The organism is Providencia sp. PROV122 (assembly GCF_028482365.1).
In the GTDB taxonomy this organism is placed as follows: Bacteria; Pseudomonadota; Gammaproteobacteria; order Enterobacterales; family Enterobacteriaceae; genus Providencia; species Providencia stuartii.
In genome coordinates this window covers 1-54,814 of record NZ_JAMPQI010000025.1, presented here as the reverse complement: position 1 = coordinate 54,814, position 54,814 = coordinate 1, and the positions used below count along the sequence as shown (strand labels likewise).

The 54,814-nt window shown below is 40.2% G+C and carries 44 protein-coding genes; 28 read left to right on the top strand and 16 right to left on the bottom strand.

Translation table 11 applies throughout. The features are described from left to right. Window positions 1-459: 459 nt before the first annotated feature. The 4 genes from metA to aceK all read left to right on the top strand — a co-directional run bounded on the left by metA (window position 460) and on the right by aceK (window position 6,560). Entirely contained in the window at window positions 460-1,389 is a 930-nt protein-coding gene (gene metA / locus PSE69_RS16600) for a homoserine O-acetyltransferase MetA (RefSeq protein WP_014656942.1), read from the top strand. Between the two features lie 354 nt (window positions 1,390-1,743). After that, on the top strand, window positions 1,744-3,342 hold the full coding sequence (gene aceB, locus PSE69_RS16595) for a malate synthase A (RefSeq protein WP_053110124.1): 1,599 nt from the start codon (window positions 1,744-1,746) through the stop codon (window positions 3,340-3,342). A 53-nt stretch (window positions 3,343-3,395) separates the two neighbouring features. After that, on the top strand, window positions 3,396-4,703 hold the full coding sequence (aceA, locus tag PSE69_RS16590; RefSeq protein WP_004925881.1) for an isocitrate lyase: 1,308 nt from the start codon (window positions 3,396-3,398) through the stop codon (window positions 4,701-4,703). Between the two features lie 105 nt (window positions 4,704-4,808). After that, the gene (gene aceK / locus PSE69_RS16585) at window positions 4,809-6,560 is read left to right on the top strand and encodes a bifunctional isocitrate dehydrogenase kinase/phosphatase (RefSeq protein ID WP_004925884.1); all 1,752 of its coding nucleotides are present in this window, start codon (window positions 4,809-4,811) and stop codon (window positions 6,558-6,560) included. A 61-nt stretch (window positions 6,561-6,621) separates the two neighbouring features. On the opposite strand, the gene PSE69_RS16580 is transcribed toward aceK, so the two are convergent. Both PSE69_RS16580 and edd read right to left on the bottom strand, forming a co-directional pair. After that, window positions 6,622-7,263 (bottom strand): bifunctional 4-hydroxy-2-oxoglutarate aldolase/2-dehydro-3-deoxy-phosphogluconate aldolase, encoded by a 642-nt coding sequence (locus PSE69_RS16580; protein WP_004925885.1) that lies wholly within the window; start codon window positions 7,261-7,263, stop codon window positions 6,622-6,624. A 25-nt stretch (window positions 7,264-7,288) separates the two neighbouring features. Continuing rightward, window positions 7,289-9,085 carry a phosphogluconate dehydratase gene (gene edd / locus PSE69_RS16575; protein WP_404824050.1) on the bottom strand — a complete coding sequence of 599 codons (1,797 nt, stop codon included), beginning with the start codon at window positions 9,083-9,085 and terminating at the stop codon, window positions 7,289-7,291. Between the two features lie 357 nt (window positions 9,086-9,442). On the opposite strand from edd, the gene PSE69_RS16570 reads away from it, so the two are divergent. The 3 genes from PSE69_RS16570 to PSE69_RS16560 all read left to right on the top strand — a co-directional run bounded on the left by PSE69_RS16570 (window position 9,443) and on the right by PSE69_RS16560 (window position 12,779). Continuing rightward, the gene (locus PSE69_RS16570; protein WP_004925887.1) at window positions 9,443-10,231 is read left to right on the top strand and encodes an N-acetylmuramoyl-L-alanine amidase-like domain-containing protein; all 789 of its coding nucleotides are present in this window, start codon (window positions 9,443-9,445) and stop codon (window positions 10,229-10,231) included. A gap of 471 nt (window positions 10,232-10,702) precedes the next feature. Further along, window positions 10,703-10,978 carry a helix-turn-helix domain-containing protein gene (locus tag PSE69_RS16565; RefSeq protein ID WP_004925889.1) on the top strand — a complete coding sequence of 92 codons (276 nt, stop codon included), beginning with the start codon at window positions 10,703-10,705 and terminating at the stop codon, window positions 10,976-10,978. A 916-nt stretch (window positions 10,979-11,894) separates the two neighbouring features. Further along, window positions 11,895-12,779, top strand: coding sequence for an N-acetylmuramoyl-L-alanine amidase (locus PSE69_RS16560; RefSeq protein ID WP_014656937.1), 885 nt, complete (start codon window positions 11,895-11,897; stop codon window positions 12,777-12,779). Window positions 12,780-12,797: 18 nt separating this feature from the next. Here the strand turns inward: PSE69_RS16560 and iclR are convergent, their stop codons facing one another. Next, window positions 12,798-13,628, bottom strand: coding sequence for a glyoxylate bypass operon transcriptional repressor IclR (iclR, locus tag PSE69_RS16555; RefSeq protein ID WP_004925895.1), 831 nt, complete (start codon window positions 13,626-13,628; stop codon window positions 12,798-12,800). 227 nt (window positions 13,629-13,855) lie between these two features. Between iclR and metH the strand changes: the two genes are divergently transcribed. From metH to PSE69_RS16535, 4 genes are all read left to right on the top strand, one after another. Next, on the top strand, window positions 13,856-17,521 hold the full coding sequence (metH, locus tag PSE69_RS16550; RefSeq protein WP_121875170.1) for a methionine synthase: 3,666 nt from the start codon (window positions 13,856-13,858) through the stop codon (window positions 17,519-17,521). 54 nt (window positions 17,522-17,575) lie between these two features. Continuing rightward, on the top strand, window positions 17,576-18,163 hold the full coding sequence (locus PSE69_RS16545; RefSeq protein WP_004925899.1) for a hypothetical protein: 588 nt from the start codon (window positions 17,576-17,578) through the stop codon (window positions 18,161-18,163). Window positions 18,164-18,310: 147 nt separating this feature from the next. Further along, a complete protein-coding gene (locus tag PSE69_RS16540; protein WP_004925902.1) occupies window positions 18,311-19,792 on the top strand; it encodes a tetratricopeptide repeat protein in 1,482 nt (493 codons plus the stop codon). Next, on the top strand, window positions 19,789-20,406 hold the full coding sequence (locus tag PSE69_RS16535; RefSeq protein WP_004925905.1) for a LysE family translocator: 618 nt from the start codon (window positions 19,789-19,791) through the stop codon (window positions 20,404-20,406). The genes PSE69_RS16540 and PSE69_RS16535 overlap by 4 nt, the downstream gene beginning before the upstream one ends. Window positions 20,407-20,459: 53 nt before the next feature. Here the strand turns inward: PSE69_RS16535 and lysC are convergent, their stop codons facing one another. Continuing rightward, on the bottom strand, window positions 20,460-21,836 hold the full coding sequence (lysC, locus tag PSE69_RS16530) for a lysine-sensitive aspartokinase 3 (RefSeq protein ID WP_004925907.1): 1,377 nt from the start codon (window positions 21,834-21,836) through the stop codon (window positions 20,460-20,462). A gap of 264 nt (window positions 21,837-22,100) precedes the next feature. On the opposite strand from lysC, the gene pgi reads away from it, so the two are divergent. From pgi to ubiA, 3 genes are all read left to right on the top strand, one after another. After that, the gene (pgi, locus tag PSE69_RS16525; RefSeq protein WP_040132715.1) at window positions 22,101-23,747 is read left to right on the top strand and encodes a glucose-6-phosphate isomerase; all 1,647 of its coding nucleotides are present in this window, start codon (window positions 22,101-22,103) and stop codon (window positions 23,745-23,747) included. 260 nt (window positions 23,748-24,007) lie between these two features. Then, window positions 24,008-24,514: a chorismate lyase gene (gene ubiC / locus PSE69_RS16520; protein WP_004925912.1), complete on the top strand. Its 507-nt coding sequence runs from the start codon at window positions 24,008-24,010 to the stop codon at window positions 24,512-24,514. Window positions 24,515-24,547: 33 nt separating this feature from the next. Further along, a complete protein-coding gene (gene ubiA / locus PSE69_RS16515; protein ID WP_169342289.1) occupies window positions 24,548-25,402 on the top strand; it encodes a 4-hydroxybenzoate octaprenyltransferase in 855 nt (284 codons plus the stop codon). 143 nt (window positions 25,403-25,545) lie between these two features. Here the strand turns inward: ubiA and plsB are convergent, their stop codons facing one another. Further along, the gene (plsB, locus tag PSE69_RS16510) at window positions 25,546-28,014 is read right to left on the bottom strand and encodes a glycerol-3-phosphate 1-O-acyltransferase PlsB (RefSeq protein ID WP_014656931.1); all 2,469 of its coding nucleotides are present in this window, start codon (window positions 28,012-28,014) and stop codon (window positions 25,546-25,548) included. Between the two features lie 126 nt (window positions 28,015-28,140). Here plsB and PSE69_RS16505 point away from each other — a divergent pair, with 126 nt between their 5' ends. Both PSE69_RS16505 and lexA read left to right on the top strand, forming a co-directional pair. Continuing rightward, complete coding sequence (locus tag PSE69_RS16505; protein ID WP_004925918.1) at window positions 28,141-28,515, top strand: diacylglycerol kinase; 375 nt, start codon at window positions 28,141-28,143, stop codon at window positions 28,513-28,515. Window positions 28,516-28,651: 136 nt separating this feature from the next. Next, the gene (gene lexA, locus PSE69_RS16500; protein ID WP_004925920.1) at window positions 28,652-29,275 is read left to right on the top strand and encodes a transcriptional repressor LexA; all 624 of its coding nucleotides are present in this window, start codon (window positions 28,652-28,654) and stop codon (window positions 29,273-29,275) included. A gap of 166 nt (window positions 29,276-29,441) precedes the next feature. Here lexA and zur read toward each other — a convergent pair whose 3' ends face one another. After that, window positions 29,442-29,957 (bottom strand): zinc uptake transcriptional repressor Zur, encoded by a 516-nt coding sequence (gene zur, locus PSE69_RS16495; RefSeq protein ID WP_004925923.1) that lies wholly within the window; start codon window positions 29,955-29,957, stop codon window positions 29,442-29,444. Window positions 29,958-32,094: 2,137 nt separating this feature from the next. Between zur and PSE69_RS16490 the strand changes: the two genes are divergently transcribed. The 9 genes from PSE69_RS16490 to PSE69_RS16450 all read left to right on the top strand — a co-directional run bounded on the left by PSE69_RS16490 (window position 32,095) and on the right by PSE69_RS16450 (window position 41,288). Then, a complete protein-coding gene (locus PSE69_RS16490; protein ID WP_014656930.1) occupies window positions 32,095-32,652 on the top strand; it encodes a fimbrial protein in 558 nt (185 codons plus the stop codon). Window positions 32,653-32,732: 80 nt separating this feature from the next. Continuing rightward, window positions 32,733-33,479, top strand: coding sequence for a fimbrial biogenesis chaperone (locus PSE69_RS16485; protein ID WP_004925930.1), 747 nt, complete (start codon window positions 32,733-32,735; stop codon window positions 33,477-33,479). Continuing rightward, complete coding sequence (locus PSE69_RS16480) at window positions 33,460-34,032, top strand: fimbrial protein (RefSeq protein ID WP_041705099.1); 573 nt, start codon at window positions 33,460-33,462, stop codon at window positions 34,030-34,032. The genes PSE69_RS16485 and PSE69_RS16480 overlap by 20 nt, the downstream gene beginning before the upstream one ends. A 15-nt stretch (window positions 34,033-34,047) precedes the next feature. Beyond that, entirely contained in the window at window positions 34,048-34,617 is a 570-nt protein-coding gene (locus PSE69_RS16475; protein WP_004925932.1) for a fimbrial protein, read from the top strand. Window positions 34,618-34,634: 17 nt separating this feature from the next. Then, a complete protein-coding gene (locus tag PSE69_RS16470; protein WP_072502576.1) occupies window positions 34,635-35,339 on the top strand; it encodes a fimbrial biogenesis chaperone in 705 nt (234 codons plus the stop codon). Window positions 35,340-35,434: 95 nt separating this feature from the next. Further along, window positions 35,435-37,975, top strand: coding sequence for a fimbria/pilus outer membrane usher protein (locus PSE69_RS16465; RefSeq protein ID WP_072502575.1), 2,541 nt, complete (start codon window positions 35,435-35,437; stop codon window positions 37,973-37,975). Window positions 37,976-38,095: 120 nt separating this feature from the next. Next, window positions 38,096-39,358: a hypothetical protein gene (locus tag PSE69_RS16460; RefSeq protein ID WP_014656925.1), complete on the top strand. Its 1,263-nt coding sequence runs from the start codon at window positions 38,096-38,098 to the stop codon at window positions 39,356-39,358. 34 nt (window positions 39,359-39,392) lie between these two features. Then, window positions 39,393-40,160 (top strand): fimbrial biogenesis chaperone, encoded by a 768-nt coding sequence (locus tag PSE69_RS16455; protein WP_004926106.1) that lies wholly within the window; start codon window positions 39,393-39,395, stop codon window positions 40,158-40,160. A gap of 75 nt (window positions 40,161-40,235) precedes the next feature. Then, window positions 40,236-41,288: an isoaspartyl peptidase/L-asparaginase family protein gene (locus PSE69_RS16450; RefSeq protein ID WP_004925938.1), complete on the top strand. Its 1,053-nt coding sequence runs from the start codon at window positions 40,236-40,238 to the stop codon at window positions 41,286-41,288. A gap of 69 nt (window positions 41,289-41,357) precedes the next feature. Here PSE69_RS16450 and PSE69_RS16445 read toward each other — a convergent pair whose 3' ends face one another. The 8 genes from PSE69_RS16445 to PSE69_RS16410 all read right to left on the bottom strand — a co-directional run bounded on the left by PSE69_RS16445 (window position 41,358) and on the right by PSE69_RS16410 (window position 49,882). Next, window positions 41,358-41,837, bottom strand: a complete 480-nt coding sequence (locus PSE69_RS16445; protein ID WP_004925940.1) for a FidL-like protein — start codon at window positions 41,835-41,837, stop codon at window positions 41,358-41,360. Further along, on the bottom strand, window positions 41,838-42,827 hold the full coding sequence (locus tag PSE69_RS16440) for a winged helix-turn-helix domain-containing protein (RefSeq protein ID WP_014656923.1): 990 nt from the start codon (window positions 42,825-42,827) through the stop codon (window positions 41,838-41,840). A gap of 475 nt (window positions 42,828-43,302) precedes the next feature. Next, the gene (locus PSE69_RS16435) at window positions 43,303-45,312 is read right to left on the bottom strand and encodes a TonB-dependent receptor plug domain-containing protein (protein WP_121875104.1); all 2,010 of its coding nucleotides are present in this window, start codon (window positions 45,310-45,312) and stop codon (window positions 43,303-43,305) included. A gap of 108 nt (window positions 45,313-45,420) precedes the next feature. Next, window positions 45,421-46,266: a ModD protein gene (gene modD, locus PSE69_RS16430; protein WP_040132720.1), complete on the bottom strand. Its 846-nt coding sequence runs from the start codon at window positions 46,264-46,266 to the stop codon at window positions 45,421-45,423. Continuing rightward, the gene (locus PSE69_RS16425; protein WP_121875105.1) at window positions 46,263-47,081 is read right to left on the bottom strand and encodes a class I SAM-dependent methyltransferase; all 819 of its coding nucleotides are present in this window, start codon (window positions 47,079-47,081) and stop codon (window positions 46,263-46,265) included. The genes modD and PSE69_RS16425 overlap by 4 nt, the downstream gene beginning before the upstream one ends. 10 nt (window positions 47,082-47,091) lie before the next feature. Continuing rightward, entirely contained in the window at window positions 47,092-47,859 is a 768-nt protein-coding gene (locus tag PSE69_RS16420) for an ABC transporter ATP-binding protein (protein ID WP_004925950.1), read from the bottom strand. After that, window positions 47,856-48,860: a FecCD family ABC transporter permease gene (locus PSE69_RS16415; RefSeq protein ID WP_272675294.1), complete on the bottom strand. Its 1,005-nt coding sequence runs from the start codon at window positions 48,858-48,860 to the stop codon at window positions 47,856-47,858. The genes PSE69_RS16420 and PSE69_RS16415 overlap by 4 nt, the downstream gene beginning before the upstream one ends. After that, the gene (locus tag PSE69_RS16410) at window positions 48,857-49,882 is read right to left on the bottom strand and encodes an ABC transporter substrate-binding protein (RefSeq protein ID WP_072502572.1); all 1,026 of its coding nucleotides are present in this window, start codon (window positions 49,880-49,882) and stop codon (window positions 48,857-48,859) included. Before PSE69_RS16410 ends, PSE69_RS16415 begins: the two co-directional genes overlap by 4 nt. Window positions 49,883-50,084: 202 nt before the next feature. On the opposite strand from PSE69_RS16410, the gene gntR reads away from it, so the two are divergent. From gntR to gntU, 3 genes are all read left to right on the top strand, one after another. Then, entirely contained in the window at window positions 50,085-51,080 is a 996-nt protein-coding gene (gene gntR / locus PSE69_RS16405; protein WP_004926113.1) for a gluconate operon transcriptional repressor GntR, read from the top strand. A gap of 193 nt (window positions 51,081-51,273) precedes the next feature. After that, entirely contained in the window at window positions 51,274-51,816 is a 543-nt protein-coding gene (gene gntK, locus PSE69_RS16400) for a gluconokinase (RefSeq protein ID WP_004925965.1), read from the top strand. Beyond that, complete coding sequence (gene gntU / locus PSE69_RS16395; RefSeq protein WP_004925967.1) at window positions 51,813-53,171, top strand: gluconate transporter; 1,359 nt, start codon at window positions 51,813-51,815, stop codon at window positions 53,169-53,171. Before gntK ends, gntU begins: the two co-directional genes overlap by 4 nt. Before the next feature lie 223 nt (window positions 53,172-53,394). Here gntU and PSE69_RS16390 read toward each other — a convergent pair whose 3' ends face one another. Together PSE69_RS16390 and PSE69_RS16385 are read right to left on the bottom strand one after the other, a co-directional pair. After that, complete coding sequence (locus PSE69_RS16390) at window positions 53,395-54,627, bottom strand: SGNH/GDSL hydrolase family protein (RefSeq protein WP_014656917.1); 1,233 nt, start codon at window positions 54,625-54,627, stop codon at window positions 53,395-53,397. Then, a partial coding sequence (locus PSE69_RS16385) for a DUF459 domain-containing protein (RefSeq protein ID WP_442958718.1) occupies window positions 54,578-54,814 on the bottom strand: 237 nt, incomplete at its 5' end. The genes PSE69_RS16390 and PSE69_RS16385, both read right to left, overlap by 50 nt.

Genomic DNA, 54,814 nt, shown 5'->3' with positions numbered 1-54,814 from the left:
GGGAGAGATAAAGTTTAATCCCTTATTTAGGGCGGCTTATTTTTTCAAATATGGGTTATTTCAATAGCAATAGATAGATTAAAGAATTATTAGTAAGAAATTTATCAAAGCCCTCATCTATTTCATACCTTACCTTCCATCACTTCCCTTCTTTTCCCATTTTCTCTATTTTTGGCGGATTCCAGCCAGCATTACTAGTACTTAGTATCTTTGTCTCTGTATAGGATATAAATAAAAATTCTAATAAATATTGATGTTTATAATTGAATAGTTTTTATCATAATATAAATAGAATCATACAGTTATAACCATGCTATATATAGCAATCAAATTGTACCAAATCTAATCACTTGAAATAATTTCAATTAGTGTTGAAAGACTCGACAATGATGGCAACTTTGGTTAGATTATTTAGCATTCTAGAAGTCTAAACGTATAAATGTATAAAAGGGGAAGATGATGCCAATTCGTTTACCTGATGAGTTGCCAGCGGTAAATTTCTTACGAGAGGAGAATGTTTTTGTCATGACAACGACAAGAGCAAGCCTTCAGGAGATCCGTCCCTTGAAAGTGTTACTACTCAATTTGATGCCTAAGAAAATTGAAACTGAAAATCAATTTTTACGTTTACTGTCGAACACACCGCTACAAGTTGATATTCAGTTACTGCGAATTGATCAGCGTGAATCTAAAAATACGCCTGCGGAACATCTGAATACCTTTTATTGTGACTTTGAGGATATCCAAGACCAGAATTTTGATGGATTGATTGTGACTGGTGCTCCTTTAGGTTTAGTGGAGTTTTGTGATGTTGCTTATTGGCAGCAAATAGAAAAAGTGATTCATTGGGCGAAAGATCATGTGACCTCGACTCTATTTGTTTGCTGGGCGGTGCAGGCTGCATTGAAAGTGCTTTATGATTTACCTAAATGGACACGGGAAGAAAAGCTATCTGGTATTTATCAGCATGATACGCTTGAGCCTTTTGCCCTATTAACCCGAGGATTTGATGGATCTTTTTATGCGCCTCATTCACGCTATGCTGACTTCCCTGAATCATTGATCCGCAAACATACGGATTTGGATATATTAGCTAGTTCACAAGAAGCGGGGGCTTATCTATTTGCATCTAAAGATAAGCGATTAGTTTTTGTTACAGGTCATCCTGAATACGATGCGGATACCCTCGCTCAAGAATATTGGCGCGATGTTGATGCTGGAATTTCGCCAAATATCCCCTGTAATTATTTTAGGGAAAATAATCCGGAAAAGGATCCCATTATTACTTGGCGTAGTCATGGGCACCTACTTTTCTCAAATTGGTTAAATTATTATGTGTATCAGATCACACCTTTCGATCTTAGTCATATGCAGCCGACGTTAGATTAAAAAACCACCTATCTACTGCCAGATACGCTTATAACAACGTATTCGCCTAGTGTAATGATAAATTACAGCGATTTTATTTAAGTTGAATCCTAATTAAAGAATTTAAGCAGCCCTGATGAGGCTGCTTTTTTTGTTTTTTAGTAAATGATTGTTATTTTTACAACACATTGATTTAACTTAACTTTAACATCTTTTGTTGTGAAAAGGGAACCTGTAATCATAATTAGAATCTTGTTAATTTTATTATATATCAATATGTTGTGTTTAAATTAAAATAAAATGGAAACTGTTTTTGATTTATTTTTATTTTGAGTTAGTCTTAATTTATCGGCAGATATGAGAGAGGATCGACCAATGGATCAGCAATTATCAGCATCAACATTAACATTTACTAAGAGTTTTAATCAGCAAGATAGCAAGGTGCTAACGACTGAAGCTATCGCGTTTCTTTCTGATCTGGCAGAAAAGTTTTCCGCTAAAAGAGATGTGCTATTGAAAGAAAGGCAAGTTAGACAACAGAAAATAGATTCTGGCATGTTGCCTGATTTCATTTCAGAAAGTGATTCCATTAAAAAGGCTGATTGGAAAATTCAAAATATCCCTGGGGATTTGCGTGATCGCCGAGTTGAGATCACTGGCCCTGTAGAGCGTAAGATGGTGATCAATGCGCTTAATGCCAACGTTAAAGTTTTTATGGCTGATTTTGAAGATTCACTCTCCCCTTCATGGGATAAATTGATCGATGGGCAAATTAATTTAAGAGATGCGGTTCGAGGCGATATTTCGTATACCAACGAAAATGGAAAGGTTTACCAATTAAAATCTAACCCTGCTGTATTAATCGCGCGTGTTCGTGGTCTGCATTTAGATGAAAAACATGTTTTGCTCGATGGTAAGCCAATCCCCGGAGGGTTATTCGATTTTGCGCTCTACTTTTTTCATAACTATGAAGCGCTACTAGCAAAAGGAAGTGGCCCTTACTTCTATATACCCAAACTTGAGTCTTGGCAGGAAGCTCAATGGTGGAGTGATGTATTTAGTATGGCCGAAGACTCTGTTGGTTTACCACGAGGAACGATTAAGGCCACCGTACTTATCGAAACACTGCCAGCTGTTTTTCAGATGGATGAAATCTTGTATCACATGCGCCAGCATATCGTTGGTCTAAATTGTGGCCGTTGGGATTATATTTTCAGTTATATCAAAACATTAAAAGAGCACGCAGATAGGGTATTACCTGATCGCCAAGTCGTGACCATGACACAACCTTTTTTAAGTGCTTATTCTCGGTTGCTGATTAAAACTTGCCACCGTCGAGGGGCTTTTGCAATGGGGGGGATGTCTGCCTTTATTCCAAGTAAAGATGCACAAGAGAATAAAGCTATTTTAGAGAAGGTTAAAGCTGATAAGGAATTAGAAGCCCGTAATGGTCATGATGGCTCATGGGTTGCACACCCTGGGTTAGCAGACACCGTCATGGCGGTTTTTAACCAAGCACTGGGCGAACACCAAAACCAATTACACGTATCGCGCGATTCAGACGAAGAAATTACCGCTCAGCAGCTATTGCAGCCTTGTGATGGCGAAAGGACGGAAGCGGGTATGCGAGCGAATATCCGAGTTGCAGTTCAATATATTGAAGCATGGATATCTGGAAATGGTTGTGTACCGATATATGGCTTAATGGAGGATGCTGCAACGGCAGAAATTTCTCGTACCTCTATTTGGCAATGGATCCGCCATGGTAAGTCGCTTTCAAATGGTGAAAAAGTCACTAAAGCCCTCTTTGAAGAAATGTTAGATGAAGAATTACAAGTCATTCAAAAAGAGCTTGGTGATCAGAAGTTCCAAAGTGGTCGTTTCCGTGAGGCCGCTGACTTGATGCGAAGAATAACAACGCAAGATGAACTCATTGAGTTTTTAACAATACCTGGTTACCAATTTATTAATTAAACACGATTAAAGCCATTCCGATAGGCCCTACTTAAATTATAAGGAATACGAACATGACGATATCACGCGCAGAGCAGATTGCCCAATTAGAGAATGAGTGGAAAAAAGCACGTTGGGAAGGGATCACTCGCCCTTATAGTGCTGAAGAAGTGGTGAAGCTGCGTGGTTCAGTTAACCCAGAACATACTCTAGCGACCAGAGGAGCACAAAGGTTATGGGATCAACTCCATGGCCATTCTAAAAAAGGTTATGTGAATGCCTTAGGTGCCTTAACGGGGGGACAAGCATTACAGCAAGCCAAAGCGGGAATTGAAGCTATTTATCTTTCTGGCTGGCAAGTGGCAGCGGATGCGAACACGGCATCAAGTATGTACCCTGACCAATCGTTATACCCGGTCGATTCGGTTCCTTCGGTCGTGAAAAAGATAAACAACACGTTCCGTCGGGCGGATCAAATTCAATGGGCTAATGGGATTGGGCCAGAAAATAAGGAATACATTGATTTCTTCCTCCCTATCGTTGCTGATGCTGAAGCGGGATTTGGTGGGGTGCTAAATGCCTTTGAACTAATGAAAGGTATGATTGAAGCGGGAGCTGCTGCGGTACATTTTGAAGATCAGCTCGCGGCGGTTAAAAAATGTGGTCATATGGGTGGAAAGGTACTAGTACCAACCCAAGAGGCGATACAAAAGTTAGTTGCGGCTCGTTTAGCAGCGGATGTGTCGGGAGTACCAACGATTTTAATCGCGAGAACGGATGCAGACGCCGCCGATCTTTTAACGTCGGATTGCGACCCGTATGATGCCGAATTTATCACAGGGGAAAGAACCAACGAAGGCTTTTTCCGTACTAAAGCGGGCATTGAGCAAGCCATTAGCCGTGGGCTCGCTTACGCGCCATATGCTGATTTGGTCTGGTGTGAAACATCAAAACCTGATTTAGAGGCGGCTCGCCAATTTGCCGAGGCGATCCACGCGAAATACCCGGGTAAATTACTGGCTTATAATTGCTCACCTTCCTTTAACTGGAAGAGAAACTTGGACGATGCGACGATTGCTCGCTTCCAAGATGAGCTTTCAGCGATGGGTTACCGCTTCCAGTTTATCACATTGGCGGGTATTCATAGCATGTGGTTTAACATGTTTGATTTAGCTCATGCGTATGCACAAGGTGAAGGTATGAAGCACTACGTAGAGAAAGTTCAGGAGCGTGAGTTTGCTGCGATTGATAAGGGTTATACCTTCTCTTCGCATCAGCAGGAGGTGGGAACGGGTTATTTTGATAAGGTAACGACTGTGATCCAAGGTGGAACATCGTCAGTCACTGCGCTGACAGGTTCGACGGAAGAAGAGCAGTTTTAACCAGAAACTTCTTTCATTAAGCCGCGCATATTTTTCTTTTGTTCATATGTATCTGTTTTTTGTTTTACCGGCACTTTCGAGTGCCGTTTTTTGTCAGGAGCTACTATGACACTATCGACTGAACAGATAATTTCTCAAACCATTTTACAAGGTTTTGATGCTCAGTATGGTCGTTTTTTAGAGATTACATCAGGTGCACAGGAACGATTTGAACGGGCAGATTGGCATGCTATTCAAGATGCGATGAAACAAAGAATACAGTTGTATGACCACCATGTAGGGTTAGTCGTGGCTCAGTTACAATTTATGGGTTTGGTTCAGTCATTAACGCCAGAAATGCTTTCGAATATTAAACGGGTATACACGGCATTGTTACCGCATTACCCGCGTTTTGAGATTGCAGAAAGTTTTTTTAATTCGGTGTATTGTCGTTTGTTCCAGCATCGGGAACTGACGCAAGACAACTTATTTATTTTTACCTCTCAGCCAGCTCGGCGTTTTAGTGACCTGCCTAGGCCATTAGCTCGAGAATATCCGGTTAAAGACAGTTTGTTTAATGTACTGGAAGAAGTGCTAAGTGCATTGCCGCTACGTTTGCAGTGGCGCTCTTTAAGTTGGGATGTGCAATGCATTGTTGAGAGCCTAATAGAACGATTCCCTAATATTCGCAATGAAACGGTTACTTTCCAGATTGCGAATGAATTGTTTTATAGAAATAAGGCAGCGTGGCTGGTGGGAAAATTGGTCATTAATAATGAAGTTCACCCCTTTTTATTACCTATTCATCATGACGCTGACCACAAAATTTATGTTGATACCTGTTTAACGGGGTTTGATGAAGCCAGCATCGTCTTTGGTTTTGCTCGCTCTTATTTTATGGTTTATGCCCCATTTCCAGCCGCATTGGTTTTTTGGTTACGGGAAATTTTACCGAGTAAATCTATTGCTGAACTGTATATGGCAATTGGCTGCCAAAAACATGGAAAGACGGAGTACTATCGTGAATATCTGGCTTTTATTAATTTTTCTCGAGAACAGTTCACGATAGCGCCTGGTGTGAAGGGAATGGTAATGTTGGTATTCACTTCGCCTTCTTTTGATCGCGTATTTAAATTGATTAAAGATGAGTTTGCTCCACAAAAAGAGGTCACGAGGGAACGTGTACAGGAGTGCTATCGGCTTGTTAAAGAACACGATAGGGTTGGGCGAATGGCGGATACCCAAGAATTTGAAAACTTTATTATTGAAAAGCGTTATATCAGTGATGAACTGATGGCGGAATTACTTAAGGAAGCCCCTTCCCTGATAGAAGATTTAGGCGACAAAATATTGATCCGTCATTTGTATATGGAACGGAAGATGACGCCATTAAATATTTATATGGATGAGGCTGACGAAGCGCAATTACATCATGTGATTGATGAGTATGGTCAGGCGATAAAACAGCTAGCGGCAGCAAATATTTTTCCAGGCGATATGTTATTTAAAAATTTTGGTGTGACACGTCATGGCCGCGTTGTTTTTTATGACTATGATGAAATTTGCTATATGACCGAAGTAAATTTTAGGAAGATCCCTGAACCTATGTACCCAGAGCAAGAACTTTCGGGGGAGCCTTGGTACAGCGTGGGAGAGCAGGATGTTTTTCCAGAGGAGTTTGCGTTATTTTTATGCCAAGACCCTAAAATACGCGGTTATTTACAGAAGCGGCATGCCAACTTATTTACGGCAGAATATTGGCAAGGCTTACAAAATAGGATCCGCAGCGGCTATATCGAGGACGTCTATGCTTATCGAGAAGATTTGCGCTTTAGTTTACGTTTTGGACAGGAGCCAATGCAGCGACTTAGTGGCTGAGTTAAGCAAATAGAGCCACAGTATTGGGATACTCTGGCTCATATTGATATATCAAATTTAATTATTGCTGAGCGCCTTTAATCGCTTCTTCTGCCAATTGAGTGATTCGTTGATAATCACCGGCTTCAAGGGCATCTTCTGGCACTAACCATGAACCACCGATACATAATACACTTTTCAAGGCGAGGTAATCGCGGTAGTTAGCTGGCGATATTCCACCCGTTGGACAAAATTTAACTTGTGAGAAGGGGCCGGCAATTGCCTTTAATGCTTTTACACCGCCATTGGCTTCGGCAGGGAAGAACTTAAACTCTTTTAAGCCATAATTCATACCGAGCATTAATTCTGAAACGGTTGATATACCTGGAATTAGAGGGATACAACCTTTTGTTGCTGCACTGAGTAACTCTTCGGTAAGACCTGGGCTAATAGCGAATTGGGCGCCAGCCTCAGTGACGGCAGTGAGTTGTTGAGCATTAATCACAGTGCCTGCTCCGATCATCGCCTCGGGCACTTCATTGGCAATAAGACGAATTGCATCAATGGCACACTCAGTACGCAGTGTCACTTCAAGTACTCTAATTCCCCCTTTTACCAGTGCTTTTGCGAGAGGAACCGCCTGTTCAAGTTTATTGATCACAATGACGGGAACGACAGGGCCTGCATTGAGTACATCTGCAGCAGCTAACTTCCAATTATGCATAATCTTTTCCTATTCACTGAAGGAGTTAAAAATCGAGACTACAAGCCCCTTCTTCGGCACCCGAGAAGTGGTTTCTTAATGCACTAAAGAGCTCTCGACCACAGCCTGAACGTTGGGCTCTTAAATCTGGTTGATAAGCCTGACGAGCGGCGAGTGTTGGTTCATCGACTCGCAGAGTCAATTCACCCGTTACACCATTCACACGAATGATATCGCCATTTTCCACCTTAGCCAGTAAACCGCCATTATGTGCTTCAGGGGTGACATGGATGGCCGAAGGAACCTTACCTGATGCGCCGGATAATCGACCGTCTGTTACTAGTGCAACTTTATAACCTCTATCCATAAGAACCCCTAATGGAGGCATGAGTTTATGGAGTTCAGGCATACCATTTGCAGATGGGCCTTGGAAACGGACAACAATGACGCAATCACGATCTAATTCCCCAGACTCAAACAGCGGCAAAATATCGTGTTGATTATTGAAGACGACAGCAGGAGCTTCAATGATTTGATTCGCTTCCGGTATTGCGGAGGTTTTCATGACGGCGCGTCCTAAATTCCCCGATAAAACTTTTGTACCACCATGATGGGAAAATGGCTGATTAATATCTGCGATGACGTTCAAGTCAAAGGAGGTATCGGGGCCGTCACGCCACGCTAAATGACCGTTGTCTAGCCAAGGCTCCATGGTGTAGCGTGAGAGGCCATCACCAGCAACAGTATGAACGTCGTGATGGAGTAATCCTTTGGATAAGAGCTGGCGGATAAGGAGAGGTACTCCGCCTGCGGCTTGAAATTGATTTATATCTGCTTGACCATTGGGGTAAATGCGGCAGATTAATGGGATCACTGCTGATAGCTCAGAGAAATCATCCCAATTAATGATGATCCCTGCTGCTCGTGCAATAGCCACTAGGTGCATAGTTAAATTAGTTGAACCGCCAGTTGCAAGTAAGGCGATAATACCATTCACAATGACCTTTTCGTCAATTAATTGGCCTATTGGCAGGTAATTACCTGATTGTTCGGTTAAACGAGTAATTTGGCGTGCTGCTGCCTCGGTTAAGGCGTCGCGTAAGGGGGTATCCGGCTGAACAAAAGAGGCCCCCGGTAAATGTAGCCCCATAACCTCCATGACCATTTGGTTAGAGTTTGCGGTACCGTAAAAGGTACAGGTGCCAATACCATGATAAGAGGCAGCTTCAGCTTCTAATAGCGCGTTTCTATCTACTTTGCCTTCGACATATAGCTGGCGGATGCGGACTTTTTCTTTATTCGGTAACCCTGTTGTCATTGGGCCGGCAGGAACAAAAATAGCGGGAAGGTGACCAAAGGACAAGGCACCAATCATGAGACCGGGCACAATTTTATCGCAGATCCCAAGGTATAACGCGCCGTCAAACATATTATGTGAAAGGCCAATTGCGGTAGACATTGCAATCACATCACGGCTTAGCAGAGACAATTCCATGCCATCTTGCCCTTGAGTTACACCATCACACATTGCAGGCACGCCGGCGGCAACTTGCCCAATAGCACCCGATTCGAGTAACGCTTTTTTCAGACGCTCAGGGTAATGGTCATAGGGGCGGTGAGCTGACAGCATATCATTATAAGAGTTAATGATCGCAATATCAGAGCGAGTCATGCTTTTGAGGATCTTCTTATCTTCAGGTTGGCAGGCTGCAAATCCATGAGCGAGGTTACCACAAGCAAGTTCTGCACGATGAACGGTTGTACTACGTGCTTGCTCAATTTTGTGTAGGTAATGCTCTCTTGTTTTTTTTGAGCGAGCGATAATACGTTTGGTGATCCGCATTATTTCAGGATGAACGGAGGAATAACCGTTCTCTATCTTATTGGAATTGCTCATAATTACTAACCTCATCACAGAGACTTTTTATCTACCAACACGCATTTATCAAATAAGGGCGCTGAAGAGACTTTATTTGTTTAGCGATATGTTACTGGTAACATTGTTAATTGAAACGTATAGAGTTGCAATGGATCGTGGACAGATTTCGAAGTATCTGTGATCTGAATCAAGATTACTTGACTTGTTGATTGAGGGAAAATTGTGCTGTTTTCGATTAATAGGCTGAATTTTGTGAATGATTTGTGGTCTAGTAATAGGCTTACACATTGATTGAGAAAGAAGGTCTATAGTCGGGGATTCATGCTAAAACGGTTTATTGCAGTGGCATTACTGTTCACATCGTCTTTAACATATGCAGAGACGGTATTGGAATCAGGCTCGCTATCAATACTCAATGATATTCAGCAACGTACAAAAGGACTGAATGAAGAGCAGCGGGTTAAAGTGATAACTGAAACATTGCTAGGCACGCCTTATAACAGTCACACGTTGAACGCTTCTTTTTCGGCGAAAGAAACGTTGGTTATAAATTTAAAATCAATGGATTGCATGACTTTTATTGAATATACAGAAGCATTTAAAAGATCAGAGAATTATGATGATTTTATTCATAATCTAAAAAATATCCGTTATACGCAAGATAATATCTCCTATGTGAATCGACGGCATTTTTTCACCGATTGGTTGTATCAAAACGACGGTATGGTGTTTGATATCACCCAAACCATCAGCCCTAACGCAGTTCAGGTGTATAAAAATCTTAATTTAAAAAGTCATGGGCAGCGCTTTATTCAAGGTCTACCGGTAACGAAACGCGTAGTCAGCTATATACCGACAGAGTATATCGATGAGGCTGTGTTGGATGCGCTACAGACAGGGGATTATATTGGGATTTATGCTAATCGGGCTGGGCTAGATGTAAGTCACGTTGGGATTGCTATTCGTCAGGGCGGTAAAATTTATTTTAGAAATGCTTCCTCATTAAAACTTAATTTGCAAGTTATGGATATAGAGTTAATGCGCTATTTGCGTGGTAAGGCTGGGATCATTGTCGTCAGATCCACAGTAGACTCATCGACCGGATATTAGGGGATTACTTCAAGTTCTGATATCGCCATTAGTTAAATTTACAGCTTTAAATATATCTTTATGGAGCTGACTGTATTCAATTTGAATTGGATTTAATTTAATATTTAATTCATAAATTATGATCTACCTCATATTATGGATTGTTGTTACTCATTTTTCAGGAATTCTAAATATTGTTTAAAGTGTCTAACTATTTCTAGAGTTATTTAAAGTGTAAATAGTTATTAAAATATTAAGTATAAATAATTAACTATAAAACTAATTGTAGGCGTGATAAAAATAAAAAAATGATTAAAAAGCAATGAATTGCTTTTTTAAAAAAGGAATAAATTCGTTTAATAAAATGAATGATAACTATTAACTATCAATATGTTAAATTTTGATTGCTGATAACTATTTTTAAAGAGGGGGGGAAATTCTATAATAGTTGGGCTAATAAAATAATATTATTTCCTTTTCTAGGAGAGGGATATGGCGATAAAAAAAAGAGAAGATGTGTATGCTTTATTAGGTCACCATTTGCGTCAAGCAAGAATGAAAAGAGGATTATCTGGTCACGAATTAGCAAATATTATTAATTTAAGTCAGCAACAAATCTCGCGTTATGAGCGTGGCGTAAATAAATTGAGTTTAGATAAACTTATTGAAATTATTGTATTTTTAGATATCGATGTTAAAGATATTGTGAGGATTATTACGACAGAAGTTGAACATGAGAAGCGAACTTTCTATACATCAATAGAATAGGAAATTTATTTGAGATTAGGAGGTCTGACGAGATTCTCTAATTTATTAGAGGAATTTTTAGGCTGTTCTGATAAAGACTAAAACTTTGTTAATAATTTTAATCTAATATAGTCAATGTGACTAGTTATCAACGCGTAATATGTGTTCGAGCACCTCTATGGGTAACTGGTATTAAATTATCGGTTACCCACTCAAACTGTAAAATATACTAATATAATTGGTAAATATATCACTCAAGGTATGCTTATTTACCTTAGTCATCCATGACTCTTTCGTTATACATCGGATAAATAATCGCGATTGAAGGTCAACTTATATCTGAACTATCAAGACTAGATAAATAAACATGTGGTTTATACTTAATAAAGTATTCCGATTGATTATTTTTTATCAGATTAATTATAAACTATTCTAAAATTAATCATCTATCATATCAATTTTTGATAATTTGATTTTAAAGAAACCAGACCGTTTTCGTATTTTTACCCTTTTATTAGGTTTTGGTTTTAACTATTAACCAAATAAAGGCTATATTTGATTAAAGTAAAATAGTAACTAGATTGATAATGGTAACCTAAACCAATGAATTAAACTTATGCTAAATTCTTTTGAAAAAATTAGAGATAAAATAATCAACCCATTTAAGGTAAGGATGCCGTGCAGGCTATAAAGCATTTTCCGTGTATATGATAGCCTGAATCGAACGGTTAAAATGCTCAAAATAACGGTTACGCATTTTGGCTTAAGCATGGGTAAAAAAGGTATTTCAATCGTTTTTTTTAATATGGATAATGCCCTATTTTTCTTGGCGATTTAGCTTAGATAATCGTCTATTTTTATTTTGTGTATTCTTTGTAAACAAATAAATAGGTAGAATGCCTGTCAATTTAACATAGGGGCTATAAGGACAGATTGAATGATCCGTTATTTATTAATTCTAATGGTTTTTATTATTTCAGGTTGTTCAACGCTGTCACCACGGCAGGGATACTATGTTGATAATCGCTATCCGTCACGCAATACGAGTGAAAGGGTCCAATATGTGGTTTTGCACTATACAGTGTCTGATGACAATCAATCTATCTATCTGCTCACTAAAGGTAATGTGAGCTCCCATTATCTGATCCCAAGTACTCCCTCACAGGAAAATAATAAGCCCGTGGTATTACAGCTAGTGCCGGAATCGCTAAAGGCATGGCATGCTGGTGATAGTCATTGGCTAAATAGCAGTAATTTGAATGATACTTCAATTGGTATTGAAATTGTGAATTCAGGTTTTTCCACGGATCAGAATGGCCGTAAAATATGGGCTCCTTTTAATCAGTCGCAAATTTTAGCTTTAATCCCGTTAGTGAAAGATATTATGCAGCGTTATAATATCCCTGCGCAAAATATCATCGGGCATAGTGATATTGCGCCATTACGCAAAGAGGACCCCGGTAGAGCCTTTCCATGGGAAGAATTGGCGAAACAAGGCATTGGCGCATGGCCTGATGCTGCGACAGTAAAAGGTTATTTGTCGAATAGAGGGAAAGACGAGCCGAGTAATGTGCTATTGTTACAGAAGGCGCTAAGGTTTTATGGCTATGCGGAAATTCCGCTATCAGGGGAGCTGGATGGGCAGACGCAACAGATCATTAGCGCATTCCAAATGCATTTCCGTCCACGGAACATTGATGGAAAAGCCGATGCTGAAACTGAGGCAATTGCGTTAGCGCTTATTGAAAAGTACCGTGATATGCCACGTTTCTTATCTACAAATTCATTTACGCATCCACAGGTTCAGCATATAACTAATTAATAACATTATTTTTATAGGTTAGCGGATCGCGCCATATTCACGACTGATCTCTTTGGCGGCTTTGATCACCATAGCGCCGAGTTCAGTCACCCGATCGTCGGTGATCCGTGAAAGTGGCCCTGAAATAGAGATGGCAGCAAACGCCTCTTTGTGTTCATCATAAATACATGCGCCAATGCACCTGAGTCCTAAAGCGTGCTCCTCATCATCATAAGAGAACCCTTGTTTTTTCGCTTGTTGCAGGTTTTCTTTAAGGGCAGATGGCGTCGTTAAAGTATAAGGTGTATAGGCGTGAAGCCCTTTTTTACTCAATAGTGGAATGAGTTGTTCTTCCGGTAAGTTGGCGATAAATGCTTTACCTGCACCGGAAGCATGCAGAGGAAGTTTCCCACCGATAGGGGCAGACATGCGCATTAAAGCATTACATTGCACTTGGTCGACAATGACTGCGTCGAATTCACTATGGTCAAGAATAGCAAGGTTGACGGTCTCACCGGACTCTTCCATTAAACGACGTAAAATAGGGTGAACTAAGGCCAGTAGGTTACGACTTTCAAGGAAGCTGCTCCCAATAATAAACGCATTAGAAGCAATCACCCATAAGCCGAGATCGCCAGTCTGACGGACAAAACCGTGTTGTTCGAGTGTCATGAGCAAACGGTGGGTTGTGGAGTTAGGTAGACCCGCTTGTAGAGCAAGGTCGGTCAACGCAATCCCTCCCGTTGATTCAGAAATATATTCCAAAAGGGTTAGCCCACGACTTAATGACTGGACTTGACCTGCCGCAGGTGCTCCACTTGCCGGCCCCTTTGCCTTTTTTATTTTTTTACTGATTGATGCAGTCGCCATTAAGTCTCTCCTGACTGGAATGAATTTTTGTTTCTATTATGGATGATTTCACCTCAAAATACTCATCGGATCAGTGAAAAATTAGATCTTATGCAACCTGAGAAACTCTCATCATGAGGTGGAATTCTCAACGTAAAAATTATGATAGGATGAATGTGGCACTAATTTAACTTATGACTTTGGTTGTTGTTTTTTAGGAGGCAGGGAAAGTGGTTTATAAAATCAGTATGTTAGAACAAGAATTACAAAAAAGGATCTTAGTACTGGATGGCGCAATGGGGACGATGATCCAGCGCCATAAGCTAACCGAAGAACAATTCCGTGGTGAACGCTTTGCGGATTGGCCTTGTGACCTCAAAGGAAACAACGACCTCCTTGTTTTGACTCAGCCTGAAATTATCCGCGATATTCATGATCAATACTTTGCGGCTGGGGCAGATATTGTTGAGACAAACACATTTAACTCAACAACGATTGCGATGGCAGACTACAAAATGGAATCGTTGTCTGCCGAAATAAATGAAGCCGCTGCACGTATCGCCCGTGAATGTGCCGATGAGTGGACACGTAAAACACCGGAACAGCCACGCTATGTTGCTGGTGTGTTGGGACCGACTAACCGCACAGCCTCGATCTCCCCTGATGTTAACGACCCCGCATTTCGGAATATCAATTTTGATCAATTAGTTGAAGCCTATCGTGAATCAACGCACGCCTTGATCAAAGGGGGTGTCGATCTGATCATGATCGAAACAATTTTTGATACGTTAAATGCAAAAGCGGCGATCTTTGCGGTTGAAACAGAATTTGAAGCCTTGGGAGTGACTCTGCCGGTTATGATTTCGGGAACGATCACCGACGCGTCTGGGCGTACCCTATCGGGGCAAACTACCGAAGCTTTCTATAACTCATTGCGTCATGCTAGACCTTTATCCTTTGGTCTCAACTGTGCTTTAGGGCCAAATGAATTGCGCCAATATGTGTCTGAACTATCGCGTATTGCGGAGTGCTATGTCAGTGCACACCCTAACGCAGGCTTACCCAATGCTTTTGGCGAATATGATCTCGATGCACAAAATATGGCGGAACAAATTCGTGAATGGGCACAAGCAGGCTTTTTGAATATTGTCGGGGGATGTTGTGGTACGACACCGTTGCACATCAAAAAAATTGTTGAAGCCGTTAAAGGAATTGCGCCGCGCGCCTTACCAAAGTTACCTGTAGAGTGCCGTTTATCAGGGCTAGAACCACTTAATATTGGCAAAGACTCGTTATTTGTTAACGTCGGCGAACGTACGAATGTGACGGGATCGGCGAAGTTTAAACGTCTCATTAAGGAAGGAAACTACCAAGAGGCATTAGATATTGCTCGCCAGCAAGTGGAAAACGGCGCACAGATTATCGATATCAACATGGATGAAGGGATGTTGGATTCGGAAGCGGCGATGGTGCGTTTTCTTAATTTAATTGCTGGCGAACCTGATATTGCCCGTGTTCCCATTATGATCGACTCTTCAAAATGGGATGTTATCGAAAAAGGGCTGAAATGCATTCAAGGCAAAGGCATTGTGAACTCAATTTCGATGAAGGAGGGGGAAAGTGCCTTTATCGAACATGCCAAATTGGTGCGTAAATATGGTGCCGCAGTCATTGTGATGGCATTTGATGAGGTAGGCCAAGCCGACACCCGTGAACGAAAAATCGAAATTTGTCGTCGTGCCTATCACGTATTGACTGACACGGTCGGTTTCCCTCCAGAAGATATTATTTTTGATCCAAATATTTTTGCCGTCGCGACAGGTATTGAAGAACATAATAACTATGCTGTCGATTTTATTGAAGTTTGTCAGGATATTAAGCAGCAGCTTCCACATGCGATGATCTCTGGTGGTGTCTCTAACGTGTCGTTTTCATTCAGAGGCAATGATCCCGTTCGTGAAGCGATCCATGCTGTGTTCCTCTATTATGCTATCCGTAATGGCATGGATATGGGGATTGTCAATGCGGGGCAGTTAGCTATCTATGATGATCTGCCTAAAGAGTTAAAAGATGCGGTCGAAGATGTGATCTTAAACCGCCGTGAGGATAGCACTGAACGCCTGTTGGAATTAGCGGAAAAATATCGTGCATCAGGCAGTGAGGAGCAGCAAGTTCAACAGGCTGAATGGCGCTCTTGGGCTGTCGAAAAGCGTTTAGAATATGCGTTAGTTAAAGGGATCACCGAATTTATCATCCCAGATACGGAGGAGGCGCGCCAACTCGCAGCAAGCCCTATTGAAGTGATTGAAGGGCCATTGATGAATGGGATGAATGTCGTGGGTGACTTGTTTGGTGAAGGGAAAATGTTTTTACCACAGGTTGTTAAATCCGCTCGAGTGATGAAACAAGCAGTTGCCTACTTAGAACCTTATATTCAGGCACTTAAACAATCAGGTAGCAGCGCGGGTAAAATTTTATTAGCGACCGTTAAAGGTGATGTTCACGATATAGGTAAAAATATTGTCGGCGTCGTTTTACAGTGTAATAACTATGAGATTGTTGACTTGGGCGTGATGGTACCTTGTGAAACCATCTTAAAAACAGCCCGTGAGCAGAATGTTGATGTTATTGGCCTTTCTGGGTTAATTACGCCTTCGTTGGATGAGATGGTCCATGTGGCTAAAGAGATGGAGCGCCAAGGCTTTACAATCCCTTTGATGATTGGGGGAGCGACAACATCAAAAGCTCACACGGCAGTAAAAATAGAACCCAATTACAGCCACTCAGTGACATATGTACAAAATGCATCGCGCACTGTAGGCGTGGTTTCCGCGCTACTTTCCGCAACACAAAAAGCGGAGTTCGTTGCTCGAACTCGCCGTGAATATGAAATCGTTCGTGAGCAACATGGACGTAAAAAACCCAAAACCCCGCCAGTCTCCCTTGAAATTGCTCGCGCTAACTCAGTGAAAATTGATTGGCAAAATTACCAGCCACCTGTGCCACGTTTCCTTGGTGTGAAAGAGGTCAAAGCATCGATTGAGACATTACGTCATTATATTGATTGGACGCCTTTCTTTATGACATGGTCGCTCGCGGGGAAATATCCACGCATCCTAGAAGATGAGGTGGTCGGTGAAGAGGCGCGTAAATTACTAAAAGACGCGAACAACATGCTAGATCAACTCGCGAAGGATAATGCCCTGACGCCAAGAGGCATATTTGGTCTATTTCCTGCAAACAGTGTAGGGGATGATATTGAAATATATCGTTCCTCGGCTCGTGATAGTGCAGATGTTATCGCTCTCAACCTACGTCAACAAACAGAGAAGAAAGAGTTTCCTAACTACTGTTTATCTGACTTTGTCGCCCCTAAAGCCAGTGGAAAAGCGGATTATATTGGTGCTTTTGCGGTTACGGGGGGGTTAGAAGAAGATGCCCTTGCAGATGGATATGAACAGCAACATGATGACTATAATAAAATTATGTTGAAGGCGTTAGCTGATAGGCTTGCGGAGGCATTTGCGGAATACTTGCACCAGCAGGTGAGAAAAGAGTATTGGGGTTATGCCCCTGACGAGGATTTGCCGAATGATGAGCTGATCCGTGAAAAATATCAGGGGATCCGACCGGCGCCGGGGTATCCTGCTTGCCCTGAACATACCGAAAAAGCCAAAATTTGGCAGTTATTAGATGTGGAAAATCAAGTCGGTATGCAATTAACCAGTTCTTATGCAATGTGGCCTGGAGCGTCGGTTTCAGGTTGGTATTTCAGCCACCCTGAAAGTAAATATTTTGCCGTCGCTCAGGTGCAGCGGGATCAGGTCGAGGACTATGCAAAACGTAAGGGAATGTCAGTCAGTGAACTTGAAAGATGGCTCGCACCAAATTTAGGCTATGACCCAGAGGATTGAATTTCCGGAGGGTCGGCACCATCTTATCAGTAAGACACTTAAAGAGGCTGAACGATGAGCTACGAATTTATTATTGAAGATAGGCTGCCGAACACGGCAGTTTATCCTTATAAAATCCAAAACAGTGCGGCACCTGAGACATTTTTCATGAGTGAAGATCTGGTGAGCGCCATGATGAGTATTTTGCAAATCATGGATAAGCTTGATACCGATGAGATGTTAGATGACCACTGTTTCAATCAAATTTGGCTAAAAAGTGAATTGACACCGGCTCGTGCGGAGGAGATTTATCTTTATTTAGAAGATGCACAAATGGTTGAGCCTGTTCCTTCACAAGAAGAAATTGACGCATTCCACCAAGCACAACGCGATGAAGATAAATTATTATCGAAAGAAAGCCCGAAAGAGGGAATGATCCCTGTGCATAAGTTTGCCACCAATGACGGTTGGTTGGTCACCATGAAAGAGTGTGGTTGGATAGCTGAAGTTTTCTCCCCTGAATTAATCGGGGAAAACCAATTTGTTGTGTCACAAATAGCGAACCTATGTAAGGTCAGCCATGAAATGCTGGAATCCATGCTAGTGGAATGGGGGAAATTTAATTTATTCGCAAGCAAACATGGCGGTTATCGAGTCAACTAATCCCCTGTAGGTGGTGAACGGTTTTTCACCACCTAAAATATGCCTAAATATTCTATTATTCGTTGCTGATTTTAGGAGCTGAACGCTTATGCTTTTCCATGAGGAGTGTTATGTTATAAGCATAATGCTGGCGAATGGATTGATTGAATGAATTTACGACCCTTAATATTTTTGCTTTGTTTAGGCAGTGCTGCTTTTGTGCAGGCTAATTCCAAGGAAACATTATCGGTACAAGGAAAACAGCAACCGCCAGCTTCTCTTGCCACACCCCCTGAAAACCTTCCTGTCGAGTTTACTCATAAATTAAAAGAAGCTGAGTCTGGTGATATTGATGCCATGCTCAATATTGGCCTTGTTTATATGGATGGTACTGATTATTTATCTCCTGATGCAGATAAGGCTTTCATTTGGTTTAAAAAAGTCTCTGATCGCGGCAGTGCCGATGGTGACTATTATTTAGGGCTTTTAGCACAACAGCAGCAAAAATATGCAGAGGCAGTGCGCTGGTATCGGAAAGGGGCAGAAAAGGGTGACCCTGATTGCCAATATAGTTTAGGTTTTTTGTATGAGCGCGGCTTAGGCTTGGAGCAAGATTATAAACAAGCTAAAGCATGGTATACGAAGTCCGCCGAACAAGGGGGCGCGTATAGCCAGTTGGCGTTAGGTATGTTTTATTACGATGGCTTAGACGGTGAGGTTGATTATCAAAAAGCCAAAATGTGGTATGAAAAGAGTGCACAGCAGGGAGTGGCTGCGGCAGTCAATAACTTAGCTGTCTTATATGAAAAGGGTGAAGGCGTTCAGCAGGACGAGGAAAAAGCCATTGATTTGTATCGACAAGCAGCAAATATGGGTTCAGCAATTGCACAAATGAATATGGGGGATCTCTATTATGAAGGCCACCGTTTGATTGAAAAGAACCCGTATCAAGCGATGTATTGGTATAAGCGTGCTGCATCACAGGGGTATACAGATGCACTGTTTGTGATGGGGCGGGGCTATGAAGAGGGTGATGGTGTAGGCAAAGATCTTGGCAGTGCCTTTGAGTGGTATTTGCTAGGCGCCAATAATGGTTCTGTTCCTGCTGCAATGAAAGTCGCGGAGTTTTACGAAAAAGGGTTAGGCGGTGTCAAAGCCAATCATGGAAAAGCCATTGAATGGTATATGAGCATGGCCGAGGATGATATTGTCGAAGCACAAACAAAACTCGCTGAATTGTATATTGCAGGGCAACTCCCTGAGATAGATATTCAAAAAGTGGTGAGTTGGCTACAAGCCTCAGAGCAGGATGATATCCAATCAAAAAATCAATTGGCCATTTTTTACTTAACGGGAAATGGGGTAAAACAAGATGCGCGAAGAGCGCGGGAATTATGGCAACAATCCGCGTTTCAAGGCCTCAGTGATGCACAAAATAACCTTGCCGTCATGTATGCCAAGGGGCTTGGTGGCGATAAAAATATCTTTCGAGCCATCATGTGGTTTGAGCGGGCGAGTCAGCAGGATGATACAACAGCACAAAAAAATTTAAGGTTGTTAAAAGAGAATGCAGCGGTGACAGCAGCGATGTTGGAGTACACGGCAAATGTACAAAAGGCGATGGCTAAGATAAAGGGAGGTGATGAATGATAGCTGAATTGATGGTCGCATATGTACTCGCGGCAACATTGCTAACAATAACACCAGGTATTGATACCGCACTAATTTTAAGAACATCAACGGTTCAGGGAACACGAACGGCCTTTGCCGCCGCGGCAGGAATTGGGTTAGGGTGTTTGGCGTGGGGGGCTATGGTAGCCTTTGGTTTAGGCGCACTGATTGCCGCCTCTGAACTCGCTTACTCTATTTTAAAATGGTGTGGTGCTGCCTATTTGTGTTGGCTTGGTGTTCAAATGCTATTGAAACCGAGAAACCATTTTTCAGGTAATAACGCGACATCCACCAAGCAACAAAATTGGTTTATGCGAGGCTTTTTGGGCAATTTACTTAACCCAAAAGTAGGTATTTTCTATGTCTCATTTTTACCGCAATTTATCCCTGCCGGAAAAGATGTAGTGATGTGGACATTTTTGCTGGTGGGGATCCATGTCATTTTAGGGATTATTTGGAGTGGCTTGTTGATTGGTGCTACCCGCCCCCTATCGACATTATTTAAAAAACCGGCGGTAATTCGCTGGATGGACAGAACAACAGGGCTAATTTTTATTATGTTCGCGGCTAAATTAGCTTTCTCTCGCCGATAAAGTCAAAGGCGCCCTTTATCTAAGAGCGCCTGTCTTCTCAGTAAAGTGAGCCGTTATTCAAATAGATTTGAATGCAGAGTGCGCACTATCTCTTCCGCGTCATTACCTGGTACCAGTAGGCAGATATTATGGCTGCTGGCACCGTAGCTGATCATTCGGATATTGAAGGATTCTAGCGCCCCAAAAATTTGTTTGCCGAGGCCATTTACTTGCGACAGTTCGTTACCAATGATGGCCACTAGCGCTAAGTTTTCTTCTACTTCTACGCGGCATAGCGCTGATAGCTCTGTCATCAGTGCGTTGGTGAGTAAGCTACCATTTGTACCTGTAGAGCCAGTGGTGTCTAATGTGAGGGCTACGCTCACCTCGGATGTGGTGATCAAGTCAACGGAAATATTGTGACGTAATAAAATCGTGAATATTTCAGCTAAGAAGCCTCGAGCATGCAGCATTTTTAGGCTATGTAACGTGAGCAGTGTTTGTTTACGGCGCAGTGCTAACGCTCTAAATTGAGGGGCATTCGCGGTTTTATCACACACTAAGGTTCCGCCAGCTTGTGGCTCTTTACTGGAGCCAACAAAAACAGGGATCCCAGCACGTACCGCAGGTAATAGCGTTGCTGGATGCAATATTTTAGCGCCAAACGTTGCCATTTCCGCGGCTTCGTCAAAAGCAATTTCATCAATACGCTGTGCTGCGGGTACGACGCGTGGATCTGTCGTGTAAATACCAGGAACGTCTGTCCAGATATCAACACGTGCTAAATTGAGAACTTCAGCCAATAATGCCGCGGTATAATCGCTACCGCCACGGCCAAGTGTTGTTGTGCGTCCTTTGCTATCTTGCCCAATAAAACCTTGTGTAATGACTAAAGAACCCTGTAGGCGAGGGAGCAAGTGTTGTTGGGCCGACTCTTTTAATTGCAAAAGGTCGGGTTCAGCGCGACCAAAGTTTGCATTTGTTTTCATTACTTTGCGCACATCAAACCATTGTGAGTTAGCCCCACGCTGGCGGAGGACTTCAACAAACAGCAAAGTCGACATAAGTTCACCGTGACTCACCATTTCATCGGTGAGCGCATCGGAAGTTGCCAGAGAAGCGGAATCTGCCAAATGAGCAATATTATCTAATAAACGATTAATCTCTTCGCGAATTACTTCCGCATGTTGTAAATGATCAATAATCGCATATTGGATCTCTTTAACTTTTTGCAGTAGCTGATTACGTTTGTCGGCATCGCAACCTTCGGCAAGCTCTATCAACAAATTAGTGATACCCGCAGAAGCAGAAAGTACCACTACGCGGACATTATTGTTCGAAAGAACAACGTCTGCACTTTTGTTCATGGCTTCAAAATTAGCGACACTTGTCCCCCCAAATTTGGCGATAACGTACGGATTATTTTCTGGCAAAGAGGCTACTGCATTCATGGTATCAATCCCTTTTGGCAATCTATTTTTTATATAGAAATATCGGGTTAGGCCGATGCCGTCAATGAAGAATCGATGCAAATCAGTAATTCTAATGATGACTAATTTATTATCGCTTTTCCCGATGGCTGTAATAAGCTCTGGAAAAATTGCAAAAAATTGCCCAATATCATAAGGATTGCAAGAACGCAGGAAAGTGATAGGTCAAGATGACTCGGCGAGTTACAATTATTTTTATTTCAAATATTTTGGAGAGTGTTATCCATGAATAGTATTAATCCAAGCCAAACGGCAGCATGGCGGGCGCTAGAGCAACATTTTGCGCAAATGAAAGATACCCATATGCGCGACCTGTTCAAACAAGACAATGATCGCTTTACCAAATTTTCCGCGACATTTGACGACCAAATTTTGGTGGACTACTCCAAAAACCGAATTACTCAAGAAACATTGGATAAGTTATTCGCATTGGCTGAAGAGACTCAGCTAAAAAGCGCAATGAATAGTATGTTCAGTGGTGAAAAAATTAACCGTACCGAAGATCGTGCTGTATTGCATATCGCACTACGTAACCGTGACAATACACCGATTTATGTTGATGGCAAAGATGTGATGCCAGATGTCAACGCGGTCTTAGAAAAGATGCATCAATTTAGTGAGCGCATTATTAATGGCGAGTGGAAAGGGTATACTGGCAAGGCTATCACGGATGTGGTGAATATCGGTATCGGTGGCTCAGATCTTGGTCCATTTATGGTCACCGAAGCGCTACGCCCTTATAAAAATCACTTAAATATGCACTTTGTTTCTAACGTTGATGGCACGCAGATAGCGGAAACGTTGAAAGTTTTAAATCCAGAAACAACTCTGTTTTTAATCGCATCAAAAACCTTCACGACGCAAGAAACCATGACGAATGCGCATTCAGCGCGTGATTGGTTGCTCGCACAAGCGAAAGATGAACAGCATATCGCAAAACATTTCGTGGCACTGTCAACCAATAGTGAGCAAGTCGCGAAGTTCGGTATTGATACGGCAAATATGTTTGAGTTTTGGGATTGGGTTGGTGGCCGTTATTCATTATGGTCAGCGATTGGCCTATCCATTATCTTGTCTGTGGGTTATGACAATTTTGTTCAGCTCCTCGAAGGGGCTCATGCAATGGATAAGCACTTTACCCAAACGGCTTTTGAAAAGAATATTCCTGTTCTCCTTGGCTTAATTGGCATTTGGTATAACAACTTTTTTGAGTCGGAAACTGAAGCGATTCTGCCATATGATCAATATATGCACCGTTTTGCCGCTTATTTCCAACAAGGAAATATGGAGTCAAATGGTAAGTATATTGACCGTAATGGCAACAAAGTTTCTTATCAAACGGGGCCAATTATTTGGGGTGAACCGGGCACGAACGGCCAACATGCCTTTTATCAATTGATCCATCAAGGAACTAAAATGATCCCTTGTGATTTTATTGCGCCAGCAGTAACGCATAATCCACTCGGTGATCATCACGATAAATTACTGTCGAATTTCTTTGCTCAAACGGAAGCGTTGGCATTTGGTAAGACGCGTGAAGTTGTTGATGCGGAATTTGCGGCTCAAGGTAAAAACCCTACAGATATGGAGTATGTTGCTCCTTATAAAGTGTTTGAAGGTAACCGCCCAACAAACTCAATCTTGCTTAAAGAGATCACACCTTATTCATTAGGTGCACTCATTGCGATGTATGAACATAAGATCTTCACGCAAGGGGCAATTCTGAATATTTTCACCTTTGACCAATGGGGTGTAGAGCTTGGGAAACAATTGGCGAGCCGAATTTTGCCTGAGTTAGAAAGTAAAGACGAAATCAGCAGCCATGATAGCTCAACTAATGGACTAATTAATCGTTATAAAGCTTGGCGTTGATAAGCGTCATAGCTACCTTTCACAAGCCTGCCATAATGGCAGGCTGTCGCTATTTAATCATTTCTACTTGATCATTTTGTGTGTATGACTCATTAGCGTTAAAAATTATTTTAAGAAAATTTTACAATTCATGTGGGATTTGTGATTTTTTAACTAATTTGTTAGCTAACTTTAACCTTATCGCAAGGCAACGTGATATCCTTCATGCTAAGAACCAATATGATACAAAACCACACAGTATAGTGGTGGAATGATGAGTAATGGATGAAACGCTTTTTATCTCTCACCCGATAACATGGCTATCAGAAGATGATGACCTTGTTCCTGAAAATGTTTTAGATTGGCTACATGAACTAGGGTCGATGACAAAACGCTTAGAGCAGCATTGCCAACGTGTCACGGTTGTTCCTTATACGCAACGTTATGTGACTCAAGAGGCATTGAGCGAAGAAGAAGCGGCGTGTTTACCTGTCAGTGAATATTATTGGTTACGTGAAGTCATTATGTATGGTGATAATATTCCATGGTTACTTGGACGAACGTTAATTCCACAGGAGACATTGACTGGTGAAGACCGGAAACTTATTGATATCGGTGCTGTACCGTTAGGGCGTTATCTCTTTAGCCATGATAATCTTTCCCGTGATTATATTCATATAGGGCAGCAAAATTTGCGATGGATCCGCCGCTCTCTATTAAGATTATCTGAAAAACCTTTATTATTAACCGAACTGTTTTTACCTGAATCACCTGCATATAAAAGATAAAAAATAAAAGGAGCACAACAAATGGAGGGAAGTATGGCGCTAAGTAAATGGCATGCCTACAGCCGTTTGATGCGTATTGATAGGCCGATAGGGTCGCTATTATTGTTATGGCCAACCTATTGGGCGTTGTGGATTGCCGCTCAAAGTATACCGAGTTTACATATTCTTATTGTCTTTACGGCGGGCGTTTTCTTGATGCGTGCAGCCGGATGCGTGATTAACGATTTCGCAGACCGCCACTTTGATGGCCATGTTGAGCGAACGAAACACCGCCCATTACCCAGTGGTGATGTGACAGAAAAAGAAGCAAAAATTTTATTCGCTAGCCTCGTTGGTCTCTCATTTTTATTGGTACTGACGCTAAATTCAATGACTATCTGGCTATCTGTTGCCGGATTAGCTTTGGCGTGGATTTATCCTTTTGTTAAGCGAGTCAGCCATTTACCTCAAGTTGTTTTAGGTGCCGCATTTGGTTGGTCTATCCCGATGGGCTTCTCTGCTGTCAGTGAATCGTTACCATTGGTGTGCTGGGTACTGTTTTTGGTCAATATCTTGTGGTCCGTGATTTATGATACCCAGTATGCGATGGTTGACCGCAATGATGATTTAAAAATCGGCGTTAAATCAACAGCGATACTGTTTGGCCAATATGACAAGCTGATTATTGGTATTTTACAGATCGTGATGATTGTTTTATTGGTGTTAGTGGGTTCATTGGCTGATTTAGGAGCGGTGTACTATATCGCACTATCACTATCGGCATTGCTGTTTATTTACCAACAAAAATTAATGGTAGATAGGGAACGAGCACCGTGTTTTAAAGCCTTTTTAAATAATAACTATGTTGGATTGATCTTATTTATTGGGATTTTCTTAAGTTACTTGTAAACCATTTGTGGAATAGTAAAGGGGTAATGTGAAGCACATTACCCCTTTTACGTACTGACGACCCTACGTTTTTAACGTGGGATTTTGTTTATAAGGGGGAACATGAATTGCATTCCCCCTTTTGGTTTCTTTAGACTTAAAAGTTAGTCTTCTTTTGATTTTTCTGTCTCAGTAGCGCGCTCCTCTGGTTGACTCACGCTCTCGATAGTCAAACGAATTTCTGGCGACATTAAACGCGAAATAACCGCATAGAGTTTTTTCGCATTGGCCGTGAAAATGTCGTTTTCATCATTATCAATGTAGCCTTCTTCCCGTAGCGTTTCGACTAAGATTGAAAAGACCGCTTTATCGAAGAATTCAGGAGCGTTAATACCGTGCAGCACAGAAAGACGTTGAGCTAGCATGCGGCTCTCTTTTTCTAATGTATTACGGCTAATTTCTGGACTCGCATTGAGTAAAGAAAGCGTAATCGCATAGCGCTGTAAGGTTTCGCGAACACCTGCTGCGAGCAACTGTAATGGGCGTATACGACGTGGATTAAGAATGACAATATCGTCTTCTTTTAAGCACACTAATTTCTGGTTATTTAGCTCATCAATTAAGGTATCAACGACGTCAACCAAAGAGCCACTATCAAAACGCATAAACAGTTCAGCTTTGAGGAAGGGATAAATTTGCCCTACTTGATAGTGGATATCTTGGCGGCTAATACTTTCATGATGGAGCACAATGCTCGAGATCAGTGATGGCAACACCAATAAGTGATGAATGTTATTACGATAATAAGTCATGAGGACGGCATTCTCACGAGGAAGAATGATAATGTCTCCCATACTATCTTTTTCGACTTCAAACTTATCCATCTGCAAAGCATGTTCTAACAATTGCTCCGCTGTTTTATTTGGTGTTGTTGCATCAGCCGTATAAGGAACATTACGCAATAACTGTAGGTAACAATCGACTTGCTCAATAAGTTGTTCACGCGTTAATGAACGTTGGCGCGACGCAAGTAATGCCGTTGAGCACAGGTTGATAGCGTTAGCTGCCGCAGCATTATTAATATTGACCATAATGTGATCTGCTAGCCCACTGACGATTGGGTTTAACCAACTCGGGCGCTGAGGTTCGATAGGGTCAATCGAGTCGCGCCAATCAGGTACACGTTTTGTGAGATATTGAGAGAGTGAAATAGGCTGACCAAAATTCACATAGCCTTGGCCTAAGTTACGTAATTTACGTAGGCCGCGAACCATCGAAAAGAAGCCTTCTTTCTCTTTTTCAGCACCTCGTAGCTCTTTGGCATAGGTTCCCACTTCCAGAACATTTTCATAGCCAATATAAACGGGCACGATCGTAATAGGACGAGAGTCGCCACGTAGCATCGCTTGTAGCGTCATCGACAAGGTACCTGTTTTTGGCTGAAGTAAACGGCCTGTACGGGAGCGACCACCTTCAACAAAATATTCAATAGAGTAACCCCGCGCAAATAATTCACTGAGGTACTCACGGAATACGGTTGAATAGAGTTTATTACCTTTAAAGGTTCGACGAATAAAGAAAGCGCCGAGGTGACGGAAAATAGGCCCCGCAGGCCAGAAATTCAAGTTGATACCTGCCGCGATATGAGGAGGAACTAAGCCTTGATGATATAAAACGTATGACAGCAGCAAGTAATCCATGTGGCTGCGATGAGAAGGCACATAAACGATTTCATGACCATCTTGCGCCAATTGGCGAACCCGCTCGGCATGCTGAACGTTGATCCCTTGATATAAGCGGTTCCAAGTCCAACTTAACACTCGGTCAGTAAGACGTATCGCTTCATAAGAGAAGTTAGCGGCAATTTCTTCCATCATATTGACGGCATTTTGCTGAGCTTTCTTCAGTGGAATTTTTTTGCTACGGGCTTCGTCTTCAACCGCCTTTTCAATGGCTTTTGAGGTTAGCAGCTTATTGAATAGCTCTTGGCGAACAGGCAATTTAGGGCCAACAGCAGCAAGGCGTTGGCGTGAATAGTGAATACGCGCGACCCGTGCAAGTTTATTCGCAATAATAGTATCTGTGCCATGTTCTTGCGCCATCAAGCCCATCGACACTGGAGGGGAAAAGCGAACAAAGCTATCTCGCCCAAGCCAGATTATGGCAAAGAACTTTTGAATACCGTTAAGTAAACGCAATGGCGGCGCCGGTGTATGCCCTTCACGCCCAGGAGAGCGACCGAACATGACAGAAGCCGGTAGCATTTGGATATCAAGATTCGGATTACTACGATGCAAATCTAAGTAGGCATGGAATACCTTCACCGATTCTTTACGTGGATTAGGAGAATAATAACGAAATACTCTAGGGCCATCATCAATAAAGACGTAAGCCGGTAATTTAGTGCCATTAATGTCATTATCGACCAAAGGATCAGGTAGGCCGATAGATAAGCATTGGTGACGTAATGTTAAAAGGTCAGATTTAGAATGATATGGCAGCACATATAATGTGGGCCGACTGGTGTCCAATTCAAGTTCTGAAATAGGGTCCGTTGGAACGAGTTTGCTCTTTACCAGTAATTTAAGTGGTAAATTCAACGTGTTGTAATATATTTTACGCCATAGTGACATAAATGATTATAGCCTCTTGTTAACAATGCTTCGCAAGCATACCAGAAATCAACTGGCAAATCTGTTACTGACAATTAACTTTGACCGCAAAAAATGATTATTGTTTTGTAATTTTGAGGAATAAATATGGCAAACCAAACTAAGGGATTTACGCGTGTAATTAAGGCTGCGGGTTACTCCCTTAAAGGGTTGAAAGCAGCTTGGGTCAATGAGGCTGCATTTCGGCAAGAATCCGTTGCGGCAATACTTGCTGTCATTATCGCGTTATGGCTGGATGTTAGCTATATCGACCGATTATTATTGATTAGCTCTGTTGTACTGGTCGCTATCGTAGAATTAATTAACAGTGCAATAGAGGCGGTCGTGGATCGTGTAGGAAGTGAATATCATGAGTTGTCTGGACGAGCGAAAGATATTGGCTCAGCGGCTGTGTTTATCACGATTGGGTTAGCTTTAGTTATTTGGGCGACGATATTGTGGCAGCATTATTTCGTTGGCTAGTCAGAAATTATCGAAAACAGAGCGATTATCGGTGAGATTACTGGCAAATATGGCATTCGAGTGATTTAAGTGTTTCAAATCTTCATTTACCTGTATATACTCACAGTCTGACTGTATAAACAAACAGGGGAACGAAATGAAAGCACTGACCGCTAGACAACAGCAAGTTTATGATCTGGTGCGCGATCACATTTCTCAGACGGGTATGCCACCTACACGTGCTGAAATAGCAGCAAGCCTTGGTTTTCGTTCGCCTAATGCGGCAGAAGAGCATCTTAAGGCCTTAGCTCGTAAAGGGGTGATAGAGATTGTTTCAGGGGCTTCTCGTGGTATCCGTTTACTGCTTGAAGAAGAAAATGATCCTGAAATTCAGGGGCTACCTTTAATTGGGCGTGTCGCTGCCGGCGAACCTTTATTAGCGCAAGAGCATATTGAAAGTCATTATCAGGTTGATCCTGAGCTATTCAAACCACATGCTGACTTTTTATTGCGTGTTAATGGGATGTCGATGAAAGATATCGGGATTATGGATGGTGACCTGTTAGCTGTTCATAAAACACAAGATGTCCGTAATGGGCAAGTGGTTGTGGCGCGTATTGAAGATGAGGTTACGGTAAAACGCTTTAAGCAACAAGGTAACCGCGTTGAGTTAATCGCCGAAAACCCAGAGTTTGCACCTATTATTGTCGATTTACGTCAACAAAATTTCACTATTGAAGGATTAGCGGTAGGTGTGATTCGCAATGGTGATTGGTGTTAATATTGGTCTTATAACCACCCTTCAAAATATTGCTGGCAGATTTTACTGTTTTCTAATATCAACCTAGGTTTGTCATTAGGTTATTAAATTAGATAAAAAGTCTGCCACTCTATTTAAGTGCTCCCTCAGCAAGTACCTACTATCAGCAGTAATTCTACGCCACTTCTTATTTCTTCTTTGTGATAACCGGTTGCTCATGGTTGTGTTCACAATGTTCATGATCCTGGCAAGTGCTGAGTTCGTAACATTCATGACATAATCCATGATTTTCTACCACAGTGTGTCTCAGGTGAAATTGGTGGCTGTTTGCAAGAGACATAATTGCTGTTTCAATTGTTGTGCAATCACTCTCTGTGACACTTCCGCAATGATCACAAATCAACATTACTGAGATATGACTCGGGTTATCGAAATGGTGACAGATGACATAACTATTTGTTGATTCTATTTTATGAATAAACCCTTGCTCTATTAAGAACTCTAAGCCTCTATAAATCGTTGGTGGTTTTGCTTGAGGCTCTACCTCTCTTAATAAATCTAATAAGTCATAAGCACTGATTGCGCCATGTTGCTGTGCAATCAGGCGTAAAACAGTTTCTCTTTGCGGTGTGAGCCGAACGCCTCTTGATTGGCAAATTTTTTCGGCCATCACTAGCAGTTTATCTTCACTCATTTTTTTCATGGTAATTGACCTTACATCAAAACTGAAAATTGCTGTTGTAAACAAGTTTACCATAACTTCATTGCAGATAGAGATGGAAATAAGAAGAGAGCAAAAGGGCTAACATAGAGAAAAATAGTTATTTATCAAAAACAAGAATGAAAATTTTAATCCGCAATATCGGACAAAAATAGAGTCATATTACATTTTAAATGTATCGCTTGAGGTTAATTGTCATAACACAGTTTGGGCGCTTTTCTTAACTGTCAGTAATTGTAAGGCTTTAGGCTAGGCTTTTCTGTTAGACCGATGTTTATCGGTAAACGGCACAAAACTGCCGATTTTGGGATGCTATAACCGTCTACGGTCATTAACCTTATAAAATTAAGGTGTAAAATTTAAAATTATGCATTTTGTTTTTTGTATCTCAATAGTGGTTAAATATTCTATTTAAGATATCTTATTTAATTAAAATAAAGCGATAATTTGTGACTTAAGGTACTTTGTAAGTATTTTTTCGTCAATAGAAGCAACAATCACTAGGCTATTATGGGGAGTGTCTTTTTATGAATAGTTAAAAGATCGTCTGCAATATCAATAAACTTCATTAGTGGATAATTAATTTGTAATAAAAAATTAGTAGAGGCATAAATAGAGTAGTATTTACTTAGTTATATATTCTAATGTATTTATTTAGCGAATATTGTTTCACTGCCCGTGACCCACATAATCAAAAATAAATCTTGAGTTTCATATCACTTTATTTTTCTAGTTATAAACTCATACCGCGAGAAGTCTTTGAAATACTTCTATCTCTTCTTTATAGATGAATATCTTTATATTCTCTCACTTCACCCTTAGATAAAAGAATATCATCGTTCACTGCTAAGCGACTGCATATGAGGCATGTTTCCCCTATCTATATAGGAGAACAGCGTTGATATGTTTAGGATTATCATGGTTTTTTAAAGGTAACGATTAGAGATAGAACATTGCTATTGAAAAATTATTCTCTTGAGTGGAGATACATCTTTGTATCTAAGTAAAGTAATGCCGTAAGTTTAATTAAAAAATAGCCACTTGGTGAAATTCTAAATAAAACCAAAGGGTAATCATTACACTCAAAGCGGATGACATGAAAAGTAAAGAACTGTTACATTTGGGGTGAATGTCAATTAAGACTTATCTTACAACAATTCAGCCACATAGATTTAATTATCTTCTTTTGTGTGTAAGTTGGTGTTAAGTATTGTTAGATTATAAAATATAGAATTTTATTTCAGTATATTCCTTGTTTATAGTTTTATATGTAATGAAATTATTTCAAACAAATGGATACAAATGTAAATTTTTATAAATTATTTGCCTTTTATAAATATAAATTAATCCAATTTTGATGGCTAAAAATATGATTTTTTAGCTTTTGTGGTTGTTTATTCTTTTGTTTTGGTGTTTGTAAATATTATATTTTGTTTGTAGTGCTTTTTTGTTGTGTTTTTGACAAAAGATATTGTTGCGGTAATATTGGAACCAGTTGATGAGGATGTTTGGAAATATTCTTCATATTGAAAAAGATAATTATGCTACTACGTTTTGCTTTTAGAGAAAACGCGATTAGATAAAGATTTTGATATCTTCCAAATATAAGAAAACTCCTAACATTAAATATGTTCCTGATGTTGGCTATTATCTTTGTCTAGTTAATAGTTAATGAAATGACTAATTAACTAGGTTGAAAATTTTATCCATATAGCTATTTCTATATTGGCCATCACTTTCCTTTATAGGAATAGTATTTTTATTTTTTACTATAGGCGGTGCTCAGGAGTCTATTACTGGATAGCTGAAAGCTAACAATAAGTTAAATTCAAGAGTCACTAGAACCGTAAAAATACGACTACTTAATATGTGTTTTTGAGTATGTAAGTAGAAAGGGTAGTGCCTTTTTTAGAGTCAATTTTTTTGACTTGCCTTTAAAAAGGGGATTAAAAGGATTTTTTTAACCCTAATGGTGTTAGCTAAATAGGCTAATGCTGATTATTCAAGTTTATATTCAAAATTTTAGGACTGGATTTACAAGGATGTAACGAATTTAAATTTGAACATTAAATAACAATGTCTTTCACTACTACATGTTATAAATACAGAGGTATTTAAAATGTTATTCAACAAGAAACTAGTAACAATCGCAGTATTAGCAAGTTCAATGGTAGCTGGTTCAGCATTAGCTGCTGATGAAGTAGGTAAAAAAAGCACTGAAGTACGTTTCAAAGCTCAATTACGTGCAGCTTCTTGTGATGTAGCTTCAACTGCGGAAGGTTCTGTAATTGATTGGGGTACTTTTACTCTTGACCAAACTAATGGTAAGAATGTTAAAGACCAATTAGGTTCAGATAAAAACTTCAACCTGATCCTGACTAACTGTTCTAAAGCAGCAGCAGAAGATGCAGCTATTTTCGTTCATGCAGAAGGTAAAGAATCTCCACTATTCCCAGAGTATTTTGCAAACACAGGTGCTAAATCTTTAGCAGTTGCATTATCTTCAGGTGGTAAAGATATCAAACCAAACGTAGACACAGAGCTGAAATTCTCTAACGCTGTAGATGTTAACGGTAGCACTACAATTCCTGTATTGGCTAAACTTTTACTGACTCAAGTAGGTGTTGCTCCTGATACATTAAACGTACCAGTTACTTTCTCTGTATCTTATAACTAATACTGATAAAGTTTAGATAATGGCATAAGAGGCTATTTACAGCCTCTTATTATTGAAGATGGAAAATGTAGGTTTAGATAATGCAAACAATAAAACTAAAACAAAGAAATTTGAATTTTTCGATAGATAATCTGCGATTGTTAATTTTACTGTTTGTTTTTATTTTACCATTTATTTCCGCGCAGTCATTTGCGAATGGTGGAGTAGGGTTAAATGCTACAAGATTAGTCTATTCTCAAGGAGAGGAAAGCATTTCTATTAGTGCAAGAAATAATACGAGTATTAACTATCTTGCTAAATTTGCTATAACCCAAGAGAACGGTGGTAAAAATGTTCCTTTCGCAATTTATCCACCTTTAGTTAAAGTTGATAGTAAAAAAAGCCAAGATATTAGAATATTTATACAGCCTCATAGCCTACCAGTAGATAGAGAAACAGTTTTTTACTTTACAGGCACTATGATCCCCTCAACTAATGGACCAGCAACAGGTGCGGGTATCAATATTGGCTATAATAATATTATAAAATTATTCTATCGTCCTAATAATTTACCTATATCAATAGAAGATGCATATAAGAAGTTAGTGATTAAATCCTCTCCATCAGGTGTAGTAGTTGAAAATAACTCTCCTTACTACATAAATCTAAATAGATTAGTGGTTGGTGGAAAAAAGGTCAGTTTAAGCCTACAGAAAAAGAATACCATGATTGCGCCATATAGTTCTTATAGCTATACAGTCGGTGGAGGTTTGAATAATAAGCAAGCTACATGGGTTGTAATTAATGATCTAGGTGGCGAGGAGAAATATGATGGCCAAATACTTTAAATACATCAAACTTGGTTGCCTAACGTTACCGTTTTTATTAGGTTTTAATAGTGTTGCAAATGCAGTTAAATTTGAAGTTAAAGGTAATATCATTAAAGGCTCTTGTAAAGTTGTCTCTCCTACATTAGATGTTACTTTTAATTTACCGATACAGACCAATACAATAAAAGAAGCTGTTACAGATAAAACGCATGTGAAGCAATTTTTATTTGGTTATGAATGTGATAGCTTTGATTTTTCTAATGGAAATGCGGGTGTACCATATCTGATGAAAATAACTTCGGGCAGTGGTACTGAAGTTAATAGCATGAATAAAATCTATCCTACTAATAATATAACAAATGCAGCGTTTGTATTATGGTCTTGTAAAGACGATGAGTCCAGTTGCAAAATAGTTGAACTTTCAAAATCAGAACATGTACCTTTTACTATAAAAGGGAATGGTAAAGCAGAAAATTTATTCGAAGTTAGTGTGGTTAAATTAGATGGTGAAAGTTCTTTAAAACCTGGAGAGTTGCTTTCCTCTATAGATATTACGTTAGAGCAACCATAATAAGGAATTATTATAATGAATTTTAAGAGAAATAATCTTATATTTGCGGTTACTTTAGGCGTGTGTATGTTATTTGGAAATGCAAATGCAAAGGATAAAGAAGGGGTAGACATAGAATTTAATGTGACTGTACCTAAAAATACATGTGATATCCTTATTGAAGGTACTTCACAGAATGTCATTGATTTTGGTTCAATCGCTTTGGCAAGATTAAAGTCTGATTCCGCTGAGGGAAAAGTTAAATTACCTTTTTCGATTAAATTAGCGGAGTGTAAAAATAATGACTTTGCTAATAATTATATTACTTTAGATGGTAACTATGTTGTTGAAAATAATGGATTCTTAGATGATCCTGGTGAGAGAACTTTTGCTATAAGAATCAGTGATAAAGAAACAGCTACGCAAGCTGATGATGTCTTTTTTGATAAAAATAAAAACAAAATTTGGACCAATATTCAAGAAAATGTCATGGAAAAACAGTTTTATGCCTATTTAATGTGCAAGAATGGGGTTAAAGACTGTGCATCTGACGCAAACATTGGTCAATTCAAGTCAACGTTCACGTTAACTTATATGGTTGACTAACTAAATTGGTTTTTCTAATGTTTAAAAAAATACTGTTCTTGATAGCATTACTGATGACATCCAGCGTATTCGCGAATGGAATATCTCTAAATAAAAGTAGAATTATTTTTTCACATAAGGATGTGAGTCAAGATATTCAACTTATAAATGACTCGAATTATCCACTCATTGTTCAAACAACAATGTTGGGTGAGGATAAAAAATCTCAGAATAATAATTTTATTGTTTTACCTCCTTTATTTAGAGTCGAAGCTAATAGTGGATACTCAGTAAGAATTAGACCCAATGACTACTCTAATCTACCTAAAGATAGAGAGTCGCTCTTTTACTTTAAGGCAAGAGCTATACCGCCAACATCAAAAAATAATGAACAAGAAAATAAGCTGAGTGTTGTATTTGTAACGGCGATTGTTATCAAGGCTTTTTATCGGCCGGAAGGTATATCCGCCCCTAAAACCTCGGATTATGAAAAAATTACTATCAATAAAAATAATGGTAAATGGGTTATTGATAATCCTACTCCATTTAATATGACTATTGTCGATTTTACTTACAATGGTAATGAGTTAAAAGAAACAATACTAATTCCACCCTTCAATAAATATGTTTTAGATAAAATAAAATTTAATGGCGAGAAAATGAGCGGTGGATGGCGTTTTATGAACGATTATGGTTCTGCTACTGATGTATATCACTATAAATACGGATCTGTTGATAATTAATAAATTTTAAAGGTGCTTTAGCTTTATATATCTAAGAGTTTCTAAATTATTAACGATTAACTTTGGGAATATAAAGGCAAATAAAGGTCAGTGAAATGGAAATGAAATTATTCAAAATAAGTATGTTATCGTCACTAATTTTTTTGTCTCTATATTCCTATGGTGACGATTATTTTGATCCAACAATGTTAGAAAGTCAGTTGGGGGTTGACGCATCTCAGATTGACTTATCTAAATTTACTGCAACAAATAGTGTGCCTCCTGGTGAGTATTTGATCACTGTTGAAGTAAACCGTAATATTCTGGGTAGTAAAAAAGTTAATTTTAAATTAAACCCTCAAGGTGAGGTTGTTCCCGAGTTTACTCCAAAACTTTTGGAGGACTGGGGCGTGGCTACTAAAACTTTACCGAGTTTCAATGGCGTTAATCCGGATACCTCTATTTTAGACCTTTCTAAATATATTCCAGATGCTACGGTGACACCTAACATCCAAAACCTAAGATTAACGTTAACTATTCCTCAAATAGCTATGGATAACAAGGTACAAGGTTATATCGATCCTAGCTTATTAGATGATGGTGTTCCTGCATTATTTTTTAATTATTTTGTCAGTGGTAACAAAAGCAGAAATGACGCAAATGAAATAATTAAAAATGAAAATATGTTTGCGAACATCCGTGCAGGGTTAAATGCAGGACCTTGGAGGTTAAGATCAAATTTAGCATATAGTAAGTCTAAGGGAGAAAAAGACCAAACGAGTTTCTCTAACACTTATGTTATGCGTGCACTACATTCTATCAAATCCACTTTTTCTGTCGGGGAAATCAGCTCAGGAAGTGATGTTTTTGATGCCGTTCCATTGAAAGGGATGAAAATTGCATCTGATGAGCAAATGTTACCTAGTAGTATGAGAGGTTTTGCACCTGAAGTTAGAGGTATCGCGCAGTCAAATGCAATGGTCACTATCCGCCAGAATGGTTATATTGTTTATCAAACTTATGTTTCCCCTGGTCCGTTTGTCATCAAAGATATTTACGCTACAGGAAACGCGGGTGACTTAGATGTCACCATTAAAGAGGAGAATGGTACTGAGAAAACATCAACAGTTGCCTTCTCATCTTTACCTGTGATGCTTCGTCCTGATGGTTATAAATATGAGGCCGTTGTAGGTCGTTATGATGGTGGATATACCAAAACCTCTAGAGAATCTGATTTCTTTTTAGGGTCATTTATTTACGGATTACCTACAAATAGCACACTATACGGTGGGCTATTGATGGCTAAAGACTATTTTTCTGCTGCGGCAGGTCTTGGAATATCTTTGGGAACATTTGGGGCGTTATCTGCAGATATCACCCATGCGACAGCAAATATGGATGGTAATCTTGGTGATCGTTCAGGGCAGTCATTCAGAATAAGATATTCAAAAAGTATGGCATCGACAGGGACATCTGTTGACTTGACAGCTTTACGTTATTCAACTCGTTCGTATTTTAGTTTTGCTGATTTTAATAACTATGACCATAAGCTAAAAGATAATGTGGCACCGTGGTTAAATCAACGTCAACGTAGTAGCTTCACGACGGCACTAAGACAGTCGTTAGGGGAGTACGGAAGTGTTTATATCTCCGGTAGTATTTATGACTATTGGGAAATAGATAGGAAAGTGAAACAATTATCCATAGGATATAATGGTTCATTTAAAAAAGTTAACTACTCAGTAAACTACAGCATTGACCGTATTAAAGATAAAGAAAGTTGGCCTGAGAACAGACAAATATCTATCAACGTAGATATTCCATTTAGTATATTCTCTAATAATGAATTAATAGAGAATATGTATAGTACATATTCTTACAGTCAAGATAATGATGGTTATATTAACCAACAGGTAGGGATCAGTGGTACTTCCAGAGATGGTAGTTTCTCTTATGGAATTTCTCAAGCATATGGAAATAAAGGAGTTGGTGGAAGCGGTACGCTAAGCTCTAGTTACTCTGCGCCTAATTTTGGCATATCTGCGGGTTATAATTACTCAAAAAATAACCAGTCTGTGAATGGTAGCTTGTCCGGTGGAATGTTATTACACGAAGGCGGAGTGCTGTTTAGCCGTACAATTGGTGATAGTGGTATTATTATTGAGGCTCCAGAAGCAAAAGGAACAAAAACGAATAACCAAAATACCGTTGTTAACGGGCAAGGTTATGCGTTATATCCATATGCAACACCTTATAGCTCTAATATTGTGACCCTAGATGTGAATACTTTACCTGATGATGTCATGCTGAAGGAGACAACCAAGACTATTTATCCATCGGCAGGGGCTTTTGTTAAGGCTAAATTCGATACAAAAGTGGGTTATCAGGTGCTCTTTAATATACGTATGGCAAATGGAAGTGCAGTACCTTTTGGAGCCATCGCTACATTAGTAGAAAGTAACGTGGTAGAAGAAAATACAGGTATTGTAGGTGATAATAATAAGCTATTTATGAGTGGATTACCTAATTCAGGTACATTAAATATTAGCTGGGGAAGTGGTCAAGAACAACATTGTGTATTGAAATTCACCGGCCTAGATAAAGTTATCACAACAAGTACGCAGCCTGTTCGTACTCTTGCTGCAGAATGCCGCTAGCTTGTTATTAATACACTAAAAAGCAAATCATTTATTTTATTGATAGCGTTCAAAATGAACATGAGATGAATTAGCGCATTATAAATGATTGACTGTATATTTGTTAAGGTAGGTTCAGTTATGAGTAAAAGTATTTCTAAATGTTTGAAAGCGATTTCTTTATCAGCTATGTCGATAGGGATGCTTTTTTCTAATGCGCATGCTGAAGGTCCAATGCAGGCAGGTCAAATGATTGTACAGCTCTATGGTATGATTGACCTAGATGATGAGGTTCCTGAGGGGACACCTCATCTGCTTGATGCAAGGATGATGGGGGCGACATCGATTACGATGGGGCCTCCAGAGTATGGTATTTATACTCAACGTCCTGAATATTACCCGAACACCACTTCAACGCTTAACAATAGAGAATGGGATGATGAGTTCGCAATAGTCGGTATCTCTGACTATTCAGGTCGTTGCAGAGCAGAGACCTTTAATGCATCAGAACATACGGTATTAGGTCAGGGTAAAAAATTTGCTTTTAAAATGAAACACACAGACGCTTCTGGTTTATTCGCGTGGGTTGTTCCTAGCTTTAAAGTTGATATCAATTTAAACTTACCTAACGGCACTCAAGGGTTAAAGACATCATATTCGGGTGTTCTTGGTGAACCGATAGCAAATCTTAAGTCTATTGATCCAAAAAAAACCCAAGGTTTAAATTTATGTTATATTCCACCAGGTAAAATAACTATAGGCTATGGTGGAACCAAACATGTTCAGTTTTCTATTGCTAAGCCTTTAGAAGTCTATTTAAATGGAAAAGCGGTTCCTGGTGACTTTATAATGGATAATAGTGCCTTTAGACTTGTAAGCTTAGGAGGACATAAAGGTTTTAGAGCTGATGGGGAGATAAAGGTTCGCTTTATTACCAATGTTAAAATAGCCCGAGTTTGTCGTATAAGTGCAGCAAGTGGTACTGTATTCCACGAAACTTTTGGCCGTGCTGATTCAATCCCACTAGAATCGCGGTTAACATTTAACTGTAGCGGGCAAGGGAATCCGTTATATATGTCTGCAATTCCGAGAATGGGTGAAGCCAAAGGTGACAATTTAACGAAGCTGGAATTAGAACAAATTGATTCAGGTGAGAAGAGTACAGTAAAACCTTGGGTTATAGGGGCACCATATTTTGATGGTGGTAATATCCCTGCGCTGAGTTGCGACGCAACGAATCAATCAAATTTAATTAAGTTTGATAATTCAGATATTCCACTAAACAAAAATGCGCAAGCTGAAAATGATAACTTAAACATACGTTGGTTAATGTGTAAGAATCGTGATGTAAAACCTGGTAAGTATAAAGGAAGAGTTGAATTGCTAGTGTATACTAAGGTTTGATCAATATTAAGCATTAATAGTTTAAGAGAGTAATATGAGACAGCTAGGCAAGATAATATTTATTTTAGGTGCTCTATTCTTTTTGTCGATGACATCTGCATATAGTAACATTCCGGATAGTATTAGCTTTCAGTTAATACGGAGTACTTATGTTGAAGGTAATAAAAGTATCTCTATTTCTTTACGGAATAAAGAGAGTCTCCCTTATCTGATCCAAGGCTCTATGGAAGCATTAGATACTAATACGGGCATTACTTTATTGAATAGTAATACTGAAGAAATCCCTTTCATTATTACGCCACCATTACACAAATTAGAGGGTAAAACTCGCTATTATTGGCGAGTTATCTTTGCTGGTGATGTGTCAAAAATGCCCAAAGACAGAGAGTCTGTATATATCGCTAAATTTAGAGCAATACCAACCTCTGAAGTACCAAAGGAGGGTGATAATGTCGAGCATAATTCTGAGTTATCAGTAGTACGCGTGATGAATTTTAAAGTATATTACCGACCAAAACAGCTTGAATATTATAGAATTAAAGAAGAGTTGGATAAATTACAATTTAGGGTGGAGAATAATGAACTTATTGTTACAAATAATTCACCTATATATATGACTTTCGAAGATATTTCAGTGAATTCTATTGAGATTGATAGAAATGAAACATTTAAACCATTGATTCCTAAAGGAGAGCAAAGGTTTAAACTGAAAAATAAATCTGTTCCTAGTGGCGCGAAAGTAACTTGGAGAGTGCTGGACGAGTTTTCTATGCCTTTAGAACAGCGTACAACAACGTTATAAACGACTCATCTTAGTTATTTCCGGTCTAAAACTCAGAAAGAGTAATATTTGGTAATTAGTTTACACGGTTTTCGAATGAAAAAAATATTCTATATACATAAAATACTAGCGCTTTTTCTGAGTTTTTTTATTTTATTATTCCCATTTTCTTTTGCAATGTCTCAACAAAATAATAATTTTAGGTTGTTAATTCATGGAGGAGCTGGTGATATAACAGAAAAATCACTTATACCTCAATTACAGAAAGAACATGAATTAAAGTTGAAAGAAGCTTTGCAAGCAGGGTATGAAATTTTATCAAAAGGTGGAGACAGTATTGAGGCTGTACAGGCCGCTGTGATCATCATGGAGGATTCTCCATTATATAACGCGGGTAAAGGCGCATCTTTAACTACGGATAATAAAGTAGAACTGGATGCTTCCATTATGGATGGACGTGACCATACCGCGGGGGCCGTCGTTGGGGTTTCTAACATTAAAAATCCAATTATAGCGGCTTATAAAGTTATGACCAAAAGCCCTTATGTTATGATGGGTGGTACCGGTGCAGAACAATTTGCAAAAGCTGAGGGGTTGGAACTCGTTGATCCTTCTTATTTTATTATTGAATCTAGACTTGAACAGCTAAAAAAAGTCAAAGAAATTAGCCATAAAATTGATCAAGAAAAAGGGCTAAATGCTGCCTTATTTGAAGATCCTCTGCTTTATGATTATAAATATGGCACGGTAGGTGCAGTAGCTGTAGATAGCCGTGGAAATGTTGCTGCGGCAACCTCTACAGGTGGCAGCACCAATAAGCATTACGGTCGTATTGGGGATTCGCCTATTATTGGGGCAGGAACATATGCTGATAATAATACAGTTGCAATTTCTACCACGGGGTTAGGTGAAGTTTTTATTCGTGGAGTGGCCGCTTATGATGTTGTGGCACAAATAAAATACAGTAATACACCGTTAGCAGAAGCGGTGATGAATACTTTAAACTCTGTGAAAAATATGGGTGGTACGGGTGGTATTATTGCGATAGATAGCAAAGGTAATTTTGTTATGCAATTCAATACGAAGGGAATGTTTCGTGGAACGATCGGTCAGGATGGCATTCCACAAGTAGCCATATTTGGGCCTTAGTTATTAACCCTTTTGAGTGTTTTTCTGAAATTTTCACGGCTGAGCCTACTTTTTCTAAGTAGGCTTTTTCTATTTATCAGCATGGCAAGTAAATGATGAGTAGGCTTCATCTTTGATAATGTAAATATTATCATCCATTTTAGTTAAATTAATATAATAGTGTATTTTTTCTTCTTCAAGCTGAATAAAGTTTGCAAACAGCTTTTGAGGAACGTTATCCGAACTTGTGATCGATAACGATTTAAACCGTATCGAATAATGGTTATTTTTATCAATCGCGTGGTAGCTAAAATAGAGCGCTCTATCAAGGCGATAAAAAATATTATTCTCCTTGATATAACCATACATATTCATTCTTCCGGTGTTATCATCTGCGACGAGTACACTGGTTTTTGACTTCAGCATAATCCCATCATCGGTACCGTTATCTTTTATCCATAAAATATCAGAGTTACAAATATTCACATCATTATCTTTATTATAGATAAATGTTGTTGTTGCCACAGCCGAAATAAAAACAAATAAAAACAATAAAATATATTTTTTCATTTAAATTCTCTGATCATTGATTGATACACAGTCATATTGAGCCTTTTTTTCCTTACAAATACTAAGGGATATATTTTTATCAATAGACTGAATACTATTCGGCTCTGAAAGTAAGATAACACGCTTAGGCTCTTGACAATTTACATTATATTTATCAAGTTTTTTATTCACAAAATCGATGCTATCTTTTGTTGAGCTTTCAATGAGATTAATAGGTATTTGTATCAAACATTTGTCTCGCTCACTGACTGTCATGTAGCTATTTACTTCCATGCTTGCATTAGAATTAGTGGTGTAATAGAAAACAAAAATGAACAAAAATAATGACATTGCAATCAAAGCGAACAAAATAGGGTTATTTTTAAATTTACCCTTATTCTGTATTTTGAGCAGTTGTGGCTCTTCTTGTACGGTTGATGATAATTCTGATATCGAATTATCTTGTCGTGGTTGATGAAGATGCTCTTCTATAATTGATTTCTGATCAACAAATTGAGTTGTTGCTTCCTCAGCATTTTTTTCACTATATTGTGAAGAATACGTAACGGAATGTTCATAGTCATCTAAACCTAAAGTAACATCACTGCTATTTAGTACGACTATCTCTTCTTCTGGCAAATATGGCGTATCGTTTTCATCAGTGATGGTTTCTAAGGCGTCACAATCAAAACGAAACCCTTTTTTAGGAACGGTAACAATAGATTTTGGGTCGATACCGATCAACTCAAATTTCTTTCTTATTTCACTAATATAAGTATTTAAGTTATTGTTTGAACCTACTAAGCCATACTCTTCCCAAACTTTTATCAGTAGCTCTTCTCTTGTAGCAATTTTGGATTTTTGGTTAAGTATGATGATTTCATTCAATAGTCGTGATGCAGGCTTTGATAACTCAACGAACTTATCAACTTCATTCTTTATAAAAATGAAGTTCTTACCTGTCTCAAAAATAAATTTATTATTTATGAGATAGTCTTTGCTATTTTTCATGAACACGGTTGCTCTCTCTAATTTCTAATCCTAAGACGGCGAAATCATGATAAAAACTGAATAATTTTCTAAAATCTAAAAGTATTAGTAAAAGTATATTTTTATGAATATTTATAATTCCTATAGTCTAAATACGGAATCAATTAACTTCAAGTATTGCGCTATGAGACTTTGATGAGTTTAGACTTAAATATATAGATATAGCTGATAAAACAGAGTTGTGTAATGTATAATTATGTAAAGTTAGAATTATATATCTGTATATAGCATTGAATATGTGTAAAAAACCATATATCACTAAAATATAGGTTTGGCTATGATAATGGGCTTAAGAGATTAAATATTATTAAGACGAATCCTAAGTACAAGCACCTATATTATTAAATTTTATTTGAAAATAGTGATTTAATATAATTCTTATTATCTATTTAATTATTAGGTAAGAGATGAATCTCTTACCTAAATTAATTGATGGTTAATAGTTATATTCAAATCCCAACCAGTAATTACGACCCTCTTCAATATATCCAGAGGTATATTGATATGACTTATCAAATAAATTATTCACTGACGAATTTATAGAAATTCCATGACCTAGATCATAATTAAAGCGAATGTCCGTTTTTGCAAAACCCCTAACTTTCTCATTACTATCAATATAATTAAATGCCCAACTTCTTGCTTCTTCTGTTACTGTAATGCTAAATGGTTCATTAGGCATAAACTTAATCCAAACGAACGCTTTATGTGTTGGTAATTCTGCAACATGTTTTACGCTATCGTGTTTTGGGTCAGCATGAATATAACTATAACTTAAACCCGCAGCCATCCAGTCAGTAATTTGGCCATGACTGCCTAAATCAATCCCAGCATAATTAACCTTACCGCTATTACGGTTTTGATAAACGTCGCTGCCCGCGGCGGGGTCATAATGTATGTAGTGTGCCATGATGGCATCAGAGACATGATTATAATAAGCGCTAGCATTGTAGGACCAATCGGCGGTGATGTAGCCTTTATAAGTGAGATCAAATGTTAAAGCACGCTCTGCATCAAGATGCGGGTTGATGATAAAACTATCATTGTTTTTCATCTTATTTTTAGTGTAGCGCTCTTTTTGGGTTGGGAAACGGCTTCTATCTGACACTGAAAATTGTACCGTATCATTGTTTGCTCGATGATAACGGGCCATAAGTTCCCAATTGAAGGCACGTTGGCGGTTATCTTCATAGCTTTCAATCCCAGTAACGACATTTTGTTTATTGTATAAATAACGTTTCCCATCATCACTATTGCGCCAGTCGTAGCCAAGCCCACCAATGATATCAAGCTGATCGGTTGCAACCCATTGGTATTCAGTGGCGATTGACCAAGTTTGATCTTTATAACGATCATAAGGAACGATTTTATTACTACGTGCGCGGTGGATATCTTCTTTCCAGTGGGCAGCGAACGACAGCATGTCTATTTCACGAAGGGTAAAATCGATACGCATATCGGCACCATTACTGTAATCGTCATAGTGGCTGTAATTGTATTTGCCTGCTCGATAATCCTGAACTGATTTGTATTGATGGAGCGTATTTTTGAATTTGTCGTGATAGAGCCGACTTTGCAGCGCAATATCATTGGTAACTTGGGTCGTACCATTAAAGTAAATACTCTCTTTGTTATACTCTGGCCACTGCCAAATTTGCTGTTTTTTATTATCAGCACTGGGGGCGCTATTTTTATCGCCATCTTGTTTTAAATAAGTGACCACATACTCATCAGCGTCGCGTGGCGTCCAGCCCATCTTTAACATTAAACGCTTATCGTCTGTGGCTGAATTAGTTCGACGACCGTGACTACCGGCTAATGGGTTATTATCAGCCGAATCAGGCAACCCCATAAAACGCTGTTTGTATTGACTACCACTGAGCTGAATAAAGCCAAGATCGTTACGACCGCCTAAACGAGCGCTGATATTGCGCGCATTATCAGCGCCGCGAGCAAAGCCTTGATTTAGATTGATATTGGCCTCTAAAGGTTTTTTAGGTGTGGCGGTCGTTAAGTTTATGGCGCCACCCATCAAGTTGGGGCCTTGTAACAATGACGTATAGCCTGTCGACAACTCAACACTAGCGAGTTCGCTGGTCATAAAACGCCCAAGATCTAATGTTCCATCATAAGGAACATAAGTTGGGATACCATCAAAAAACACAGGTACTTGGCGACTATCAAAACCACGGACATTCACTTGAGTTTCATTACGATTACCTGATTTTTGGATCACTACACCAGGCATTGTACTAAGCGCTTGAGCAACATTTGTTTTATTCAGCTGCTTCATTTGCGCTTGAGTCATGATGTTTTCATCGGCTGCAAGTGGTGTACTCCAAACACTCATCACATCACGATTAGCTAATTTTTCAAAGGTGGCTGCAAAGCTGTGTGTAGTAAATAGTGCCATCCCAACTAAATAAGTGATCTGTTTTATTTTCATCATAAAATTCCAATTTGCCTAAATCGATATGTTGTTTTTTATATAACGATGTGCGTCGTTTATTGAGAAAACGAACCCTTTGCAACATAGGGTTCGTTTAAATTAGGTCTATCCTGTGAAAATGTTTACTTTGATATCTCTGGGGGGAGCGTAATAAGGAGCCGATGTGACAAACAATCTAATGCCTGTTTGCGCATACGCCTCTATTGTTTGTAAGTTGATCCCTCCAGCCGCAGATAGCCGACATAAACGATTTTGTGTTTGTATTTGTTGATGCAATTGGCGGATTTGTGCTGGGCTGAATTTATCTAATTGAACAATATCGGCGCCAGCCTCAATGGCGAGTGTCGCTTGTTGTCTATTATCTGCCTCTACAATAATCTGTTTTTCAGGGGCGGCTTCCCTAAGTGTATGAATATGCGAGTGCCAATCATCGGGGTCGGCAAGACAACGACGATGGTTGGTGAACAATAGAATGCTTTCCGCACTCCCTGCTCGGTGAATAATAGCGCCGCCAGCAATAATAGCGGTCAATGCAAGTAACTTTGTTCCCGGCACCGTTTTTCTTGTACAGGCAAGTTGGGCATCAGGTTGATAACGCTTTAAGAGACTGACCATTTGGTGGGTGTAGTGACTAACACCGCAGCACCATTCAAGGACGTTTTGTACGGCTTTCCATGCTTGATGAAGGGCTTCTACTGTTCCAGAGGCTTTTATTAAGCAGCTATTTTCTGGAACCACGTCGCCATCACGATAATTAGCTTGAAAATCAATACCGAGTTTATTTAGCATGCGTGAGGCAATATCAATACCACTGATACACCCACCCTGTTTCGAAACCAATGTCATTGTGCCTGCTTGAGTATGCAAGCCTAAAGAGCGTGTTGTTAAATCGCCATATTGAATATCATCAAGAAGTAGCTGGTCGATAAAACTATCGGGTAAATAAATCATAATGTTAGACTCATTTCATCAACAACATCCCATGACACCATGGCCCAGTTGCGCGCAGGATAGGGAATGCGCTTTCCTGACGCGAGTTGCAGGTCGTAATATTGGTGTAATTTTGTAATCTCTTCATCAGAGAGATTTTTGAGTGACCAATTGACGCTTTCGACAAAATCTTCAACTTGTTCAAATCCGCCTTTATCTGGGCTGTTAATAAAATCGACTCGCGCATTTATTCCCATTTGATGCAAAATATTCACCGCATAGATGTAAGTCGGTAAGCGAACGACTTCCCGACCAATAAATTGGATGATATTTTCATCAATAAAGGTTGGGTTTACAGTATGCGTGGTGTAAACACGTAAGTTTGCTTGGCGATTGAGCTTCAATAAGGCTGTTTTAAGGTCATCGACTAAAGTGGACCGTGAAGCGACGGCGATATCGACTTTAGGCAATTGCGCCCAGTTATCTTCCCATGCTAATTGTTCAAATCGAACATTATTGATATCCATTGCTTTCGCACGCTCTTGGGCAGCATCAAGCATACCTTGGCTGTAATCAATACCAATGACGGTGGTGAAATGCTTTGCCAGTGCCAAACAGACAGAGCCCGGCCCACATCCGACATCCAATAAGGTTTTTGCACCAGTAAAATCCATGAGTTCACGAAAACGAATTAAGTAGGGATCTTGTGGGTTTGCACAGGTTTGTGCCATTTTTTGCGCTTTTTTATCCCAATGCTCAGGCTCTTTGCGTGAACGCTGGGCTTGTTGCATATGTTGTTGGTACATCTGAGCAAAATCTAATTGGTCAATAAGCATAACTTTCACCTTAGCGAGTAAAATGAGCTGGAAGCTGAAAATGAGCGGCAATACTCTCTTCATCAATAGAATAGAGTCTTGCTAGGTTGGTAAGTGTTAACATACTTTCGGCAGAGCCTTGTCTTACGCCAGCATGTTTATCCAGTAAGATAACATTATCTGCAATGGCGGCAGCATGTTGTGGGTGATGAGTCGACATGAGAACAGTGATCCCATCTGCTTTTAATTGTTCAATTTGCTTCAATAAACGGATCTGGTTACCAAAGTCTAAACTCGCGGCGGGCTCATCCATAATTAACATGATTGGTTTTTGGATTAAGGCTCGGGCTATCAATACTAACTGTTTTTCTCCCCCACTGAGAGTGCTGTATAAACGCGAGGCAAGATGCTCAATCCCCAGCTTTTTTAGTTGTTCTAGCCCGAGTACGCGTTCTTTGGCGCCGGGAACAGAAAAGAGTGAGAGGTGAGGCGTCAGCCCCATCATGACCATATCTATGGCAGTAAAGGTGAACGGGGTATCATGAGCTTGAGGTACGTAAGCAATTACTTTCGCTATATCAGCCGGTTTATAAGAGGTGAGTGACTTTTCTTTTAATAAAATGTGACCTTCAAGAGCAGGAAGAAGCCCTAATAAAGTTTTCATTAGCGTTGTTTTGCCGCACCCATTCGCACCGAGAAGGCAGGTCATCGCGCCAGCTTGTAACGCGAAATTAATTTTTGTCATAATGGCTTGATGATGATAGCCAATCGCCACATTTTCCAGTCTGATTAGGTTCATTTGGCACTCCGTGTTTGTAAAAGGATTGCCAAAAAGAAAGGGGCACCGACCGCTGAAGTTAATATGCCGAGTGGAAGCTCAATGGAAGCAATAGTGCGAGCGAGTGTATCGGTAATGAGTAACATAATGGCTCCAATAGCCATTGAGGCAGGGAGTTGATAGCGGAAGTTAGCGCCCACTATCATTCGGGTGATATGCGGAACGATTAAGCCAATCCAACCGATGATCCCTGCAATGGATACCGCACTGGCGGTAATCAATGTTGCTGAAATAATAAATATTGTTCGCATTAAGCTGACATTGATCCCCAAACTTTTCGCTTCTTCATCAGATAGACTCAGTAAATTCATGCGCCAGCACAACAGTAACAGTGGCATAATGCCAACCAACATAATGGGCAACACAGACAGTAGGTCGCTTTGGGTGATGGATGAAAGCCCGCCTAATAGCCAGAAGGTGATAGAAGGCAATTGGGTATAAGGGTCTGCAAGAATTTTTATTAAAGAGATGGCTGCACCACATAAGGCGCTGATCGCAACACCAACTAAGACGAGAGATAAAATGGGGTCATGCTGGCGCGCCATTCGGGCAATTAGGCACACTAAAGATACTGCCAATAGCCCACCAACAAAGGCGGCTAGTTGAATGTAGAGCAGCGATTGACCTAAAAATATACCAATAACAGCACCTACCCCAGCCCCCGCTGAAACCCCAAGTATATCGGGTGATACTAATGGATTTCGAAACATTCCCTGATAAGCCGCTCCTGCAATCGCCAGTCCTCCTCCAATCACCATCGCGGCGAGTGTGCGAGGAAAACGTATTTGCCAAAAAACAGTGGCATTGCGTGGGTCATCGGCGAGAGTTTGTGAGGTAAATTCAGACACAACTAAATCAATGAGCTGATTAAGCGTAAGTGAATACTTACCACTAATTAATGCAATGATCAGGGCGCCGATAAAAACGATAACAAGAAGTAACGGTTTGATTGTGCGGCTCATGATAATTCCATCAATCTATCAATTTGCGTATCAGTCACCGATGAGTGATAAAACAGATGGAAAAATTGTTTGATGTCATCGCGTATGGTGGATTCGATTTGTTGATCAAAATGGCTTTGTAACCGGCGCATGCCTAAGAGGCGGTTAATTCCTGGGGGGCCATCAAGCCAACCAAATGGCATTCCTCCAAAGGTCAGTAATTGGTTAGTGGCAACCGCAGTTAACCCTTTCCATAACGCGGATTGGCGAATAAATTCCTCGGCTTCTTGATATTGAGTAATAATAATATCGGGGTTCCAATCATACAGTTGTTCCATTGAAACCTCTGTTAGCCCCCTAAAATTAGGAATATCGGCGACATTACGGAAACCTAATATTTCTATGGCTTCAGTATGAATAGAGCCTCGGGTGCCTGTTTGTAAACCTTTGGCGCCTCTAGCTAGGTAGAAACTGGGGGCATTCGCATGGTGTTGTATGGCGAATTGTTTCGCGTCTTGCAAATAGTGTTTGGCAAATGTGCTGAGCGTTTGAGCTTGCTGCGGTACATTTAAGGTCTCACCGAGTTGAAGTAATTGCTGTGGTGAATCTTGTAGCCCTCCGGCTATCAGTAAATAAGCAATGCCTGTTTGTTTGGCAAGTTTCGCCGCCTGAGAGCGATAAGTGTCATCAATATTTCCAGTATCAATTATTAACTGTGGGTTATAATCGAGCAGCTTTTCCAAAGATAGCGTACTTCCTCGACCTGCTAGGCGACCATAAATAGGCAAATCTCGCCATTGTTGAGCAAATAGTTCGTCATGCCCTTTTTGCAAATGAATGGATGAGAATCCAACCATTTTTTCAGGGGCTAAAGCAAATAGCAGTAAATCTGCAGGTGGACCAGAACTCATTACACGCTGGATTTTGTTTGGTTGTGGTAATACACCAAACAACGCTTGTTCAATGCGCCCATAAGCAGGCAAATAAGCGAGTGCCGCTAACGCCGCGCAGGATTGAATAAAGAGTCTACGATTGATTCCCATAGTGCTAAAAAGAAATTTCGTTATATTTATTGATATATAACGCGGAAGTTAACGGAGTCATACTAAGGAGTCAATAACAAAAGAGACATTAGTCGGAAAACTCCGCTATTCTGTGATGTAAATCAGTAACAAACATTGCTATCCATACAAATATCGCTGAACATAGTCACTCGCACTTGCGTAAGTTAGAAACACGGAATATATGAAGAAAAAAAGACCCTCACTACAGGATGTTGCCGACAGAGTCGGTGTCACGAAAATGACAGTTAGTCGCTTTTTGCGAAACCCAGAGCAGGTTTCTGAAGTGTTACGCGGTAAAATTGCTCAAGCGGTGGAAGCGTTAGGGTATATTCCCAATAAGGCCCCCGATTTGCTGTCTAATGCAACCAGCCATGCGATTGGTGTTCTGTTGCCGTCGCTGACCAACCAAGTTTTTGCTGAAGTGATCCGCGGTATTGAAACAGTGACTGACCATTATGGTTATCAAACCATGCTAGCACACTATGGTTACCTTCCTGAAAAAGAAGAGGAGCGCTTAACTTTTCTACTTTCTTACAATATTGACGGTGTGATCTTAGCAGAGCGTACCCATACTGATCGCACGCTTAGAATGTTGAAGACCGCGGGGATCCCTGTGGTTGAGATCATGGATAGCGTCTCTCCGTGTTTAGATGTTGCTGTCGGTATTGATAACTTTGAAGCCTCACGGCAGATGACAGCAGCTATGTTAGCGCGTGGCTGCCAACATGTGGTGTATCTTGGCGCTCGATATGATGAACGGACCTTTATTCGGCTACAAGGCTATGAGCAAGCGATGCGTGATGCGGGGTTGGAGCCTCGTAATGTGATGACGCAAGCAAGCTCTTCTTATTCATTAGGCGCTCAGTTACTTCATGAGTGCAAAGAAAAATACCCCGAGGCAGATGGTTTATTTTGTACCAACGACGACCTTGCCATCGGTGCTATTTTTGAGTGCCAGCGTCTTGGCATTAAAGTTCCTGAAGATTTGGCAATATCAGGTTTTCACGGTCATGATGTTGGGCAAGTCATGACGCCGAAATTAGCCAGTGTTTTAACCCCTCGGGATAGCATGGGGCGTAAGGCCGCCGAAGTACTGCTCGCGCGCATTAATGGTAAAAAGTTACCACAAACGTTATTTGATGTTGGTTTTGAGTTACTGCCCGGTGAAAGTATTTGAAATTAAAAAGTGATGCAGCATATTAGTGAGAGAGGCATCACAGATCTCTTTATTTCCCTATCAAGATAATTGCTAAAAATAGCCGCACTGCTGATAATGTTACTGGTAACTGTTACCGGTAACAATTCAGTTTCTATCATCGGTAAACAAAAAATAAGCGTACCTTTTTTATTTAACACCTGAGGAGTTTCCCATGAGTGATACCCAAGCACAAAATTATACATTTGTTTTTATGGGGGTATCGGGTAGCGGTAAATCGGCTGTCGCAAGCGGTGTCGCTCAAAAAACAAATGCGGCTTTTTTAGATGGTGATTTTCTGCATCCGAGAGCAAATATTCAAAAAATGGCTTTGGGCCACGCACTGAATGATGAAGATCGCCAACCTTGGCTTGCAGCATTAAATGATGCCATTTTTGCAATGCAGCGAACCAACCCTATTTCTTTGGTTGTATGCTCTGCATTGAAAAAAAGTTATCGCGATAAGTTAAGAGAAGGTAATAAGAATCTCTATTTTATCTACCTGAAAGGGGATGCTGAGCTCATTGAAAATCGCCTCAAAGCACGTAAAGGGCACTTCTTTAAGCCTGAAATGTTGGTATCACAATTTCAGGCACTGCAAGAGCCTACATCAGAAGAACAGGATGTTCATGTTGTCGATATTCGCCCATCACTTGATGAAGTGATTGAAAATACACGTACGGCTATTCATCAAATTGTTTCTGGAGGCAATTCATGAACACCCCAGTTGAAGCATTAAGCACACTGACACTCGTTCTGACTGCGGTCGGCTCTGTGGTTTTATTACTGTTTCTTGTCATGTACGCCCGTTTACATGCTTTTGTTGCATTGATGATTGTCTCTATCGGCGCTGGATTATTTTCAGGTATGCCAGTGCAAGACATCACAGAAACGATGCAAAAAGGGATGGCAGGAACACTCGGTTTCTTGGCTATCGTTGTCGCACTTGGCGCCATGTTTGGGAAAATTTTACATGAAACAGGCGCGCTCGATCAGGTTGCGACAAAACTACTCCAATTATTTGGGGAGAAAAGAGCGCATTATGCTGTAGGGATCGCCGGTTTAATCTGTGCATTACCACTATTTTTTGATGTTGCGATCGTGCTGTTGATTGGGGTGGTATTCGCTGTAGCAAACCGCACAGGTCATAATGTTGTTCGCATGGCTATTCCGTTGTTTGCTGGGGTAGCAGCTGCGGCTGCGTTCTTACTCCCAGGGCCTACACCAATGTTGGTCGCTTCACAAATGGGCGCCGACTATGGCTGGATGATCTTAATTGGTCTGTGTGCGGCAATACCCGGTATGTTATTGGCAGGTCCACTCTTTGGCAGTTTTATTAGTAAACATGTCAGTATTGATATCCCAGCGGATTACCAAGCACCAACGATGGATCACGGCAAAATGCCAAGTTTCGGGTTTAGCCTATCTTTAGTCTTGTTCCCATTGGTATTAGTAGGCCTGAAAACTATCGGAACACACTTGGTTGAAAAAGGCTCTACGCTTGAGCATTGGCTTGAGTTTATTGGTCATCCATTTACGGCTTTATTATTAGCGTGTCTGCTAGCTGTTTACGGTTTAGGTTTCCGCTATGGCATGAATAAAGAAAAAGTCATGGAGGTTTGCTCTGCGGCAATCCAACCTGCGGGGATCATTTTATTGGTAACGGGTGCTGGTGGTGTCTTTAAGCAAGTACTTGTTGATTCCGGTGTTGGCCCCGCATTAGGTGATTCATTAATCGGTGCAGGCTTGCCTATTGCCGTTGCGTGTTTTGTCCTTGCTGGCGCTGTCCGTGTGATCCAAGGCTCGGCAACGGTAGCCTGTTTAACAACGGTTGGGTTAGTCTTGCCTGTAGTTGGTGAGTTAGGTTATTCAGGGGCACAATTGGCGGCATTAGCGACTTGTATTTCTGGTGGCTCACTCATTTTAAGCCATGTGAATGACTCCGGTTTCTGGTTGTTTGGTAAGTTTACGGGGGCAACGGAAGCTCAGACATTGAAAACGTGGACCATTATGGAAACTATCCTCGGTACTACAGGGGCAATAGTCGGTATGATCTTCTTCGCTTTCTTGTAATTTAACGACTCCCCGAAAGCCAATCGCGTTCGGGGAAGAGCAAAATAGGGCAATTCCAAAGAGATTCAATAAGCGAATTTTGTATGACCACTCGATAGGATGCGTACCATACGAATATTGTTGTTTATAGGTGGCGATGGTAATAAGAGTGGCAGATAATGCGATGAATGTATTTGCTGCTAAAAAGAATGGCGAGAGCGTATCTCGCCATTTGCTTTTTAGATTAGTTTAATAACTGGCTAAGCTGTTGATAAAAGCCTTGCGCACTTCTTTTATAGCCTTCGGCAGATAAGTGAACATTATCAGGTCGTGCGAGATCCTGTGCGGCCCATGAACGAATCGAGCAAGGCCCACCCATAAAATCTTGCCAATCCCAGAATAGGGTATTTTCTTGTGCTGCTATCGCTTTTTGGATCTTGATAACATTCTTTAAATGCACAGGCATTTTGGCATCGCAGCTTGTGGCATCGTTAAATTTAATTGAGTCATTAGGGCCGACTAAAACGATGACACTTTTTGGCATATATTGGCGGATTTGACGAATTTTCTCACGCAAGCTTTGCTGGTACGCAATTAAATCTAACTTGTCGTTGAATGCTTCGTTAGTGCCATAAGCTAAGATCACCATATCGGGTGACATCTGTGCCAATGTTTCAACCCATTGTGGCTGCCATTTATCAATCATATTGATTGTCGCGCCATTAATGCCGATCGCCGATAACATAACGCCCGGACGATTTGAGCGCAACAGCCACCCTCCTAGCTTGAGGTTATTGTCATTACTTACAGTAACTTCAGCCGGTAACTGAGTATTCACAGGAGAAGAGAAGCGCCAATAATTGCCTGTTGCGGGTAATGCAACGGGTGATGAAGCCGCAGGGGAGACACTCATCTGACTGCCCGCTGTGTTTTGGTAAAGAGCTTGCAGTTGATAAACCCCATTTGCCGCTTGCAATGGCATCAGTTGTACAGTGCTCGCCGATGTCATTGGTAACGCGATAAGCCCACCAAGAGGGTAATCGAAACGCTCATCCTTACGGCTACTAAACAGTTCCCATTGCTGTTTATCGCTTCTACGGTTAATTGTCGCAGTGCGCTGCCCCGGAATGGAAATCGCAGGTACAAAACCTGGCCCCGCATCACCATAGCGTTGTTGGAACAATGTTCTTAAATTACCGCTAAAGAAATCGGCAGCAGTATGAGAATCCCCAATTTGAACAATATGGACCTGTTGATGACCTTGCTTTAGTTTGCTCGCAAAGTGGCTGAGGTTTGGCTCAGCGTTATTGATGAGCTGCCCACGTACATTCACATTTGTGAGTGTACCACCTCGTGTTGAACCTTGACTCGTCCGCTCGGCATCTTGTTGACAGGACAACAAGCTTAGCGATAGCAAAGCGATGACGCTAGCTGCCGCTAACTTGGATTTGGCTTGACGCAGTTTGTTCTGCTTCATGAGGTATCTCTTTTTCCTCTTCAAAATGAATTAATGAAAATACTTTTTCAGCTATCGCTTGTTGCCCTTTAGGGCTGAAATGGATCCCATCACCACTTCTGAGCTTAATTTTGCTGCTATCGTCGCCGAAATAATCGGAGTAAGTGAGGTCTTTGTATTTAAAGACATCATTCACGGAAAAATAAAT

Bases quoted from the DNA above. Each gene is read 5' to 3' on its own strand.
- gntR (WP_004926113.1), top strand. From the start codon at position 50,085: ATGAAGAAAAAAAGACCCTCACTACAGGATGTTGCCGACAGAGTCGGT.
- zur (WP_004925923.1), bottom strand. From the start codon at position 29,957: ATGAAAAAAATGAGTGAAGATAAACTGCTAGTGATGGCCGAAAAAATT.
- gntK (WP_004925965.1), top strand. From the start codon at position 51,274: ATGAGTGATACCCAAGCACAAAATTATACATTTGTTTTTATGGGGGTA.
- ubiC (WP_004925912.1), top strand. From the start codon at position 24,008: ATGGATGAAACGCTTTTTATCTCTCACCCGATAACATGGCTATCAGAA.
- lexA (WP_004925920.1), top strand. From the start codon at position 28,652: ATGAAAGCACTGACCGCTAGACAACAGCAAGTTTATGATCTGGTGCGC.
- plsB (WP_014656931.1), bottom strand. From the start codon at position 28,014: ATGTCACTATGGCGTAAAATATATTACAACACGTTGAATTTACCACTT.
- PSE69_RS16545 (WP_004925899.1), top strand. From the start codon at position 17,576: ATGAGCTACGAATTTATTATTGAAGATAGGCTGCCGAACACGGCAGTT.
- aceB (WP_053110124.1), top strand. From the start codon at position 1,744: ATGGATCAGCAATTATCAGCATCAACATTAACATTTACTAAGAGTTTT.
- PSE69_RS16540 (WP_004925902.1), top strand. From the start codon at position 18,311: ATGAATTTACGACCCTTAATATTTTTGCTTTGTTTAGGCAGTGCTGCT.
- PSE69_RS16445 (WP_004925940.1), bottom strand. From the start codon at position 41,837: ATGAAAAAATATATTTTATTGTTTTTATTTGTTTTTATTTCGGCTGTG.
- PSE69_RS16410 (WP_072502572.1), bottom strand. From the start codon at position 49,882: ATGGGAATCAATCGTAGACTCTTTATTCAATCCTGCGCGGCGTTAGCG.
- metH (WP_121875170.1), top strand. From the start codon at position 13,856: ATGTTAGAACAAGAATTACAAAAAAGGATCTTAGTACTGGATGGCGCA.
- aceA (WP_004925881.1), top strand. From the start codon at position 3,396: ATGACGATATCACGCGCAGAGCAGATTGCCCAATTAGAGAATGAGTGG.
- aceK (WP_004925884.1), top strand. From the start codon at position 4,809: ATGACACTATCGACTGAACAGATAATTTCTCAAACCATTTTACAAGGT.
- pgi (WP_040132715.1), top strand. From the start codon at position 22,101: ATGAATAGTATTAATCCAAGCCAAACGGCAGCATGGCGGGCGCTAGAG.
- ubiA (WP_169342289.1), top strand. From the start codon at position 24,548: ATGGCGCTAAGTAAATGGCATGCCTACAGCCGTTTGATGCGTATTGAT.
- lysC (WP_004925907.1), bottom strand. From the start codon at position 21,836: ATGAATGCAGTAGCCTCTTTGCCAGAAAATAATCCGTACGTTATCGCC.
- PSE69_RS16470 (WP_072502576.1), top strand. From the start codon at position 34,635: ATGTTTAAAAAAATACTGTTCTTGATAGCATTACTGATGACATCCAGC.
- PSE69_RS16465 (WP_072502575.1), top strand. From the start codon at position 35,435: ATGGAAATGAAATTATTCAAAATAAGTATGTTATCGTCACTAATTTTT.
- PSE69_RS16415 (WP_272675294.1), bottom strand. From the start codon at position 48,860: ATGAGCCGCACAATCAAACCGTTACTTCTTGTTATCGTTTTTATCGGC.
- PSE69_RS16535 (WP_004925905.1), top strand. From the start codon at position 19,789: ATGATAGCTGAATTGATGGTCGCATATGTACTCGCGGCAACATTGCTA.
- metA (WP_014656942.1), top strand. From the start codon at position 460: ATGCCAATTCGTTTACCTGATGAGTTGCCAGCGGTAAATTTCTTACGA.
- PSE69_RS16425 (WP_121875105.1), bottom strand. From the start codon at position 47,081: ATGCTTATTGACCAATTAGATTTTGCTCAGATGTACCAACAACATATG.
- edd (WP_404824050.1), bottom strand. From the start codon at position 9,085: ATGCGGATCACCAAACGTATTATCGCTCGCTCAAAAAAAACAAGAGAG.
- PSE69_RS16460 (WP_014656925.1), top strand. From the start codon at position 38,096: ATGAGTAAAAGTATTTCTAAATGTTTGAAAGCGATTTCTTTATCAGCT.
- PSE69_RS16435 (WP_121875104.1), bottom strand. From the start codon at position 45,312: ATGAAAATAAAACAGATCACTTATTTAGTTGGGATGGCACTATTTACT.
- PSE69_RS16450 (WP_004925938.1), top strand. From the start codon at position 40,236: ATGAAAAAAATATTCTATATACATAAAATACTAGCGCTTTTTCTGAGT.
- PSE69_RS16455 (WP_004926106.1), top strand. From the start codon at position 39,393: ATGAGACAGCTAGGCAAGATAATATTTATTTTAGGTGCTCTATTCTTT.
- PSE69_RS16480 (WP_041705099.1), top strand. From the start codon at position 33,460: ATGATGGCCAAATACTTTAAATACATCAAACTTGGTTGCCTAACGTTA.
- PSE69_RS16570 (WP_004925887.1), top strand. From the start codon at position 9,443: ATGCTAAAACGGTTTATTGCAGTGGCATTACTGTTCACATCGTCTTTA.
- iclR (WP_004925895.1), bottom strand. From the start codon at position 13,628: ATGGCGACTGCATCAATCAGTAAAAAAATAAAAAAGGCAAAGGGGCCG.
- gntU (WP_004925967.1), top strand. From the start codon at position 51,813: ATGAACACCCCAGTTGAAGCATTAAGCACACTGACACTCGTTCTGACT.
- PSE69_RS16420 (WP_004925950.1), bottom strand. From the start codon at position 47,859: ATGAACCTAATCAGACTGGAAAATGTGGCGATTGGCTATCATCATCAA.
- PSE69_RS16565 (WP_004925889.1), top strand. From the start codon at position 10,703: ATGGCGATAAAAAAAAGAGAAGATGTGTATGCTTTATTAGGTCACCAT.
- PSE69_RS16580 (WP_004925885.1), bottom strand. From the start codon at position 7,263: ATGCATAATTGGAAGTTAGCTGCTGCAGATGTACTCAATGCAGGCCCT.
- PSE69_RS16390 (WP_014656917.1), bottom strand. From the start codon at position 54,627: ATGAAGCAGAACAAACTGCGTCAAGCCAAATCCAAGTTAGCGGCAGCT.
- PSE69_RS16560 (WP_014656937.1), top strand. From the start codon at position 11,895: ATGATCCGTTATTTATTAATTCTAATGGTTTTTATTATTTCAGGTTGT.
- PSE69_RS16475 (WP_004925932.1), top strand. From the start codon at position 34,048: ATGAATTTTAAGAGAAATAATCTTATATTTGCGGTTACTTTAGGCGTG.
- PSE69_RS16490 (WP_014656930.1), top strand. From the start codon at position 32,095: ATGTTATTCAACAAGAAACTAGTAACAATCGCAGTATTAGCAAGTTCA.
- PSE69_RS16485 (WP_004925930.1), top strand. From the start codon at position 32,733: ATGCAAACAATAAAACTAAAACAAAGAAATTTGAATTTTTCGATAGAT.
- PSE69_RS16505 (WP_004925918.1), top strand. From the start codon at position 28,141: ATGGCAAACCAAACTAAGGGATTTACGCGTGTAATTAAGGCTGCGGGT.
- PSE69_RS16440 (WP_014656923.1), bottom strand. From the start codon at position 42,827: ATGAAAAATAGCAAAGACTATCTCATAAATAATAAATTTATTTTTGAG.
- modD (WP_040132720.1), bottom strand. From the start codon at position 46,266: ATGATTTATTTACCCGATAGTTTTATCGACCAGCTACTTCTTGATGAT.